The organism is Streptomyces sp. URMC 127, assembly GCF_051386535.1.
Classification (GTDB): domain Bacteria; phylum Actinomycetota; class Actinomycetes; order Streptomycetales; family Streptomycetaceae; genus Streptomyces.
Genome location: NZ_JBPQTW010000024.1, coordinates 1 through 56,115 on the forward strand (window position 1 = coordinate 1; position 56,115 = coordinate 56,115).

A 56,115-nucleotide genomic window follows, 5' to 3' on the forward strand; every position below is an offset into this window, starting at 1 on the left:
CCTCCTCCTCGACGGCTGGTCCCTCCCCACCCTCCTCCGCGAGCTCTTCACCCTCTACGCCCGCAACGGAGACGACACCGCGCTCCCCTCCCCCACTCCCTATCGCGACTACCTCACCTGGCTCACCGCCCAGGACCGGGACGCAGCCAGGAAGGCCTGGCGGGAAGCGCTGGCCGGCGTAGCGGAGCCCACGCTGCTGGCTCCGGCGGGCTCCACGGCCGGGGCGGCTTCGCAGTCAGCCGTGCTTTGCGAAGTGACAGAGCAGCTCTCCGAGGAGCTGACCGCAGCGCTCATGCTGTGGGCCCGCCGGCACGAGCTGACGCTCAACACCGTCGTTCAGGGAGTCTGGGGCGTCCTCCTGGGGCGCCTGCTCGACCGCCGCGACGTGGTCTTCGGCGCCACGGTCTCCGGCCGTCCCCCGGAGGTGGCCGGTGTCGGGGACATGGTGGGGCTGTTCATCAACACCTTGCCCGTACGGGTGCGCTGGGAGGAGTCCGAGTCGTGGGCGCAGGTGCTGACCCGGCTGCAAGGCGAGCAGTCGGCGCTGCTGGAGCACCAGCACCTGGGGCTGGCCGAGATCCAGCAGGCGGCCGGTGCGCGCACGCTGTTCGACACCACCACCGTCTTCGAAAGCTATCCGGTCGACGTGGGAGCGCTGGAGGAGCTGGAGGAGTCCGGCCGCGGGGTGCGGCTGGTGGACATCGAGACGGCCGACGGGACCCACTACCCGCTCAGCCTCGCCGTGATTCCCGGCCGCGGTCTGCGGTTGCGCTTGCAGTACCGGCCCGGCCTGGTGGAGCGGGAGGCGGCCGAGGGCATGGTGACGCGGCTGCGGCTGTTGCTTCAGGCGGCGGTCGCACGCCCCGGGCAACCCGTCGGGCACGCCGATCTGCTGACCGCCGGGGAGCGGCAGCGGCTCCTGCCCCGGCGCGGCGGCATCTCTGACGCAGCCTCGCGGGGCGCTCTGCTCCCCACGTTGCTCCCCGCATTGTTCGAGGCTCAGGCGCGGCGGACGCCCGCAGCCGTTGCCGTGCTGCACGACGGCCGCGAGGTCTCGTACGCGGAGCTGAACGCACGGGCGAACCGGCTCGCCCGCGTCCTCGTGCGCAGGGGTGCCGGTCCCGAGACGGTGGTCGCCGTGGCGCTGCCGCGGTCGGTGCACGCGGTGACCGGCCTGCTGGCCGTGCTGAAGGCGGGCGGCGTGTATCTGCCGGTGGATCCGGCGTACCCGGCGGAGCGGATCGCGTTCATGCTGGCCGACGCGCGGCCCTCGTCCGTCCTCTCCGATACCGCGACGGCACCGCTCCTGCCGGACCTGGGCGGCGTGCCGCCGGTGCTGGTGGACCGCCTCGGCCTGGATCAGATCGACCTGGATCAGGAGGACGCGGGCGACCTCACCGACGCGGACCGGCCGGCGCCGTTGTCACCGGATCATCCGGCGTACGTGATCTACACGTCGGGGTCGACGGGCCGCCCGAAGGGCGTCGTCATGCCCGGTGGCGCGGTGGCGAACCTGCTGGCGTGGCACGCCGCGGCGATGCCGGCCGGGCCCGGCACGCGCGTCGCCCAGTTCACCGCCATCAGCTTCGACGTGTCGGTCCAGGAGATCCTGTCAGCTCTGGTATCGGGCGCGTGCCTGGTGATTCCCCCCGATGAGGTACGCCGTGACGCGGCCGCCTTCGTGGCGTGGCTGCGCCGGCACGAGGCCGGGAAGCTGTTCGCACCGGCGCTGGTGATCGAGGCGCTGTGCGAGGCGGCTGCCGAGAGCGGGGAGGCGTTGCCGGCGCTGGCGGACGTGGCGCAGGCCGGTGAGGCGCTGCGGCTCAGCGAGCCCGTCCGGCGCTTCCACCGGGGCGTGCGGCGTCGCTTGCACAACCATTACGGGCCTGCCGAGACGCATGTGGTGACGACGTTCACGCTTCCGGAGCAGGAGGCGGAGTGGCCGGCGGCGGCGGCGCCGATCGGCCGGCCGATCCTCAACACGGCGGTGTATGTGCTGGACTCCGGGCTGCGGCCGGTGCCGCCGGGCGTGGTGGGTGAGCTGTACGTGGCCGGTGCGCAGCTGGCCCGTGGCTATCTGCGCCGCCCGGGGCTGACCGCGGGCCGGTTCGTCGCCGATCCGTACGGGGGCCCGGGTGCGCGGATGTACCGCACCGGGGACCTGGTGCGGTGGAGCTTCGCCGGGCAGCTGGAGTTCGCCGGCCGGGCGGACCGCCAGGTCAAGGTCCGCGGCTTCCGCATCGAGCCCGGCGAGGTCGAGGCGGCCCTCGCCCGGCACGAGGACGTCGGCCGGGCCGCCGTGCTGGCCAGGGAGGACCGGCCGGGCCAGGCGCGTCTGGTGGCCTACGTGGTGCCCGCGCCCGGGCGGCAGGGCGTGCGGGTTCCCGAGCTGCGCCGGCACCTGGCGGAGCTCCTGCCGGACTACATGCTTCCTGCCGCCGTCCTCGAACTCGGCGCCCTGCCGCTGACGCCCAACGGCAAGCTGGACCGCGACGCCCTGCCGGCGCCCGGGCCGAGCGCGCCGTCCGCCGGCGGGGCGCCCAGGAACGCCCGGGAGGAGGTCGTGGCCGGCCTGTTCGCCGAGGTGCTGGGCGTGCCGGCGGTGGGGGTCGACGACGACTTCTTCGCGCTGGGCGGGCACTCGCTCCTCGCCACCAGGCTGATCAACCGGGTGCGGTCGGCCTGCGGAACGGGCCTGCCGGTCCGCGCCCTCTTCGAGGCTCCCACCGTCGCCGGCCTGGCAGCGGCCGTCGAAGCCGCCGGGCGTCCCGCGGACGGCCCGGCGGACGGCACGGACTTCCGCGCGGAAGCGGTGCTCGATCCGGCGATCACGACCGAGGGCTGCCGGCCCGCGGACCCCCGGGTGCACGGTGCTCCCCGGCGCGTCCTGCTCACCGGTGCCACCGGGTTCCTCGGTTCCTTCCTCCTGCGCGAGCTGCTGGACCGCACGGCAGCCGACGTGTGGTGTCTGGTGCGGGCAGCGGACGACGAGGAGGCCGGGCAGCGGCTGCGTGCGGCCCTGACGGCCTACGGGCTGTGGGACGAGGCCCTGCGCGGGCGGATCGTCGCCGTGGCGGGTGACCTGGAGAAGCCGCTGCTCGGCCTGTCCGGGAAGCGGTTCGCCCAGCTCGCCGACCGCATCGAGGTCATCTACCACAACGGTGCGCGGGTGAACATCGTCGACGCGTACGCGCGGCTCAGGGCGGCCAACGTCCTGGGCACGCAGGAGGTCATACGGCTGGCGGCCACCACGCGGGTCAAACCGCTGCACTACATCTCCAGCTCCGCCGCGGCGGTGGGGCGCGACGCGACGCCGGACCTCGTCCGCGAGGACCACCGCGTCGGTCCCGGGGCCGTGGCGGCGAACGGCTACGTCGCCACCAAATGGGTGGCCGAGGAGCTGGTGCGCGCGGCCCGCGGGCGCGGCGTCCCCGCCGTGATCTACCGGCCGGGCCGGGTGAGCGGCCACACCGTCACGGGCGCGTGCACGACCGGGGACGCCCTGTGGACGATGGTCCGGGCGATCATCGAGTTGCGTGCCGCGCCCGACCGGACGGTGCGGGACGGGCTGCGGTTCGACGTGGACCTCGTGCCGGTCGACCACGTGGCCGCGACGGTCGTGCACCTCGGCCGGCAGCCGGAGTCGGAGGGCACGGTCTTTCACGTGACCAGTCCGCGGCCGCTGGGCTTCGACGCACTGATGGACTGCCTCCGGCGGCTCGGCTACGAGGTGGCGAGCCTGCCCTACGAGGAGTGGAAGCAGCTGCTCCTCGATGCCGCCGACCGGGACGGGCAGGCGGGGCCGCAGCCGTCCCCGCTCGCCGCGGCCGCGCTGCTGGCGCAGGGGCTGCGGGTGGGCGCGGCCAGCCCGCGCTACAGCCGCAGCAATACGGAACGCGCGCTGGCCGGCTCCGGCATCGCGTGTCCCGTCGTCGGCGACGAACTCGTCGCCAGGTACGTGGAGTACTTCGTCGCGTCGGGGTTCCTCCCGGCGCCCGTGCGGAAGGACAGGACATGACCAACCCCTTCGACGACGACAACGGGCGCTTCCACGTCCTCGTCAACGACGAGGGCCAGCACTCGCTGTGGCCGGTCTTCGCGGCCGTCCCCGACGGCTGGACCGTCGCCCTGGAGGACCGGGACCGGTCCGCCTGCCTGGAGTACGTGGAACAGCACTGGACCGACATGCGCCCCAAGAGCCTCATCGAGGCAATGAACACGCCGCCCGGGAAGGGCTCCGCCTGAGACAGGACGCGGGGTCTGAGACAGGACCGCGGGGTTCGCGGCCCTACCGCCCGCCGCCGCCCGGCGGGCGGTGGACCTCGCCCGTGCCCAGCCTGATCACGGCCCTGGGCCGCATGGGCTCCTCGCCGCGCCGGGAGAGCAGGACGACCTCCTCGACGACGGCCGGCATGCTGCCGAGCCGGGCCGCGCACTCGTCGGCCAGTCGCCGGGGGTCCTGCGTGCGGCCGAGGGAGAGGTGCGGGGTGAAGCTGTGGCCGCGCCCCCGGCACAGCGGGAACCGCGACCCCAGCTCCGCCTGGAGACGGGCCCACGGAGCCGCGCCCGCCGCGGCCGGGTCGAGCCACACCGTGGCGTAGTGCCGGTGCCGGAAGTACCGCACGCCGGACAGGCGCGCCGTGAAGGCCGGGCTCTCCGCCGCCGCGGCGGACAGCAGCGGCACGGCCCGCGCGAACTCCTCCTCCGGCACGAAGCCGAACAGCAGGTTCACGTGCGGCGGCCACCGCCGCACCTGCGGGTCGTGCTCCCAGCGGATGTCCTGGATCGCCGGCCAGAGCTCTTCCGGGGGCAGCCACGCCACCGCCGTCCTGGCCGTCGGCGCCACGCCGAGCGTGCCGTCCGGCCCGGCCTGCCCGCCGTGCACCCGGTTGCCGTCCACATCACCATCGTGCGGACCGCTGCCGGATTCCACGAGCCGGCGAGCCCGCCGGGCGGAGCCGGCCTCAGGCGCTGCGGTGCCGGCCTCAGGCGCTGATGACGATCGGAGAGCGTATCCGGCGGCCGTAAATGGCTGGCGCGCGCCGGGGACGCAGCGCCATCCTCCGGAGTGTCGGGGGCGACGCACCTTCAGGGGCGTGCTCCACCCGCCTGGAGAAGGAGTCGCGATGACCGTCGTCGAAGTCCGCACGCCGTCCGGAGCGCTGCGCGGCGGGCGGGAGGCCGGGGCGGCGGTCTTCCGCGGCATTCCGTTCGCCGAGCCGCCGGTGGGGCCGCTGCGGTTCGCGGAGCCGCGGCCCGTACGGAGGTGGGACGGAGTGCGGGAGGCCTTCTCGTTCGGGCCGCCGCCCCCGCAGGGCGGGCACTTCGGCATGGAGGCGCTGGCGCGGGAGACGGCCGGCGACGGCTGGCTGACGGTCAACGTCTGGTCGCCCGATCCGGGCCCGGGCGCCGGGCTGCCCGTGATGGTGTGGATCCAGGGCGGGGCCTACACGATCGGCATGTCCGCCCTCCCCGAGTACGACGGCGGGCGCCTGGCGCGCGAGGGCGGCGTCGTCGTGGTGACGTTCAACTACCGGGTGGGGATCGAGGGGTTCGGGCAGATCGAGAGGGCGCCCGCCAACCGGGGGCTGCTCGACCAGGTCGCCGCGCTGGAGTGGGTGCGCGACAACATCCGGGCCTTCGGCGGCGACCCGGGCCGCGTCACGGTGTTCGGCCAGTCGGCCGGTGCCGGATCGGTCGCCGCGCTCCTGGCGATGCCGCGGGCGGCGGGGCTGTTCGTCCGGGCCGTCGCGCAGAGCGTCCCGGGAACGTTCTTCTCGCCGGAGCTCGCCGCCGACATCACCGCCGCCTGCGCCGCCGAGCTGGGCCTGAAGGCCACGGTGGCCGGCCTGTCGCCGGTGGCCCCGGCCCGGCTGGCCGCCGCCGGCGACACGGTCGGCGCCGGCATGGACCGCCGGGCGGGGCGCTGGGGCCTCGCGGCCCACAGGTCCATCCCGTTCTCACCGGTCGTCGACGGTGACACCCTGCCCGCGACCCCGTGGCAGGCCCTCGCCGGCGGGGCCGGCCGGGGCGTCGCCCTTCTCACCGGCCACACCCGAGACGAACACCGGCTGTTCACCGCACTCGACGGTCTCCTCGGCCAGGTCACGCAGGAGCAGGCGGCAACCGCCCTGCGCCTCTTCGCCCCCGGCCCGGACGGCGCGCGCCGCTACCGCGACGGCCATCCGGCCGCGGGCCCGGAAGAACTGTACGAACGGGTCCACTCCGACTGGCTGTTCCGCATGCCGAGCCTCCATCTCGCCGCCGCCCAGTGCGCCGGCGGAGGCCGCGCCCACGTCTACGAGCTGACCTGGCCCGCCCCGGGCATGGGCGGTGTCCTCGGTGCCTGCCACGGCCTCGACGTGCCGCTCGTCTTCGGCAACCTGGACCGCGGCCAGCCCGCCGCGCTCATCGGCGAGGAGCCCTCCCCGGAGGCGGAGGCGCTCTCCGCCCGCATGCGCGCCGACTGGACGGCCTTCGCCGCGCACGGCGACCCCGGGTGGCCGGTGTACGACAGCGACCGGCGCCTCGTGCGGCTCTACGACGCCCGGCCCGCCGTCACCGCCTACCCGGAGGAAGCCTCCCGCCTGATCTGGCAGGAACATGCGTTCCCTGCCCTGCCGCTGACCGATCAGTAGCGCCGGCCGGCGACGGCGGGTGGTCGTGCGGCGTGTTCGCGCGGTGGAAGAGGTAGGAGCCGTACAGGACGCCGAGGATGACGAGGAGGCCGCCCCACAGTTCGTGGAAGGTGGGTGCCCGGCCCTCCCAGATCAGGTTGAACACCGCCCCGAAGACCGCCTCCATGCCGATCACCGGCCCCATGACCGTCGCCGGCAGCCGTTTGGAGGCGGCGTTCCAGAACCACGTCGCGCACCACGAGCCGAGGACGGCCAGCGCGGCGCACCACAGCAGGAACGGCACGAGCGTGCCGGTGTCCGCGAGGGGTGAGGGGCCGTCGCCGGACCGGGCGAGCGGGAGGAGGAACAGCGAGGCGCCGAACGCCCCGAGGCCGATGCAGGCCGTCCACGTGGCGTTGCCGGGGACCGGCCGGATCCGGGTGAGGACCATGCGGTTGACGATGACGAAGTAGGACCAGGCGACGCAGGCGAGGACGCCGAGGATCACACCGGCCGTCACGTCGCCGGCGTCCCCCGGCCGCCCGTGCGGCGCGCCGCCGTTGACCAGCAGCAGCCCCGCGGAGATCGCCGCGACGGGCAGCAGGAGCCTGCGCCACGGCAGGACCTTCTCGGTCGCGTTGGAGGCCAGGGTCACCAGCAGGGGGATCAGCCCGGTCAGGGTGGAAGCGAGCACTCCGCCGCCGGCCGCGGCGGACAGGGAGAGCAGCAGGTAGAAGCCGATGTATCCGACGATGCCCAGGTGCAGGGCCAGCAGCAGGTTGCGCATGCCGAGGCGGCGGAGCCCCCCGCGGCGCGCGGCGAGCACGGCCAGGGACATGACGCCGAAGACCGCGTACCGGCCCACCACGAGGTAGTAGACGTTCACGGGGGCGACGGCGGCCGGTCCGAGGAACGTGAAGCCCCACAGGGCCGTGGCCGTGAGGGCCGCGAGCAGGCCCACGACGTAGGTGCGGGGCACCCTGCCGGTCATGTGTGCACCTCTCCGCGGTCGTGACGGGTCGATCGGTCCAGCCTAGGCGGGGGCGGGCACGAGCACGATGCGGGTGCGCGTGCGGGCCTCGACGGCGGCGCGGCTGTAGGGCAGCGGGAAGGCCCGGTCGCGGGCCCAGTCCTCGTACAGGTCGGCCCAGTGCGCGCTGTCCGGGCGGCCGGACTGTCCGGGGGCGTTCATGGCGCGGGAGTTGTCCCAGTCCCCGACGTCGACCACGATGCGGAAGCTCGCTCCCTGGGTCTGGGTGAAGCCGGCGTCGTCGTATCCGGTGCTCAGCACCGTGTCCCCGCTGCCCGGCCGTTCACGGCGGGGCAGCCGGGTCCAGGGCCGGTCGAGGCGGGCGGCCAGCGGGTGGGCGGGCGCGGCGTGGTGCAGGGCTCCCCATCTCCAGCGGCTCATGTCCTCGCCCAGCAGGCCCCGAACCTCGCCCAGTGCGCTCTCCAGGGACGTGGTGAGGAGCCGGTCAAGGGCGGCGCGGTCGTCGCGCAGGGCGTGCAGCAGGCGGATGTCGGTGCGGACGTCGGCGCCCAGGACTTCGTCGGCGAGGAGCCTGTTCAGGGCGTCGTCGACCGCGCCGGGCGCAACGAGGCCGGAGAGGGCGTGGCGCAGGAGGGCGGGGCGGAGGTGACGGCGGGACCACACCTGGTAGAGGGCCGCCGCCGCGGAGCCGGCGGATTCGTCGCAGTCCCAGGAACGGAGCAGGGCGGCCGCGGCGGCGAGCCGGGGCGGCGGCCGGTAGCCGGCGAGGGGCGCGAGGACGTGCCGGGCCGAGGCGTTCACGGTGTCGCCCTGGAGCCGTACGCAGTCCTCGACCGTCATCGCCCGTGCCCCGGAGAGGACTTCGGCGATGCGGTCGTAGCGGAAGCGGTGGTCCCAGTCGAAGCCGATCGTGCTCTGCTCGTGGGGGAAGCCGTCCGGGAGGTTCATTTCGTTCGCGCTGGCGAACCAGCCCTGCGGGGGGTTGCGCAGGGCCGCCGCCGGGTCGGGGGGCCGGAGGCCGGCCCATTCGTAGCGGCCGTCGCCGGGGACGGGCAGCAGGCCGTCCCAGCCGGGCCGTACGGGCACGGCTCCGGCCGGGCGCCAGCCGATCGTGCCGTCGGGCGCGGCGTAGACCATGTTCTCGCCCGGAGCGCCCCAGTGGTCCAGGGCCTCGGCGAACGCGTCGGCGGTACGGGCCTGCAGGAGCCGCAGGCTGCCCAGGTACGGGGCCGCGCCGGGTGCCAGCCACGCGGCCCGTACGGCGAAGGCCGTGCGGCGCGCGGGATCTTCGTGGACGACCGGGCCGTGGCGGGTGAAGCGGAGTTCGGCCTCGACCGGGTCGCCGCCGGCCACGGGCACCTGTTCGCGGACGATCCGCATGGGCTCCCAGCGGCCGTCGTAGCGGTAGCGGGCGGGGTCGCCGGGGGCGGTCTCGTAGACGTACAGGTCCTCCTGGTCGATGGAGAAGATGGTCAGGCCGAAGGCGAGGTGGCCGTTGTGCCCGATGGACAGGCCCGGCAGGACGGGCTCGCCCGCGCCGATGGCGTCCAGGCCGGGGGCCGACAGGTGCACCAGGCGGCGCAGGGAGGGCAGGGTGATCGCCCGGTGCGGGTCGTTGGCGAGGCGGTAGACGTGCAGGACGTCGTCGGGGATGAGGGAGAGGTCGAGTCCCTCCGGCACGCGCACCTCGCGCGCCGGTTCCCGGACGCGGCGCAGGTCCTCCACCGCGGGCCCGTGGTCGCGCAGCGTCAGGGCGCGGGCGGTCTTCTGCTCGACGTTGCCGGCCAGGCCGTGGCTGCGGATGACGGCGATGTCCCGCGGCTCCCACAGGGACGGCCGGTGGCCCAGCTCGCGGAACTCGGCGGGGAGCAGTTCCGGCCGCGCCTCGCAGAGCCGGACGAAGGCGTTGATCCCTTCGGTGAAGGCGGTGGCCACGTGCTCGGCGTCCGGACCGTAGGCCTCCCACTCGGCGCGCATGTCGCCGCGGTACAGGAACAGGCGCGCCGCGCGGTCGCGGGCGGCGAACCGTTCGCCGAACGCCTCGGAGAGCAGGCCGAGCCCGCGCCGGCGCCACAGGTCGAGCTGGAACAGGCGCTCCCGGGCGGCGTCGAAGCCCTGTGCGCGGAAGACGTCGCCGCGGCTGCGTGCGTACAGGTGCGGGACGCCGTGGTCGTCGACCAGGATCTCCACCGGGGCCGTGAGGCCTGCGACCGGGTACGTCTCGTCCGGGTCCATGTGCTCCTCGTCCGGGTTCGCATACGAGGCGTGTTCGTGGGGGTCGTGCTCTTCGTGCTCGCGCTCTTCGTGCTCGCGCTCTTCTTGCTCGTGCTCGTCGTACTCCTCGGCCGTCGCCATGTCACCGACCGCCCGCCCCCGGCGTGGCCCCCGCGGGCCCGGCCTCCTCCGCCGCGCGCAGCTCCGCTCCGAGAGCCCGCACCTGGTCGATCAGGAAGTCGAAGTCGGTGACGTCGGTGCGGTGGTTGTTGTCGGCCACGCGGATGACGAACTTCCCGTCGAGGACCGTGTGGGAGGGCATGGCCAGGCCCTCGGTCTGCAACCGGTTGAGGATCCCCCGGTTGACGCGGTCGGCGGCCTCCGGGGCGGCTCCGGGCCACACGTACCGGAAGCAGGCCACGTTCAGCTCGCTGCGGGCGACGAGTTCGAGGTCCGCGGCGGCCTCGGCGCGCGCGGCCAGGTGAGCGACCTGGGCGATGTTCGCGGCGACGGCACCGGCGAACGCCTCGATGCCGTGAGTCTTGAGGGCGAACCACACCTTCAGTGCCCGGAACCGCCGGGACTGCTCGATGCCGCGGTCGGAGAAGGCGAGCGGGTAGGCCGCCGGTCCGCCCGCGGTGGTGCTGATGTAGTCGGCGCTGGAGCTGAACGCCGCCTCCAGCAGTCCCTCGTCCCGCGTGAGCACGCAGCTGACGTCGAACGGCATGTAGAGCCACTTGTGCAGGTCGCACACGAGCGAGTCGGCCTCGGTCATGCCGTCGAGGAGGGCGTGGTGGGAGGGCAGGAGCCGGGCGAACGCCCCGAACGCGCCGTCGACGTGGTACCAGAGGTCCTCCTCCCGGGCGATCTCCAGCAGGGTCCGGAGGGGGTCGACCGCGCCGGTGTTGACCGTCCCGGCGTTTCCGATCAGGCACAGGGGGTGCAGGCCCGCCTCCCGGTCGGCGCGGATCGCGGCGCGCAGCGCGCCGGTGTCGATCCGGTAGTCGCGGTCCACCGGGACCTTCCGGAAGAAGCGCCGGCCGATCCCGAGCAGTTCGACGGCCTTGTCGACGGAATGGTGCGTCTCCGCCGACCCGTAGACGGTGAACTGCGCTCCCGAGGCCACGGCCCCCTCGTCGCGGAACGCGGCGGGCCCCTTCGCCACCCGGGCGGCGGCCAGGGCCGTGACCTGTCCCATCGACGCGCCGCTCGTCAGCAGCCCGGAGCCGGCGGCGGGCCAGCCGAGCGCCTCCTTCAGCCACTCGATCACCTGCTGCTCGACCATCATCGCCGCGTTCCCGCCCGAGCCGAGCGTGCAGTTGATCACCGACGCGAGCAGGTCGCCGTAGGCAGCGACAGGGACGCCGGAGCCGTTGGCCCAGCCCCAGAAGCGCGGGTGGATGTTGCCGCGCGGGTACGGCAGGACCGTCGTGCGGAACTCGTCGTACACCTCGGCCATGGGCGTGCCCTTCGCCGGGAGGCCGGTGCGCAGCGATGCCTGGACGTCCTCGGGGACGGGCTGCCAGACGGGGCGCTCGCGGAGCCCGGCCAGGTGGTCGGCGATGTCGTCGACGATCCGCTTGCCCAGGGCCCGGAACTCCTCCCAGTCGGCCGGGTCCAGGCGGGGGCCGCTGTCCATGGCTTCGTTGTGCATGACGTCCTCTCCTCCGGGTCTGCGGGCCTGCCGTGCGTGTGCCCCGGCGGTTCAGGTGCGCGAGGCCAGCGGCTGCGGCGCACGCGCGGCGGGCATGCCGGCGCGGGCGGCCCGGCCGGTGAAGGCGGTGAAGCGCTCGGGGTGGTAGAGCCGGTGCATCGGGTGCTCCTCGCCGCGCAGGGTGGCCAGCACGGCGCGGGCGATCGCCGGCGCCTGGGCGAACCCCCCGGTGTTGTGGCCGCCGTTGACGACGAACAGGCCCCTTCCCGGGCCGGGCTCCGCGTGGTGCAGACCGAGCGAGGTCGCGGTCCAGGGGCGTATGCAGTACTTGAACGCGTAGTTCTCGCTGCTGCGGGACGAGGCGCGCAGGTTCGCCCGGCCGGGGAAGAGGCGTTCGATCGTGTCGGTGATGCCGCGCCGCATGGCGGCGAGCTGCCGTTCGTCGGGTGCGGTGCCGGTGCCCGTGTAGCCGTAGCCGGAGCCGACGATGAGGATCTCCTGGCCGTCGGCGTCCCGCCCGACCGTCACGTTCGCGTCCTCGGTCACGTGGCCGCGGCGGCCGACCTTGAGGGAGTTGCGCAGGCCCGTGGCGCTGTTGCTGATGCGGATCCAGCCGCCGAGCACGCCGTGGATCTTCCCCTCGCAGGGTGTGCCCTGCAGCAGTCCGCTCCCGTAGACGCCGGGCGAGGCGATGACGTGGGCGTCCGGGGGCAGCGGGACGGGGCAGTCGAAGCCGGTGAGGGCCCCCGAAGGGTCGCGCCACGCGCCCCTCACGGCGGTGTTCCAGTGGAAGCGGACGCCCTGTCCGGTCAGCCACGCGACGGCCCTGGCGGTGAACTTATGCACGTTGACGGTGAAGCCGGGGACGAAGAAGCCCCCGGCCAGGTGTCCGTTGCGCAACGGCCCGGCGAGCGCGGCGCAGTCGCGTGCGGCTCCGTCCGGGGTGAGCTCGCGCAGGACGGCGCCGATGGCGCGGTGCCGGGCCAGCGCGGCCTCCAGGTGGCCGGGGTCCTCGTACACCCGGAGGATGTCGTCGGCCGGCACGACGTCCTCGAAGAGCCGGGGCCGGTGGTGGCGCAGGCGGGCCCACTCGCGGCCGGCCTCGGCGGTCAGGGCGAAGATGTCCTCGTTGAAGGACCGGGCCAGCCAGGAGGGGACGCGCTCGAACTCCTCGATCCAGGCGTGCTCTTCCGGGGACAGGCTCCAGGCGTCGCGGGCCAGCCAGCCGTTCTCCTCGACGGTCCGGCGGAACCAGCCGGGCGGGCCGCCGTGGAAGTCCTGGTTGTTGTAGTTGTCCATCTCGGTGAAGGTGAACATCCGCGCGTCGTCGCCGGCGTGCGTGCAGCCGTACGCCTCCCACGCGGCACCGCCCGGCGCCGGGGACCGGTCGAGGACGGTCACCTCGTACCCGGCCTCGGTCAGGTACAGCGCCGTGACCAGGTTGACGATGCCCGCGCCGATCAGGACGGCCTCGCGCGGCCCCTCGCCGGGGCCGGGCGGCGGGGCGGCGCCGGTGAGCGGGCGCGAGAGGGCGAAGTGCCGCTCGCAGCGGGCCAGGGCGGCGGCGACGGCCCCCAGGTCGCCGCCGGCGCCGGGAGGCGCGGCGGGTACGCACGCGAGGAAGACCGGGCCGCGGGTGCCGGCCCGGCGCCGCAGGGCCGCCTCGTCCGGGGGCCGCGACGTGACGAGGGCACCGGCCCCGTGCCGGTCGAGGGCGGCGAGCACCTCCTCGGTGGGGGCGCTGTCCAGTGCGGGGTCGTGAACGATGTTGCCGGAGCGCAGGAAGTCGGATGTCCCCAGGCCGGCGTTCGGGAGAGTGAGCAGAATCTTCATCTCGCTGGGAGTCCTGTTCTGGCCGTCCGGCCGGCTGTCGCTGTCGCTGTCGGGGTGCGGTGGTCCTGTCGTCGCTGGTGCCGGACTGCCGGGCTGAGGGAACGGAGGGGGTTCGCAGCCCCGTGCAGGCTTCGTACGCGCCGCGTCCGGGCGGTGGAGCGCACGGCGTGGGTGAGGTGAGCGGGCGGCCGTGTGGTGCGGAGGCCGGGCGCCCGTACGGCCGGGGAGGGCCGTATCAGCAGCGTCCGGTGCCGAACGGCAGCGGCTCGCGCCGCATCCGCAGCCGGGCACCGCCCGCTCCGTCGATGGCGATGCCGGTGCCGGTCCAGCCGTCGCGGAAGGCGCGCTCCAGCGCCTCGGTGGCCGAGCAGGCCACGGTCAGCTCCGGCTGCTCCCCGGCCGTGACCGGCCATGCACCGGGGGTCGGCCGGTGGAGCAGGAACCGCAGCCGTCCGCCGAACTTCCGGACGAGACCGATCGGCCGGAAGCCGGCCTGCAGCAGGGTGCGCACGGCGTACGGATTGGCCGGCGCGCTGGTGGCGAACAGATGGCGGATGTCCGTGCGGGCGACGTCGGCCAGGGCGCGGGTGTTCATCAGCCGTGCCAGTCCGTGGCCACGCCAGCCGGGCAGGACGGCGACGGTGTCCCAGTGCCCCACGCGGTGGTATTCGGACGGAGGCAGGGACGTGTCCTTGGCCAGGTTGAAGTCGCGGTCGCGGGGAAAGTAGACCATCCGGTAGGCGACGGTCTCGCCGCCGTGCTCCACGGCGTAGCACCGTCCGCCGCCGGCGAGGCAGTAGGCGATGAACTCGGGTGTGCTGGTCTTGAAGACGGACGGGTCCGGCAGGGCCTCGTGCACCCGCTCCTGGAGGCCGAGCAGCAGCCCGAGGTCGCCGGGGCCGAGGCGGCGGACCTCGAACGTCATCGCGGTCGCCGGTCCGGTCGTCGATCCGGTCGCCTTGCCGGTCTGCTGCTGCTCACCGGTACGCTCACCGGTCTGTTCTCCGGTCCGGTTGCCGGGCCGGTTGCCCGGTGCCGGCTTCATGACGCTCCCGCCGCGGCGACGAACGCGGCGATCAGCGGGTCGGTGCGCTCGCCGGAGCCGTCGGCGGGCCCGTCGTCCGCGGGCAGCTCGGGGTGCCACAGGACGCCGACCGCCCAGGCGTCCCCTTCGCGCTCGATCGCCTCGGCGAGGGAGTCGTCGGCGCGGGCCGTCACCCGCCACCGGATGCCGCCCGGGGTCTGCTCGCCCAGGCCCTGGTGATGGTACGAGGTCACCTTCAGCGTCCGCGCCCCGCCCGCCTCGTGGCGTATCCCGCCGTCCGCTTCCGCGTACGCGCGGGCGACCTTGCTGCCCTCGGCGAGGGTGACGGAGTGCCGGGAGGTCTCCGTGAGGGAGATCCGGTGCGCGACATGGCCGCCGGTGACATCCGGGATGTGACCGATCAGCGGATTGCCGGTGACGGTGTAAAGCACCTGCGCGCCGCGGCAGATGCCGAGCGTGGGCATGCCCGCTTCGAGGGCCGATCCGGCCAGCCGCGTCTCGAAGGCGTCCCGCCGGGGGTGATAGGTGTACCCGGGCTGCCGGACCGTACCTCGGCAATGGGCGGGATCCATGTCCTCGCCGCCGGTGAGCAGCAGGCCGTCGAGCAGGGAGAGGTACGACGCGCACAGGTCCCCGTCGGCGTCCGTGCAGGGGATGACGAGCGGCAGGCCGCCGGCCCGCGTCACCTGCTCGACATATCCCTCATGAATGCTGTGACTTCGCATCGCCTGACGAAATCGCGAGGTGACCCCTATCCGAGGCCTCACGGCTGAGCGCATCACCCGACTCCCCCTGAAAAAAGCACACGCACACGACGGCACAGGACGGCTTACGAAGAGCGGTGTTTCAGTGGCTGGTCGCGGAGTCCTCGCCGGCCGGCTGCCGGGGAAAAGGCCCGCCCGGTAAAGGACTTGCCGTGCGACGACTTCACGGACGACCGGTCGGCACCGTAACCGAACACCGACGGAACACGCAAGATCAGGATTTCGGATATGAGATGTATCCACCGCTAAATACCTCTTCCCAGCGGTTCGCCGTACAGAAAGCGAAATGCCGCGACAAGCGGTCGGGAACGGCCACGATTCCTAGCCGGTCCGAGTTCGTTGACAAGCCCTCAAATCCGTCGGCATCATGGTCCGCGTTCAGCGATCAGGGGGCTCGTACGCGATCGCACCAGCCGGCCCGGACACCAGGGACATGGTCGGCCGCTCCTCCCTCACCGGTCCACCGGTTTTTCCGCGCACTGCACGCCGGTGCGGCCACCGGTGCCTGACCCCGCGCGGAGCAGCGCTTTCGCTCCGGCCCCGCCCACACAGGCCGAAGCATTGCCCCGCGGCAATGTCCTCACGGGAGAGGCACTGAAACGTGGCCAGTCGCTCCGTCCGCACGCCCAAAGACCTCGTGGCCGCCAAACTGGCCGATGAATCCGATCTTCCGGCGATCGCCGGCGTCGCCGAGCGCTATGCCGTGAGCATCACGCCGGCGATGCAGGACCGTATCTTCGCGGTCGACGACCCGGTGGGGCGGCAGTTCGTGCCCACCGGGCAGGAACTGCTCACCACCCCCGAGGAGAGCGACGACCCGATCGGCGACGATCCCTTCACGCCCGTGAAGGGCATCACCCACCGCTATCCCGACCGGGTGCTCCTCAAGCCCGTGCACGTGTGCCCGGTCTACTGCCGTTTCTGCTTCCGCCGTGAAGTCGTCGGCCCCGGCGACCGCATGCTCCGGGGTGAAGAACTGGAAGCGGCCCTGGACTACATCCGGGGGCGTCCCGGGATATGGGAGGTCATCTTCACCGGAGGCGACCCTTTCATCATCGCGCCGTCCAAGCTGCGCCCCATGCTGGAGGCGCTGGACGCGATCGAGCACGTGAAGGTGATCCGCTTCCACACGCGGATCCCCGTGGTGGATCCCGGCAGGGTGACGCAGGACCTGGCCGAGGCGCTCCGCCTCGGCACACCGGTGTGGGTCGTCGTCCACACCAACCACAGCCAGGAGATAGGCGACGAGGCGCGCGGGGCGCTGGCCCGCCTCGTGGACGCGGGCATCCCGCTCGTCAGCCAGACGGTGCTGCTCAAGGGCGTGAACGACACCCCCGAGGCGCTGGAGGACCTCTTCCGCACCCTCGTCGTGAACCGCGTCAAGCCCTACTACCTGCACCAGGGCGACCTGGCGAAGGGCACCGGGCACTTCCGGACCACGATCGGCGAGGGCCGGGAGCTGATGCGCGGCCTGCGCGGCCGGGTCTCGGGGATGTGCCAGCCCACGTACGTCCTCGACATCCCCGGCGGGCACGGGAAGGTGCCGATCGGACCGGTCTACCTGACGGACGACGCCACGCGCGTCACCGACCCGTGGGGCAAGGAGCACGCCTATCCCCCGGCGGCTCCCGGTGCGCCGGAAGCCGCCGCACCGAAGGCGCCCGCCGGGAAGGACCGGGCGGGCAGATGACGCACGAGCGGCCGAGCCGGACCATCCTGTCGAACCTCAACAGCGACACCATGGCCGACGACCCCACGGACCGCTACCTGCGGGCCATGGCCGTTCCCACCGCGCGCATGCTGTGGGAGGCCGAACCGGGCGACTGCGTCGTCATGCTGGCGCCCTGTCCCCCGGAGTTCCGCGACTACGTGGCGCGCACCGTCGCGCTCGACGTCGGGGCGGTGGACATCGTGGCTCCGCCGGACACCGCCACCGCCCACCCGCTCGACGTCGCAGCCGCGCTCGGCGCCACCGGGCTGCTCACGCGGCGGCCCGTCCTCGACCCGTTCGCCCTGGACCGCCCGGTCCTCGACTTCGCCCGCCGCACCGGCATGCGGCTGCACCCCTATACCACCCACCCGGACGACGCGGTCCTGAACCTCGTCCGCCGCGTCAACACCAAGAGCGGCATCCGGGAGACGGCGGCCTCCCTGGGGCTGCCGGTCGCCGACGGAGGGTTCGCCGCGACCCGCCCCGAGCTGGTCCGGCGGCTCGTCGCGTTCCTCGCCGACCGCCCCGCCGCCATCGTCAAACCCGACCGGTCCTCGACCGGGTTCGGGAACACGGTCATCGAGGCCGGGGCCCGGGAGTCGCGCGAAGCCCGGGTCGGCGAGGCCGTCGCCGGCCTGCCCGGCCGGGGCCGCGGCTGGGTGTACGAGGAGTTCCTGCCGCTCACGGCCTCCCCGAGCATGGAGATGACCGTCGAGGACGCCGGCGTCGCCCCGTACTACAGCTGCGACCAGCGGACGGTGAACAACGCCTGGACCGGCATGGTCACCCCGGCCGCCGAGGGCCCGCACTCGGCGGCCATGCTGGAGGCCGCCACGGTCCTCGGCCGGTGGCTGCACGCCCACGGCTACCGCGGCATCTTCGACGTCGACTGCGGCACCTACGACGGCGGGTACGTGATCACCGAGGCCAACGTGCGGACCACGGGCGGCACTTACCTGGAGAAGCTGGCCCGGCGGCTGCGGCCGGGGGACGGCCCGGTGCACTGGCGCGCCGACGGCCGGTTCAGCAAGGATCACCTCGGCTTCCGCGAGGCCGTGCGCCGCGTCGAGGCCGCGGGGCTCGGCGGCACCTCCGCCGACGTACGGGCGGTCCTGACGACGGACACCCGCGCCGTCGACGGCAAGTGGCGCTACCTCGTGGCCGGGCGGGACGCCGGGGTCGTCGCGGAGGCGGAGCGGACGGTGGAAGAAGCGCTGGGCATCTGAGCCCGGCCGCCGTCCGGCGTCCGCCCGTCCTCAGTCCACTCGTCCTCAGTCCTTCCGTCCTCCCTTGTCACGACAGAGCGAAGGGATCACATGCACCACGTGCACCCGATACGGACCGGCCCGGCGGCCGGATGAGCGGCGTCATCACGCGCCAGCAGCGGGGGCTGCTCCCCCTGCTGGTCGCCTCCGTCCTCTGGGGCGTCTGGACCACCGGCGAGAAGTACTCGCTGTCGGGACTGTCCGTCGTCACCCTGCTCACCATCACCCTCGCGGCCTCCGCCGCACTCCTGTGGGCCATCCTCCTGTGGAAGGGGCACGAGCGGCCGAGCGGGAAGCAGCTGCGCCTGCTGGCGCTGCTCGGCCTGTTCGAACCGATGCTGGGGTACGGGGCCATCGGCCTGGGCCTGGCCTACATCGACGCCGCCGAGGCCGCCCTGCTCGACGGCACGGAAGCGGTCTTCATCGTCGCACTGGCGGCGTTCGTCAACCGGCGGCTCCCCACCGGCCGCGCCGTCGCCGGCGTCGTCCTGGCCGCCGCGGGGGTCGCCCTGCTGGGCGGCCCGAGGGCGGACCTCGGGCTCTCCGCCGGCTCGCTCCTGGTGCTCGCCGGCTCGCTGGCGGCGGCCGTCGCCACGATGATCGCGGGCCGGGTCGTCCTGGACCTGGACCCGCTCGTCGTGACCGCCTACCAGTTCGGCTTCGGCCTGCTGTTCATGCTGCCGCTGCTGGCCTGGCAGTGGGGCACGGACGCCGCCGCCCTGACCGCCGGCGTCCACGCCGGCCACTGGGCGGTGGCGGTGATCGTCTGCGGCGGCGGCCTCGGCGTGGCGTACCTGCTGTACAACCACGCGATCACCCGGCTGTCCGTGAGCGCGGCGGGCGTCATCCTCAACATCATCCCGGTGTTCGGGGTGGCGGCCGCGATCGTCTTCCTCGGGGAGAGCATCAACCTCTGGCAGTTCATCGGAGCCGCCCTGATCGTGGGCGGCATCTTCCTGTTCTCCGAAGCCGACTTGGACGAATGAGCGACGGACGGGAGGGACGGCCTCCGGCGGCGCGCCGGCCGCCCTCGCCGCCGGCGCGGTCCCCCGTCCGCGGCCCTGTGCGCAGCGGGGGCGCGGCGCCGCCGACGCGCGGCACCCGTGCGATGTCAGACCCGTGCCCGAAGATGATGGGGACCGGTTGGGCAGCGCCGGCTGAGGCCCCGGACCGCGAGTGCGGCGCGCGAGGATGGAGAGACGATGAGCAAGGTCACGAAGAAGACGAGCGCGCAGTCGCGTGCGCCGCACGCTGCCGACAGCCACGATCTGATCCGCGTGCACGGCGCGCGCGAGAACAACCTCAAGGACGTCAGCATCGAGCTCCCCAAGCGCCGGCTGACGGTGTTCACGGGCGTCTCCGGCTCGGGCAAGAGCTCCCTGGTGTTCGACACGATCGCCGCCGAGTCGCAGCGGCTGATCAACGAGACGTACAGCGCCTTCGTCCAGGGCTTCATGCCCGCGCAGGCCCGGCCCGAGGTCGACGTGCTCGACGGTCTGACGACCGCGATCAGCGTGGACCAGAGCCGGATGGGCGCCGACCCCCGCTCCACGGTCGGCACCGCCACCGACGCCAACGCGATGCTGCGCATCCTCTTCAGCCGGCTCGGCAAGCCGCACATCGGCCCGCCCAGCGCGTACGCCTTTAACGTCCCCTCGGTCCACGCGGCCGGCGCGATCACCGTGGAGCGCGGCGCCAAGAAGGCCGAGAAGGTGACCTTCAAGCGCACCGGCGGCATGTGCCCGCGCTGCGAGGGCCGGGGCTCGGTCTCCGACCTCGACCTGTCGCAGCTGTACGACGACAGCAAGTCGATCAACGAGGGCGCGTTCACGATCCCCGGCTACACCGGGGGCGGCTGGAACTCCCGGCTCTACGCCGAGTCGGGCTTCTTCGACCCGGACAAGCCGATCCGCAGGTTCACCAAGAAGGAGCTCCACGACCTGCTGCACCGCGAGCCGACCAGGATGAAGATCGCGGGCATCAACATGACCTACGAGGGGCTGATCCCGCGGGTGCGGAAGTCGATGCTCGCCAAGGACAAGGAGGCGATGCAGCCGCACGTCCGGGCGTTCGTGGAGCGGGCGGTCACCTTCACCACCTGTCCCGAGTGCGACGGCACCCGGCTCGCCGAGGGGGCACGCTCCTCGAAGATCAAGCGGAAGAGCATCGCGGACGCCTGTGCGATGGAGATCAGGGACCTCGCCGAGTGGGTCCGCGGCATCAAGGAACCGTCGGTCGCGCCGCTGGTCGCCGCGCTGCAGCACACCCTCGACTCGTTCGTGGAGATCGGCCTGGGCTACCTCTCGCTCGACCGGCCGGCGGGCACCCTCTCCGGCGGCGAGGCGCAGCGCGTCAAGATGATCCGCCACCTCGGCTCCTCGCTCACCGATGTCACGTACGTCTTCGACGAGCCGACCTCGGGCCTGCACCCCCACGACATCCAGCGGATGAACGACCTGCTGCTGCGGCTGCGGGACAAGGGCAACACGGTGCTCGTCGTGGAGCACAAGCCGGAGATGATCGCGATCGCCGACCACGTCGTCGACCTCGGCCCGGGTGCGGGCAGCGCGGGCGGCACCGTCTGCTACGAGGGTCCCCTCGACGGGCTGCGGGCCGCCGGCACCGTCACCGGCCGCCACCTCGACGACCGGGCCTCGGTCAAGGAGTCGGTGCGCACGCCCACCGGCAAGCTGCCCGTCCGCGGCGCGACGGCGAACAACCTGCGGAAGGTCGACGTCGACATCCCGCTCGGGGTGCTCACCGTGATCACGGGCGTCGCCGGTTCCGGCAAGAGCTCACTGGTGCACGGCTCGATCCCCGCCGAGGCGGGGGTCGTCTCGGTCGACCAGAGCCCGATCAAGGGTTCGCGGCGGTCCAACCCGGCGACGTACACCGGGCTGCTCGACCCGGTCCGCAAGGCCTTCGCCAAGGCCAACGGCGTGAAGCCCGCGCTGTTCAGCGCCAACTCCGAGGGCGCCTGCCCCACGTGCAACGGCGCGGGCGTCGTCTACACCGACCTGGGCATGATGGCCGGCGTCTCCTCCACCTGCGAGGACTGCGAGGGCAAGCGGTTCGACGCGTCGGTCCTCGACTACCGCCTCGGCGGCCGCGACATCAGCGAGGTGCTCGCCATGCCGGTGGCCGAGGCCGCGGAGTTCTTCGGCACCGGGGAGGCGCGCACGCCGGCCGCGCACAAGATCCTGGAGCGGCTCGTCGACGTGGGGCTCGGCTACCTGACCATCGGCCAGCCGCTCACCACGCTGTCCGGCGGCGAGCGGCAGCGGCTCAAGCTGGCCACCCACATGGCCGACAAGGGCGGCGTCTACGTCCTGGACGAGCCGACCACGGGCCTCCACCTCGCCGACGTGGAGCAGCTCCTCGGCCTGCTCGACCGGCTCGTGGACTCCGGCAAGTCGGTCATCGTCGTCGAGCACCACCAGGCTGTCATGGCGCACGCCGACTGGATCATCGACCTCGGCCCGGGCGCCGGCCACGACGGCGGCACGATCGTCTTCGAGGGCACCCCCGCCGATCTCGTCGCCGCCCGCTCCACCCTGACGGGCGAGCACCTCGCGGCGTACGTAGGCGGCTGACAGCGGGTGACGGCGGCTCTGACGGCAGCGGCCCACCGGGCGGTCAGGAGGAGCGCCGGACGGCCTGACCGGCCTTGTCCCAGTTCTGCCGGAGCCGGTCCAGGTACGACCGGGCCATCGGGCCGAGCGTCGTGCCGCGGGCGAACAGGCGCATGTTGCCCGCGCCGGTGTTGTAGCCGAGGGCCAGCAGCTCGTCCCTCGTGTACGAAGCGGCCGGCTCCGCCGGCAGGCTCGCGGCCAGGTCGTGCAGGTGCCAGGCCGCGGACTCGACGGCCAGGTCCGGGTCGTCGGGGAGCTCCTGCCAGTCCCGCCCGGCGAAGGAACGCCCCTGCTTGGCCTCGTCGAACGCGGCCTTGTGCATGTTGGCGATGCCGAAGGCGGAATCCGGCTTCATCCGCTGCCAGGACCGCTCCAGGCCGGGATCGTGCGGCTTGTACGACTCGACGTACAGGATCGCCATCAGCAGTTGCGGGTTGACGTCCGCCCGGCGCGCGTGGGCGCGCACCTGCGGGGCGAAGCGCGCGGGGTCCTGGTTGCCGGCCTGTGCGGAGGACGGCGCCCCGGACGGCGGCGCGCTCGCGGCGCCGTCCGGGGCGTGCGCGCTGCAGGCCGCGACGCAGCAGCCCGCGACGAGGGCGGCCAGGGCCACGGGGAACCGTAGCCGCCGGCGTGAACGGGCTGCTGCCACTGCTGACTCCTCGTTCATGCCCTCGCACCGCGGGCGGGCGCCGGGCGTCCGGTCAGTCCTCGTAGTAGTTGTTGACGACCACCTCGGGCTCGTCGTCATCGAACGCCTCGTTGAGCAGCGCCCCGCCGAAGCGGCGGCCCTGCGGCGGTCGTGCCGGGCCGGGCGCAGGACGTCGACGCCAAGGAGGATGGAGGGCGCCCTTCACTGGACGCTTCGGCCGCGTTCCCAGAGTTCCTCGCAGTGCTCTGCGAAGCGGTCGAACAGGCCACCGTCCTGGAGTTTGCGCAGGTGCAGCATGGGTGAGTCGTGGCCGACCAGCCGGGCGAGGTGAGGCGTGACGAGGGCCTGGTCATCGAACCGGAAGACCGACAGGCCGACGTGGTTCGTGGCGTCTTCCTCCGAGGAGAAGCGCACTTCCAGGCCGGAGAGGCCGGACAGTTTGGCCAGCTCGTCCAGGGTGATGCGGATGCGTGTGGACACCTTGAAGGCCACATCCTCGATGGCTTCACGCTGCTCGGTCACCGGGCCGTCAGGGTCGCCGAGCAGGAACCGCACTCGGCATCCTGCGTCGATCTTTGCCTTGAGCGTGGCGTGGAATGCCGGCTGCTCGATCCAGAAGAAGTAGTTCGTGTAACCGGCGAGGATGATGTCCTGCGTGCTGTCGCTGATGAGCTGTCGCCACACGGAGGACGGGCACGCCGAACGGTACGGGTAGGCCGAGATGATCTCTCGGTCCGGGCCGGTCTTCATGACTGCCCCTACTGCCTTGGGCCACAGCACCTTTTCATCAACTCCCAACACACTTGACGCGTCCACGCGGTTTCGCGCGTGCGGGATCAGCTCCTCATCTGCGATCCATCGTTCCACCGTCTTGGTCGTCACACCCACTTGGGTGGCCAGTTGACGAGGCGACAGATCCCTTTCCGCCATAGCGTTGCGAAGGGATAAGTTCAAGGTCTCTCCCTCGGTCGTTTGGGCGTTCTTGACGCTATCGGCCGGAAGGCCGCTACGTCCGGCGAACGGCCGTGGAAACGTCCGCAAGGACGCCCGATGCTCCCAGCATGGAGACGCCCGAAGAGACCGACCCGAAGGCCATCCGAACCGGCACGGAGGTTAGTAAGGGAGTCATCAGCACGCCGATACCGAGCCCCGACTCCTACACGGAGATCATCAAGCGCGGGTGGCGCGCGTGGATGAGGCAGCCGTGATCCGTCGCGCAATCCTCCGATGGGCCGGACCGATCTACGCATTGACGATCGTCGTCGCTGTCGCGGTTGTGATTCCGCTGGCGATCGTGAGTGACCCGTACCGCCCCTGAGCCCCCGCTCTCTGCCGGCATCGCCTCCCCGCCAACGCCGCGGACCCGGTGGAGAGCGGGCCCACAACCCCCGTCCGGGTGAAGGTGCCGCACGCGTCCATCACGCACTGTCAGGATGCCGCCACGGACCAGAGTGGTTTCTCGAGAGAAGGAGCGCACATGGACACCTCCAGCGTCACGCAAGCGCTGATCCTGGCGGGCGGGCAGGCGACCCGCATGCGGCCCTACACCGACGACGCCCCCAAAGCCATGGTCCCCGTCGCCGGCGCACCGATCATCGGCTACCAGCTGCTGTGGCTGGCCGGCCACGGCGTGAAGACGGTCGTGATCTCCGGCGGCTACAAGGCCGAGATGATCAGCGACTATGTCGGCAACGGCTCCGGGTTCGGCATCAAAGCCGTTTACGCGATCGAGGACGAGCCGCTCGGGCGGGGCGGTGGCCTCAAGTACGCCGCCCGGCAGCTCCCGGACCTGGACGCGCCGTTCTTCGTTCTGAACGGTGACGTCATCAGCACCTTCTCCCTGGCTCACCTGGCCGAGTACCACGAGCAGCACGACGCCGCCGTGACCGTGGCTCTGTCGCCCTACCGGTCCAACTGGGGCGTTGCCGACCTGGACGACCAGGACCACATCAAGGGGTTCGTGCAGTCCCCGGAACTGCCGTACTGGATCAACGCGGGAATCTACGTTTTCAACCCCGACGTGATCGATCTCCTCCCCGACAAGGGAGATCACGAGGACAGCACGTTCCCGCAGCTTGCCCGGAGCGACCGACTGATGGGTTACCGGCACTCGGGCTACTGGCGGGGCATCGACACGGTCAAGGACGTCATGGAGGCGTCAAAGGAAGTCCGCAGCGCCGGGACGGCTCTCGCACCCGAGTTCCGTACCACCGACATCGACACCTAGACGCCGGCCTGCCGGGGCCGCGAGCGGAAGGGAGAGAAAGTGATCAATGGCAACGAGGTGATCCCCAGTCACCACGTCCTACTCGTCACGTTCGATTCACTGCGCTACGACGTGGCACGGGCCGTCCTGCACGGCGGGGGCAGCCCGAACCTGGAACGGGTGCTGCCCGACGGGCTGTGGGAAGAACGACGGACTCAGGGAAGCTTCACGCTCCCGGCGCACATGTCGTTCTTCTCCGGCTTCCTTCCTGTCCCCTCCGGCCCCGCCCGCCCCGGCAGGCTCTTCGCCTGCCACTCCATGCGGGGAACCACCATCCGCAAACGTACGTACGTGTTCGACGCCCCGGACATCGTCACCGGCCTGTCCGGGCTCGGATACCGCACCGTGTGCATCGGCGGAGTGGGGTTCTTCTCCAACCAGACCAAGCTGGGGCGAGTGCTGCCCGGACTGTTCCAGGAGAGCTACTGGAGCCCCGAAACGGGAACCGACGAACCCGAATCAACACGGCACCAGGTGACCATAGCCCTCGAAGTGCTGGAGAAGCACCCGGCCGACCAGCGCCTGTTCCTCTTCCTGAACGTCTCCGCGACACATACCCCGACCCATGTCTACCTTCCGGGGGAAGACGAGGACTCGTGGGAGAGCCAGTGCGCCGCCCTGAGCTATGCGGACAGGCATCTCGGCCGACTCTTCCGTGCCCTACCCGACCACGGTTCGTGGCTCGGTGTGTTCTGTGCCGACCACGGCGAAGCGTTCGGGGAAGACGGCTACACCGGACACGGAATCGCACATCCCTCTGTGTGGACCGTTCCGTACGCAGAGAGCATCATTCCTGCCCAGACCGGCAAGGAGTGATCGGAAAACGCGAAGGCCCCCGCTCGGAATCGGCGGGGGCCTTGTTCGTCGGCGCCCGCCACTCGGAGCAGCGCTCGGAAATCTACAACGGTTTCTGAGTTGCGCAAACTCTAAAGTGGATCTTTAGCATCCAGGGATCCGGGGGCGCCCGCGCGCAGCCCGTCCATGACGAAGTCCATCAGGCGGGCGGCGCACGGCTGCCAGTCCGAGCGCGGGTCGATCTGCCAGAGGCCGGCGATGGCCAGGAAGAAGTCGTCGGGGGTCATCCCGGGGCGGATGGTGCCGGCTTCCTCGTTGGCGCGGAGCAGGAGTCCGGCCGCGGCGGCCACCGGGGCGTGGCCCGGCTTCGACGGCCCCCCGGGGCCGCCGGTGGCCGTGCGGATGGCGTCCGCGAGGCCGGCCTTGGTCATGGCGAACCGGGCGAGGCGGTCCATCCACTCGCGCAGGGCACGCAGCGGTTCCCGCGTCTCCAGCAGCCGAGGCGCCGCCTCGGCGACCTGCTGTATCTCGTAACGGTAGATCTCGAGGACGAGCGCCTCGCGGTTGGGGAAGTTGCGGTAGAACGTGCCCTGTCCGACGCCCGCTTTGCGGGCGATCGCGCTCAGCGGGGCCGTCGGACAGCGCGTCAGTTCGGTCACCGCCGCCTCCAGGATGCGCTCACGGTTCCGCCTCGCGTCGGACCGCAGAGCCGCGCCCTCCTTGTCCTGCACTCTTCCTCCCGGCGGCGCGCGCCCGCATCGCGTGCCCGAATCGGTGCCCGGATCGCGTGCCCGAATCCGGCCCTTGTTAAGCGGACAACTGTCCACTACGCTCAATAGGAGCGGACAGCTGTCCAGTTGAGCTCACCCTAGCGGCAGACGCGACCGGCCGACGGCCTTCCGCCCCGGCATCGCGATCTTGACCGCCTGCGGATGTCTTCCCGCACTCATCCCGCCGCACCCCAGCACCACCTCGTGCTCTTCCCTGAAACGTCCCCGCGACGTCCTCCGGATACGCGAAAGAAGGCTGACCCATGGCCCCACCCCCCGCACCGTCGCACGGCAGCACCATCACCCTGGACATCAACGGCGAGCAGCACACGCTGGCCGTCGACCACCGCACGACCCTGCTCGACGCGCTGCGCGAGCGCCTGGACCTTATCGGCACCAAGAAGGGCTGCGACCAGGGGCAGTGCGGCGCCTGCACCGTCCTGCTCGACGGGCGCCGCGCCGTGGCCTGCCTGCAGCTCGCGGTGGCGGCCGAGGGGCGCACGGTCACCACCGTCGAGGGCCTCGCCGACGGCGGTCAACTGCACCCGGTGCAGCAGGCGTTCCTCGACCTGGACGGCCTTCAGTGCGGCTACTGCACGCCGGGGCAGATCTGCTCGGCGGTCGCGGTGATCGAGGAGCACGCGGCGGGCTGGCCGAGCGCCGTCACCGGGGACGTACGGCCCGAGGCGGGGCCTCCCCCGCTGACGGCCGAGGAGATACGGGAGCGGATGAGCGGCAACCTGTGCCGCTGCAGCGCCTACGTGTCGATCGTGCAGGCGGTCGCCCGCGCGGCCGCGGCCCGGGCGGGCGCCGGAGACACGGCGGACGCCCCGGAGATCACAGGCACCACGGCGGCCGCAGCAGCCGCAGCAGTCAAGAAGGCGGCAGCGTGAAGGAGTTCGGCTACCAGCGCGCGCACGACGTCGCCGGCGCCCTCGCCCTGCTCGGCGCCGGGGCCGACGCGCGGTTCCTCGGCGGCGGCACCAACCTCGTCGACCTGATGAAGGCCGGCGTCGAGCGCCCCGCCCGCCTCGTCGACGTGCGCGGCCTCCCCCTGGACCGCATCGAGCCGACGCCCGGCGGCGGGCTGCGCATCGGCGCCACCGTGACCAACAGCGACCTCGCCGCCCACCCCGACGTCCGCCGCCGCTACCCGGCGCTGGCACAGGCTGTGCTGGCCGGTGCCTCCGGGCAGCTGCGCAACATGGCCACCGTCGGCGGGAACCTGCTCCAGCGCACCCGCTGCGGCTACTTCACCGACGTGACCGGGCCGTGCAACAAGCGCGTCCCCGGCAGCGGTTGCCCGGCCGTCGGCGGCGAACACCGCAACCACGCGATCCTGGGCGCCTCCGAGCACTGCGTGGCGGTCCACCCCTCGGACATGGCGGTGGCGCTGGCCGCCTTCGACGCCGTCGTCACGTACGAAACGACCGGCGGGCCGGGCGAGTTGCCCCTCGCCGGCTTCTACCTGCCCGTGGGCGGCACTCCGCACCTGGAGACCGCCCTGCCGCCCGGAGCGCTGATCACCGGCGTCACCCTGCCGCCCGCCCCGGTCGCCGCGCTCTCCCGCTACCGGAAGGTCCGCGAACGCGCCTCGTACGCCTTCGCGATCGGCTCGGCCGCCGCCGCGCTCGACATCCGGGACGGCGTGGTGCGGGAGGCACGGCTGGCCCTGGGGGCCGTGGCGTCCCGGCCGTGGCGGGCCCGGGCGGCCGAAGAGGCGCTGACCGGGGCGCCCGCGAGCGGCGAGACGTTCGCCGCTGCCGCCGACGCCGAACTGGCGGCGGCCGCGCCGCTGCCGCACAACGGATACAAGGTGACGCTCATGCGCAATCTCGTGGTGGCGCTCCTGACCGAACTCGCCGAGGAGGCCGCCCGATGACCACCGCCGCCACCCCGCAGGACAAGGCGAGGACGACGGGCGCGGCCGGCACCGCGCACACCCGCGTGGAGGGCCGCGACAAGGTCACGGGAGCCGCCCGCTACGCCGCGGACATCCCCTTCGCGGACCTGGCCCACGGCTGGCTCGTGCTGTCCACCGTCACGCGGGGCCGCATCCGCTCGCTGGAGACCGCAGAGGTCCTCGCGATGCCGGGCGTGCTGGCCGTGCTCCACCACGGGAACGCCCTGCCGCTCAACACCGACTACATCGGCCTGCTCGGGGTGCCCCCGGACCCGACCTGCGCCGTCTTCCAGCACGACCGGGTGCCGTTCAGGGGCTGGCCGGTGGCGCTGGTCGTCGCCGAGACGCCCGAGCAGGCCCGGGAGGCCGCCGAAGCGCTCGTCGTGCACTACGACGAGGAGCCGTACGACATAGCCTTCACCGGCGACCGGCCGGACGCGTACCCCCTCGACGGCCCCACCCCCGCCGTGACCGGCAAGGGCGACCTGGAGGCCGCGCTCGCCGCGTCCGCGGTCGTCGTGGACGCGGAGTACACCACCCCGCAGGAACACCACCACCCGATGGAGCCGCACGCGGCCACCGCCCGCTGGGACGGCGGCCGGCTCGACGTCGTCGACTCCAACCAGGGCGCCACCTGGGTCGTGGGCGAGCTCGCGAACCTCTTCTCGCTCGACCCGGCCTCGGTGCGGGTGCGCTCCGAGCACGTCGGCGGCGGCTTCGGGAGCAAGGGGGTCCGCGCCCACCAGGTGGCCGCCGTGATGGCCGCGACCGTCCTGCGCCGCCCGGTGCGCGTCGTGCTGACGCGCCGCCAGATGTTCTCCCTCGCCGGCTACCGCAGCCCCACGGTGCAGCGGCTCAGGCTCGGCGCGGACGCCGGCGGGCGGCTGCGCGCGCTGGAGCACCGCTCGCTGAGCCTCACCTCGGCCGTGCACCAGTTCATCGAGCAGGGCGCGGGGGCGGCCCGGGCGCTGTACGACGCGGACGCCCACCACACGGCCAACCGCGTGGTGCGCCTCGACGTGCCGACCCCGTCGTGGATGCGCGCGCCCGGCGAGGCGCCGGGTTCGTTCGCGCTGGAGGCGGCGCTCGACGAGCTCGCCGAGAAGTGCGGCATCGACCCCATCGAGCTGCGCGTGCGCAACGAGCCCGAGCGGGGGCCCGTCTCCGGTCTGCCCTTCAGCAGCCGCAACCTGATCCCCTGCTTCCGGGAGGGCGCCCGCAGATTCGGCTGGGCCGGCCGCGACCCGCGGCCCGGCCTGCGCCGCGACGGCCGCTGGCTGCTCGGCACCGGCACGGCGGCCGCCACCTTCCCGGTGCTCGCCCGGCCGTCCACGGCGGCCGTGACGGCGGAGGCGGACGGCACGTTCACCGTACGGATCTCCGCGGCGGACATCGGGACCGGGGCGCGAACCGCCCTCACCCTGCTCGCCGCCGACGCGCTGGAGACCGCGCCGGACCGGGTGCGGGTACGGATCGGGGACAGCGACTTCGGCCCGGCGATGATCGCCGGAGGCTCGATGGGCACCCGCTCCTGGGCATGGGCGATCAACGCTGCCGCCGAGGAGCTGCGCGAGCGGCTCGTCCCGGGCGCGGACATCCCCCCGGAGGGCATCACGGTGCGCTCGGACACCACCGCGGCGGTCGGCGCCCTCGGCCAGCTGGAACGGCACTCCTTCGGAGCGCAGTTCGCCGAGGTCGCCGTGGACACCGCCACCGGCGAGGTGCGGGTGCGGCGCATGCTCGGGATCTTCGCGGCGGGCCGGATCGTCAACCCGCTCACCGCCCGCGGCCAGTTCACCGGCGGAATGATCTGGGGCATCTCCATGGCCCTGCACGAGGAGGCGGTCCGGGACGCCTCCGGCGGCCACTACGGAGCCGACCTGGCCGGGTACCACGTCGCCACGCACGCCGACGTGCCGCACATCGAGGCGGACTGGATCGACGATCCGGACCCGCACGACCCGGTCGGGATCAAGGGCATCGGCGAGATCGGCATCGTGGGCGCCGCGGCGGCCGTCGCCAACGCGGTCTGGCACGCAACAGGGGTGCGCCACCGCAGCCTGCCCATCCGGCCGGACCGCGTCCTGCGGGCCGCTGCGGGAGCGGCGCATGCTTGACATCGCCGAGGAGCTGCACCGCTGGGCCGAGGAGGGCCGGGACTTCGCCGTCGCCACCGTGGTGGCCGTCGGCGGCAGCGCCCCGCGCGGGCCCGGCGCCGCCCTCGCCGTCGACGGCGAGGGCACGGTCATCGGCTCGGTCTCCGGCGGCTGCGTCGAGGGAGCGGTGTACGAGCTGTGCCGGCAGGCGCTGGCGGACGGCGAGACGGTCGTCGAGCGGTTCGGCTACAGCGACGAGGACGCCTTCGCGGTCGGGCTCACCTGCGGCGGGGTCATCGACATCATGGTCACGCCGGTCGCCGCGGACGCGCCGTGGCGGGCGGTGTTCCGGTCGGCGCTGACGGCCGCCGCCCGGGGCGGGCCGGTGGCACTCGCCCGGGTCGTCCGGGGCCCGGCCGGGCTCCTCGGCAGGGCCGTGCTCGTGCACCCCGGAGGCTCGTACGAAGGCACGCTCGGCGGCCGCCCGGAGCTGGACCGGACGGCGGCGGCCGAGGCCCGGGCCCTGCTGGAGGCCGGCCGCACCGGCACGGTCGAGCTCTCGGAGGACGGCTCGCACTGCCCCGGCGGGCTCACGCTGCTCGTCGAATCGAACGTGCCGCCGCCCCGCATGATCGTCTTCGGTGCGGTCGACTTCGCCGCGGCGCTCGTACGGGCCGGCAAGTTCCTCGGCTACGACGTGACCGTGTGCGACGCCCGCCCCGTCTTCGCCACCCAGGCCCGCTTCCCCGAAGCCGACGGCGTCGTAACCGACTGGCCGCACCGCTACCTGCGGCGCACGGCGGTCGACGGGCGCACGGTCCTGTGCGTGCTCACCCACGACGCCAAGTTCGACGTGCCCCTGCTGACGGAGGCGCTGCGCATGCCGGTCGCGTTCGTGGGCGCGATGGGCTCGCGCCGCACCCACGCGGACCGCGCCCGCAGGCTGCGCGAAGCCGGCGTGACCGAAGGGGAGCTGGCCCGGCTGAGATCGCCGATCGGCCTCGACCTCGGTGCCCGTACGCCCGAGGAGACCGCCCTGTCGATCGCGGCGGAGATCGTGGCGGCCCGGCGGGGAGGGACGGGGGTGCCGCTGACGGGCTCGGACACTCCGATCCACCGGGAGCACACCGCTGTGGCGCGCGAGCCCGAAGACCGCTCCCGTGAGCAGATTGTCCGCCAAGCACCTCATCCTTCTTTCCACCCTCAGGAGTGGCCCGGCTCGCTGCGGGGCGTGTCGCGTTGACGGGTGGGCATTCCCGGAGCGCGAGGCCCGACTCCCCCGCCGACGGCGGCGGGGGCACGGGAAGAGGCGGAAAGAAGAAGAGGCGGAAAGCGGAACGAGGCCACCGCCGCCACCGGAGGAACGCCATGACCTTCGCCCTGCGCGCTCACGTCTCGGCGACCGACACCGACCACGGCATGGTGCTGCTGGACGAGGCCGACGGCCGCTACTGGCAGCTCAACCACACCGGCGCGCTCATCCTGCACGCCCTGCTCGACGGCGCGACACCCCAGCAGACGGCGCAGCGGCTGGGCGAGCGCTATCCCGCCGTCAGCGCCGAGCGCACCGCCGGCGACGTGGCGTCCTTCATCCGCGCCCTGACCGCAGCCCACCTGGTGGCGGCCCGGTGAGCAGGCCCGTACCCCCTGCCGGGCGAAGGGCGGGTGACACATGAGCGGTGAGGCACGGTTCACGGCTCCTCCCCTGCGGCAAGCACCCGGCTGCGGCCTCACCGCTCCCCGTGCCGGGCCGGGCGACGCAGCCGCGGCGGGGCAGGGGCAGCCGCCCGTCACCGTCCTCGCCCGGGGCCTGCGCAAGGCCTACCCAGGCGTGGAGGCCGTCCGCGGCGTGGACCTGACCGTGCGCGCCGGGGAGACCTTCGGGTTCCTCGGGCCCAACGGCGCCGGCAAGTCCACCACGATCGCGATGCTCTGCACCCTCGTCCGGCCCACCGCGGGCCGGGCGAGCGTCGCCGGAGCCGACGTGACCGCCGATCCCGGCGCCGTGCGCCGCCGCATCGGGCTGGTCTTCCAGGACCTCACCGTCGACGGGGACCTGACCGCCGCCGAGAACCTCCGCTTCCACGCGGTCCTCTACGGCATCCCCCGGCGCACCGCGCGCCGCCGCGCCGCCGACATGCTCGCCCTCGCCGGCCTCCACGACCGCCGCGACAGCCTCGTCCGCACCTTCTCCGGCGGCATGAAACGCCGGCTGGAGATCGCCCGCGGGCTGCTGCACGCGCCGCAGGTACTCTTCCTGGACGAACCCACCCTCGGGCTCGACCCGCAGTCGCGCGCCGAGTTGTGGGAGCACCTCCACCACGTCCGCACGCAGCGCTCGGTGACCCTCTTCCTCACCACCCACTACCTGGAGGAGGCCGAGCACTGCGACCGCATCTGCGTGATCGACGACGGCCGCATCGTCGCCGAGGGAACGCCCGCAGGCCTCAAGGCCGCCGTCGGCACCGACCGCGTCACCGTCCGCACCGCCGACGACACCGCCGCGCAGGACGCGCTGCGCGGACGCTTCGGCCTGGAGGCGCACGCAAGCCCCGGCGGGCTGGTGCTGCGGGTCCCCGACGGGGCGTCGTTCGTGCCCCGCCTGTGCGCCGGACTCGGCGTGCCCGTGCTGTCGGTGACCGTCACCCGGCCCAGCCTGGACGACGTGTTCCTGCGCTGCACCGGCCGCACCCTCCACGACGCGGACGGCACGCGATGACCACCGCGGACGGCCCGGTGCCCACAGGCGTACGGCACGAGCTGCGCGCCGCGCACGTGGTCTGGCAGCGCGAGATGCTGCACTTCCTGCGCAACCGCGGACGGCTGGCCGTCACGCTGGTGCAGCCGGTCTTCCTGCTGCTCGTCCTCGGCACGGGCCTGGCGGTGCTCGTCCCCTCCTCCGCGGGCTCCGGCGACTACCGCACGTACCTCTTCCCGGGCGTCCTCACCATGGCCGTGCAGATCCCCGCGATCGGCACGGGCGCCTCCCTCGTCCAGGACCGCGAAGTCGGCTTCCTGCGCGAGATGCTCGTCGCCCCCGTCCGGCGCGGCACCCTGCTCCTGGGCAAGTGCGCGGGCGGCACGACCGTGGCCACCTGCCAGGGCGCGCTCGTCCTCGCCCTGGCAGGGACCGCGCACGTCCCCTACGACCCGGCCCTGTTCGCCACCCTGGCCGGTGAACTCGCCCTCAGCGCCCTCGCTCTGACGGCTCTCGGCGCCGTCGCCGCCGTCTGCATCACCCGCATGCAGACGTTCCAGGCGGTACTCAGCTTCGCCATGGCCCCGCTGCTGTTCCTCTCCGGCGCGATGTTCCCGCTGTCCGGCCTGCCGCCCTGGCTGGCGGCGATCTGCCTGGCCAACCCGCTCACATACGCGGTCGATCCGCTGCGCCGCGCGGTGGCGGCCCACGCGCCCGCGGCCGCGCCGGCGTCCCCCGGCCTGCGCCTGCCCGTCGCGGCGGAACTCGGCATCACCGCCGCGCTCGCCGCGGCCGCACTCACCGTGGCCGCCCACCGCTTCGCGCGGCCGCGCTAGGAGGGCATCCGCCGGGCCGTCACCCGGCCTGCTGCAAAGGAGCCGCGCCCGGCGGCCCGCGAACACGGGCGCCCCGCCGTGGCCTGCCGTTCCCGGGAGCAACGCAACCCCCGGAACGGGTGAGGAGCCACGGCCGGGTGAATCGCACAAGGCCCGTCCCGGCCCCCGCCCCGCAGCCACGCCCCTCTTGACCGTGACTCGAACTTACGCGCTACAAAGCGCCCGCCGGGGTCCGTGACGGACCCGATCGGGGGTCGTTTTTCCGATCACTCGTCCGATCCATGCGTCAACGAGGAGGCGTCGTGCGTCACCGTCCCACCTGCCCCGCGAGCGACACGAGGGTGCCCCTGCTGTTCGATTGCCGACCGCTCCCGGCCCCGGCCGCCCGCACCGCGGGGAGGCCTGCGTGAGCCACCGGATCCGCTACCGGAGCGTGGTCGACGTGATGGTCCTGCTGCACCGCACGGACGGGCGCGTCCTGCTGCTGCGCCGCGCCGGGGACGTGTACGCCGCGGGCCTCCTCGCCCCGCCCGGCGGGCACCTCGAAGACGGCGAGACCCTCGTCGAGGGGGCGCTGCGCGAGGCCGGCGAGGAAGTCGGCGTCGGCATCGCACCGGCCGACCTGGAGTTCTGCCACCTCGTGCACCACCGCTCCCCGGAGGGCCGGGCGCGGCTGGGGGTGGTCTTCACGACCCAGCGCTGGTCCGGCGAGCCGCACAACCGCGAGCCGGGCAAGTGCTCGGCGCTGGTGTGGGCCGACCCCGGGCGCCCTCCGGCGGACTGCGTGCCCTACACCGCCGCCGTCCTGCACCGCTTCTGCTCCGGCGCCCTGTTCTCCACCCACGGCTGGGGCGGCGACGCTCGGTGAGCCGCGCCCGGTGGGAAGGGACCAGTGGGAAGGGCCTCGCCGCTCGCCGGACGGCTGCCGCCCCCGGCCAGTGACCGCCCTTCCCACCGGGGCACGCACGTACGTCTTCGCCGGTCCTCCCTGGTGAGGGGCGGGCCCTACGGCGACGGTGCGGCCGCCCGCCGGAAGTGCTCGACGGTGAAGTCGGCGAAGCGGCGGACGGCGCCGGTTCGGTGGGCGTCCTTGTGTCGTACGAGCGTCAGCGTGCGGTAGCAGTCGGGGGCGTCCAGCTCCACCCAGGCGACTCCCTCGCACGGGCGCCAGTCCCGGGCCATGACCGGCAGCAGCGCGAGCCCCAGGCCCGCGGCGACCAGGTCCAGGATCGCGCCCGGCTCGTTGCCCTCGCACACGATCGCGGGCCGGGCGCCGGCCCGGGCGAACAGCCGGTCGGTGAGCACGCGCTGCCAGTGGCCCGGGCTCGGGGTGACGAAGGGTTCCCCGTCCAGGGCGGCCACCCCGACCCGCTGCCGGCCGGCCAGCCGATGCCCCGCCGGCACGGCGAGCAGCACCGTCTCCCGCATCAGTTCCACCGAGACCAGCCCGGCTCCGGCCAGCGGCTGGGAGGCGAGGCACAGGTCCACCTCGCGGGCGTTCAGGCGGCGCGCCATCTCGTCGGGCGGTGACTGGAAGAGCCGGACGGCGATCCCGGGGTGTGCGGACCGGAAGCGCTGGAGGAGTTCGCCGAGGGTCAGCAGGGTCTCGGCGGCCACCGCGACGCTGCCGCCTTCGCCGCCGGCCGCCTCCGCGAGCTCGCGGCGCCCGTCCTCCAGCTCGCCCAGCGCCCGGTCGACGCGGCGCAGGAAGGCGGCGCCGTACTGGTTGAGCAGGATCCGGCGGCCGCGGCGGTCGAAGAGCGGCACGCCCAGCTCCGCCTCCAGGCGGGAGATGGTGCGGCTCACCGACGGCTGAGCCACGCGCAGTTCGGCGGCCGCCCTGCTGATGTGCTCGTGACGCGCGACGACCTGGAAGCAGCGCAGCGACGACAGCTCCACCGGAGCCTCCCCTTCCCCTCATCGCACCGGAAGCTCATAACACCCAAGGCATCATCACATGCCCGAACTGGTCTTGGACCGTATGGATCACGGCCTCGTAGCCTCCGAATGCGCCGCCGCCCACGGCGGCCCCGCTCAGCACCGCACCGCATGGAAAGAGGCGCACGACCCCATGAACGCGCACCAGCCGTACGAGAGTTACGCCGAAGCCCTCCTCGGCTCCCTCTCCCGCTCCCCCGGGCAGCCGGCACTGATCGCCCCGGACGGGCGGACCGTCCTGGCGGGGGAAGTGGCCGACACCGTCCGCCGGCTGGCGGCGGACTTCGCCGAACGCGGCATCGGCCGCGGCAGCACGGTCACCCTCCTCACCGGCAACGAGCCCGAGCCCCTCTGCGCGCGCTACGCGGCGAACCTCCTCGGCGCCCGCGTCGTCTTCCTCAACAAGGGCATGGCGCCGGACGTGCAGGCGGAGATCGTGCACAGCGTCGGGACGGCGCTGCTCCTCGTCGCCGCCACCGAGGCGGAGTCCGCCGGGGCGCTGCTCGCCCAGGTGCGGGTCCCCACCGTGCTCACCCTGGGCCCCGCGTCCTCCGGCGCGGACCTGCCGGCGCTCGCCGCGGCCCGCCCGGTGCGCCCCGTGGCCGGTGCGGCGCTCCCCGGCGACGACTGGTGCATCCGGTACACCGGCGGCACCACCGGGATTCCCAAGGGCATCCGGATGGCGCACGGACCGTACGGGCAGCTGCTCGCCCGGCAGGCGGCGAGCCTGCGGTCCGGCCCGCGGCCCCGTCTCCTCGCCTGCACCCCGCTCGCCCACCTGGCAGGCATCATGGCCGACGCCGTGCTGCTCGCCGGCGGCACCGTGGTCCTCCAGCACTCCTTCGACGCGTCCGAAGTCCTCGCCGCCGTCGCGCGCGAGCGCATCACCGACCTCTGGCTCCTGCCTCCCCTGCTGTACGCGCTCCTGGACCACCCGGACCTCGCCGCGACCGATGTGTCGTCGGTCCACCGGATCGTCTACGGCGGGACCGCCGTCTCGACGCAGCGGCTGCGCGAGGCGGCCGAGGCCTTCGGGCCCGTCCTGTACGGCACGTACGGGCAGACCGAGGCGGGCGGCATCACGTCGGTGCTGCCGCACGAGCACACGAGGACGGGCCGGAGCGGGCAGACCACGGTCGGCCGGGCCGGGCCCGGCGTCACCATCGAGATCCGCGGCGCGGACGGCACCGTCCTCCCCACCGGGGAGACCGGGGAGATCCACGTCCGCACGCCCATGATGATGAGCGGCTACTGGCAGCAGCCCGGGCTCACCGCCGAGGTGCTGCGCGACGGCTGGGTCCGCACGGGCGACGCCGGCTACCTCGACGCCGACGGGTACCTCTACCTCGTCGACCGGCTCAAGGACATGGTCATCGTGGTCGGCGGCCACGTCTATCCCGCGGAGCTGGAGCAGGTGCTGCTCGCCCACCCCGCTGTCGCGCAGTGCGCGGCGTTCGGGGTGCGCCGCACGGACGGGACCGAGGAGGTCCACGTGGCGGTCGTGCCCGCGGCGGGGCGTGACGCGGGGCGCGAGGCGGTACGGGAGTTCGTCACCGAGCGCATGGGGGCGATGTACGCGCCGAGCGCCGTGCACGTCGTGGACCGCATCCCGCTCACGGACGTCGGCAAGCCGGACAAGAAGCTGCTCCGGTCGACGCTGGGCAGTGACTAGGCGGCGGCTGCCCGAGGGGGCGGGCACGCCGGGGCCTGCCGGCGCGACGGCCTACCGTGCCGGAGCAGCGTGCCGGGTCAGAGCAGCGTGCCGAGTCAGAGCAGCGTGCCGAGCGGCTCAGAGCAGCGTGCCGAGCGGCCCGAGGTCGAGGTTGAGGTCCTCCGGCTTGAGGCCGTGGCGCCGGCACAGCTCCTCTATGCGCTCCGCGAGGAGCATGAGGGTCAGGCCGATCCGCTCCTCCTGCTCCTCGGTGAGGTCGCCGCGCTCCACCCGGCGCAGCGCCTGCCGTTCCATCAGCTGGCGCAGCAGTTCGACGACGGTGAGCACGAGCCGGGCCAGGTCGCGTTCGACGGTGGCCTCGTCCAGTTCCACGCGGCGGGTCACGCGCCGGCCTCCGCCCAGGGCGAGGGCACCCGGTCGTCGTCGATGCTGCTGATGAGGGCGTGCAGGTCGATGCGGACGAGGTCGACGTCGGCGATGCTCAGGGTGAGGTCGCCGGCGACCACCACGCCACCCGCCAGCAGCCGGTCGAGCAGGTCGATCAGCGTGATCCTGCGCTGGGCGAGGGGGGCGCCGGCGTTCACGGTCCGTCCTCTCCGGTCGCGGCCTGCCGGGCGAAGGAGTACGGGGCCCAGGGGCCGGTCAGCTCCACGCGCACGCCGTCCGCGGGGGCCGTGCCGGCCAGGCCGGCGACGGCCGAGGTGAAGCGCTCGCCGCTCTCGCTCCGTACGAGGTAGGCGGCGTTGAGGACGTTGCGTCCGCAGGGGCCGGCGAGCGGTCCGTGCTGCGGCGGGTAGAGCCGGGTCTGCTCCGCGAGGGAGGCGAGCGCCGCGTGGATGCCGCGCGCGGCCTCGTCCTCGCGTCGCGCCGCCTCCTCGTGCGCGTGGCGTGCCGCCGCGCGGCGGCGGAGGTAGTCGCGGCCGGACAGGGCGGCGCGCGGCGCTCGGGGGCCGGCGGCGGGAGCGGGGGCGGGGCCGGCCGGGGCCGTGTCGGCCGTGTGGACCTTCACGCCCCATTCGACGCAGCCGTCCAGCCGGTCGAGGGCCTCGCCCAGCTCCGCTCTCCGCTCGGCCAGCATGGCGCGGACGCCCGTCTCGTCGCGGTAGACGGTCGCGAGCCGCAGCGGCAGCACGCACGCTCCGGTGGCGGTCACCGTCTCGACCACCCTCTGGTGGGAGCGCGCGGCCTTCTCCAGCCAGGTGATGTCCTCCAGGGATGCGCGCAGGGCCGCCTCGTCGAAGCGGTCGGCCGGTACCGGCCCCACGAGGGCCGCGAGGCCCAGGTGCCGGACGGTGCGGACGGGTTCGCCGGCGACGCCGGTCAGGTTCTCCAGGTCGCCGGCGGCGGGGGTGCCGGCGACCCGGGTGACGGCGTAGGCGTAGAGCAGGTCGTCGTGGTTCACCGGGTGTCCTCCTGGCGCTGTTCCAGTTCGGCGACGCGGGCCCGGAGCCGGGCGTTCTCGGCGCCCAGTTCGCCGCGGCGGGCGCCGGAGGACAGGGCGGGGTCGCTCTCCCACCAGTCGATGCCCATCTCCTTCGCCTTGTCGACGGAGGCGACCACCAGCCGGAGCCTGATGGTGAGGAGCTCGATGTCGAGCAGGTCGACGCGGATGTCGCCGGCGATCACCACGCCCTTGTCGAGCACGCGCTCCAGGATGTCGGCGAGGTTGGCGCCGCCGGTACCGGTGCCGGCGAGGGTGCCGCCGGTGCCGGTCACCGGCGTCCGCCCGGGCATGGGCGTCCGTTCGGGCATGGAGGTTCGTTCCGGATTCATACCGTGTGCTCCTGTCCTTCCGGCCCTGCGGCGCGGCGTCGTGTCTCCGCCAGGCGGTCCAGGAGCGCGTCCTCGCGGCGGTCGAACTCCTCTTCGCCGATCAGCCCCGAGACGAGCTGTTCTTCGAGCTCCTTCAGCTCGGCGCCGACGACGGCCGGGTCGTAGTACAGCCGCTCGGCCTCCTGGACGACGCGGCGCAGCACCCAGCCGACGAAGCCGATCATTCGACGAAGCTGTACGGGGGCAGGGGGCCGTGGACCTTGACGTCCAGGTGCGGGTGCTCCTTCTCGAGCCGGCCGGCCTCGGCGAGCAGCCGGCTCCCGGCGTCGGAGTCCTCGGCGACGAGGTAGGAGGCGTTGAGGAACCAGCCGGTGCTCTCGGGGCCGGGCCGTTCGCCCTCCGCCAGCGGTTCCAGCGTCCGGCGCACCAGGTCGGCGTCGCGGGTCTCCTGCTCGCGCACGGCCTGGGCGACCAGTTCGCCGAAGCGCAGCCGCTGTTCGTAGGAGCCCCCGCCCGCGGCCCGGTTGGCCTCGGCGAGGGTGCGCAGTTCGGCGTTCTCGGCGAGGACAAGGTGCAGGACCGCTTCTTCGTGGTGCACGGCCTTGACGTTGTACTCGACGCGGCCTTCGAGCCGGGCGAACTGTTCCTCGTAGCGGCCGGAGTGCTCCGTGAGGACGGCGCGCACCTGATCGTCGCTGTCGGAGACGCTGCCGAAGCGCATCGGCAGGACGGTGGTGCGGCGGCCGGCCTCGGCGAGCACCCGCTGGTGGGCCAGCAGGTCGCGGCGCTTGGGCCGCAGCTCCCCTTCCGCGGGGCAGTCGCTGACCACGGCCGCGAGGCCGGCGCCGGTCACGACGCGTACGGGCAGGGGCGGGTCGCCGATGCCGGTGAGCCCTTCGGGCAGTTCGGTGCGCTCGCCGCGGGCGATGCCGTAGACGTAGGTGGTCACTCGCTCTCCTCCTTCTTACGGGAGCGGGAACCGCTGCTGCTCTTGTCGTCACCGCGGTCCCGCACCTGCTGGACCGCGTCCACGACGCTCTGCGCGGCGCCGGAGAGCGCGCCCTTGGCCTTGCCGCGGGCGCCGCCCTCGGTGACCGAGCCGACGAGGTCGGGCAGGCCGGGGTTGCGGTGCGGGCCGGATTCCAGGTCGAGGCGGTTGCACGCCTCGGCGAAGCGCAGGTACGTGTCGACGCTCGCGACCACGACCCGTACGTCGATCTTCAGGATCTCGATGCCGACCAGGGAGACGCGCACGAACGCGTCGATCACCAGGCCGCGGTCGAGCACCAGCTCCAGGACGTCGTACAGACCGCTGGTGCCGCCTGCACCCCCGCCCTGGGCTGCGGGGACTACGCTCATCGGACAACTTCCTCTCGTCGCTGCCGGCTCCCGGGCCTCAGCGGGAGTCCGTCCGGTCCGCCCGGCCCCGTTCGTAGCGGCGCACGCGGCGGTAGCCGGTGAGCAGGCCGTCGGGGTCCAGGCTCAGCTCGTAGAGCGCCATGACGCTCATCGTCTCGGGGACGCGGGCGAGCTCCACCACCTCGGCCTCCAGCTCCCAGCCCCCGCCCTCGGCCCTCTCGAACCGGCTGATTCCTTCGGGGCGCAGACCGGTGAGCTCGATGAACTGCTCGTGCGCCGCGCGCAGCACCTGCGCCGCGGTCACGGCCGTCCCGGGGGTCTCTCCGGGCGTGCCGGATGTGCCGGACGTGCTGGATGTCTTGGACGTGCGGGATGTCTTGGACGGGCCGGAGCTGCCGGCCGTCTTCTTCTTCGGCTGAGTCATCGGGCCCCTCTGGTGTCCGTACGGTGTCCGTCGCGGGCCTCTTGTCACGGCGCATACCGTGCTTGCGCGCCGTCAAACGTGCGTACAGTCAACTTGTCGAGGACAGGAAGGGACCGGAGTGGTGCGCCCAGCGTTGCTGATGGATGTGGACGGGCCGCTGAACCCGTACGCCGCGAAGCCCCACCGCCGGCCCGAGGGCTACGGGACGCACCGGCTCCTGACGCCGCGCTGGGAGGCGGCCGAGCGGCGCCTGCTGACCACGTGGGGCCTGCCCGGCAAGCCGGTGAAGCCGCTGCGGGTGTGGCTCAACCCGGACCACGGGCCGGCTCTGGCCGCACTTCCGTACGACCTGGTTTGGGCGACGACCTGGGAGGAAGAGGCCAACGCCTTCATAGCGCCGGTCCTGGGACTGCCCGCCCTGCCCTACGTCGCCTGGTCCTCGCCGCGGCCCGAGCCCGGGGGCGGTGTGTTCTGGAAGACGCCGGAGATCGTCGCGTGGGCAAAGGGGCGCGCGTTCGTCTGGGTCGACGACGAGATCACGGACGCGGACCGCGCGTGGGTGGCGGCGCACCACGACGGCCCTGCCCTGCTGCACCGGGTCGACCCGCGGCGCGGGCTCGGCGCCGGCGATTTCGCGGTGCTGGCGGAATGGGCGGCGGCCCGAGCCTGAAGCCGGCAAACCGGTACGAGGCCCTGCAGTCCGGGGCTCCCACCGACGCCGGTTCCGACGCTGCCGTGCCCGCACCGAGCGCTCCCGACGGAACGGAACCTGCCTGCCGGTCACAGCGGTCTGTGGCCGGATCGCCGGAGCCGCCGGAGCCGGCGCACTACCGTGGCTCGACGACCCGGCCCGCTTCACGCGGACCGTCGCCCCGCAGGCCTGGCGGCGCCACCTCCGGCTCCTCCTGGACGGCCTGCGCGCCCCGGCCGCCGGCGCCCTGCCGGCCCCGCCCCTCGCGCCCGCCCAGCTGACGGGCGCGCTGCGCGCGCTGGCCGGCGGGGAGGCTGACGTCTGGCCCCGGCGCTCCCCCTCACCACCGGCGCGTCATTGCCCGGAGCCCCGCTCCCGGTGCACTCTCGTCTGCCATGAGGACCGCTGCGCTCACCACGCCCGAAGCCGAGCTCTACTACGAGGTGCGCGGATCGGGCCCGCCCCTGCTGCTCGTGAACGGCGGCGACGGGGACGCGGCGATGTTCGGTCCGCTCGCGGACCTGATGGCGCAGGACTTCACGGTCGTCACGTACGACCTGCGCGGCAACTCCCGCAGCCGGCTCACCGGCCCGCCCCGGGAGCAGTGGATCGAAGAGCACGGCGAGGACGCCCGCCTGCTGCTGGAGGCGGTCGCGGCCGGCGAGCCGGCGTACGTCTTCGGCACGAGCTACGGCGGCATGATCGGCATGGCGCTCCTGGCCCGCCACCCCGGCCGCGTACGGGCCCTGGTGGCGCACGAGCCGTTCGTGATCGAGCTGCTGCCCGACGCCGGCGAGTGGCACGCCCTGTTCCAGGAGGTCTGCGAGCTCCACGAGCGCGAAGGCGTCGACGCGGCCATGCGGCCGTTCACGGCGGCGATCGGCGTGGAGGCGCCCCCGGCCCCGTCCGGGAACCTTCCAGCGGCGGTACGGGAGATGCTCGCGCGTATCCGCGGCAACCTTGGGACGTGCCTGTCCTACGAGCTGCGCTCGTTCGTCCGCTTCCGGCCCGATGCCGGTGCGCTGCGGGCGGCGCGGTTCGCCGTGGCGGTCGGCGGCGAGGGGCCGGAGACGCTCCTGCACCGCACGGCGCGGGCCGTGGCGGAGCTCGCCGGCACGGGGATCACGGAGCTCCCCGGCGGGCACGTGGGCTTCCTCACCCATGCGGCCCCGTTCGCCGGGGCGCTGCGCGGGCTCTTCGCAACTCTGGAAGGCCGCGAAGGCCTCGAAGGCCTCGAAGACTGAGCCCCGCGCAGCCGGCACCGCCGCAGCGTCAGGACGCCGGGACCGGGTCCGACAGCTGCTCGCTGATGAACTGGATCGGGCCCTGCCCCATGCTCGGCACGTACGTGTAGGCGTCGTGCTTGCCGCCCGGGATCTCCTTCACCATGGTGTGCACCGGGCCGTGCCCGTACTCCTTCACGAAGTTCTTGACCCCGTTGATGGTGATGGGGTCCTCCCTCGTGCCGTACTGGAAGGCGATGTAGACCTCGGGGCCCTTGCGGGCGATCAGGTCCTTGGCCAGCAGCTTGGGGTCGTTCTCGTCCCGCTCCTTGGGGTGTCCCTTCCACAGCGGGGAGTCGGGGTAGAAGTCCGGGCCGGAGGCGATCGCGGCCTTGAACTTGTCCGGGTGCTTGAGCACGGACTTCATGCCGGCGAAGCCGCCGGAGGAGGAGCCCATGAAGGCCCAGCCGTCGCGCGACTTGATCGTGCGGAAGTTGGCCTTCATCAGGTCCGGGACGTCCTCGGTCAGCCAGGTGCCCATCTTCGGCTGGTCCGGGATGTCACTTCCGTCCCAGTACGTACCGTTGTTCTTGGGGTTGAGGACCGGCATGGCCAGGAGGAACGGCTTGCTCTTGCCCTCGGCGTACCACTTGGTGATGGACGACTGGAGCTTGAGGTTGGTGCCCATCCAGTAGTTGTCCGGGAAGCCGGGGCCGCCGGGCAGGGCGATGAGGACGGGGAAGCCGTGCTTCTCGAACTTCGGGTTCTTGTACTCCTTGGGCGCCCAGACCCATACCTTGCCGGTAAAACCGGACTTCTTGCCCTCCAGCGTGGTGACGGCGATGTGCGTGCCGTCACCGAGCGTTTCGGTGTTCTTGAACTCGGCCGCGGGGCCGGTCGGCATGAGGACCGGGGAATCCGCCTTCTGCGCGCCGTTCGCGCCGCCGGCCTGGCCGCCGCTGCCGGCCGCCCGGTCCTGGCCGAAGCTCACCGGCTCCCCCTTGTCGGAGAAGGGGCCTATCTTGAGGTAGTCGAGCACACCGGCGGTTATCAGTCCGAGCACCGCCAAGGACGCCACCACGATGGTCCACCGCTTGGCGCGGCGTGCGCGATGGTACCCCTGGGACTGATAGGTCCCCCCGTTCACTTGCGTCATCAGGTCGCTCCGGACACTCCTGCTGCTGCCCCGAAGGACATGATCGTCGGTTTCCGCCATTGTGGCGGATGCCGGAACTCCCTCCGTTCCCGGCCCCCGCCCACGCCCCCCGCCACGACCTGCACCGCTGCCGTTCCGCGGCCCGCGAGGTTGTGACGGGGACGTGACAAGATCGCTGCGGGACGGTCTCTCCGGAGCCCCTAGGGTGATCGCGCGGCACCCGCCGCATCACACGAACAACCGGAGGATCCGTGCGACGCATATCCCTCGCACTCACCACCGCCGCCCTCATCGGCACCACCGCGGCCCTCGCCGCCCCGGCCCAGGCCGCGCCCGCCGCCCCCGCGGCCGCCGTCTCCACCGTGTCCGCCAAGGCGTGCCACGAGGACAACGCCATGATCTACACCGACGGCACCCGCCTGCGCACCAAGGCGAGCACGTCCGGCTCGGTCGTGGGCCAGCTGTACTTCAAGGACCCGATCCGCATCCTGCGCTCGTCCGGCGGCTGGGACTACGTCCAGCTGAAGGCCAAGAGCAAGGGCGGCCTGGCCAAGGGCACCCGCGGCTGGGTGTCCCACAAGAACATCATCCCGCCGTTCTGCGGCATGTGATGACCCGCGGCTGACGCGGGCCCGTGCGTGGCGCCGGTCCTCATGACCTCTGCCGGTCCTGGGGACCGGCGCCTTTTTGCGGGCCCTCCGTCGCGGTAGGCCTTACGGCAGATCAGGCCTTACCGCAGATCCCTGCGGCGCACGTAGCGCAGACCGCAGCCGTCCTCGTACGGGTCGCCCTCCGAGCCGAACAGGCTCCACACCGGCTGCATGGGCAGCCAGGTCAGGCCCAGGAGCCAGCGCCGCACGGCCTGCCAGAAGCGCGGCCGCCCGCCGTCGGCCTCCCGCACCACGCGCGTCAGAAGCAGGAACTTCCCCACGGTCGTCCGGAACAGCACGGCCCCCAGGACGTGGTGGAGGAACGACACCCCGAACACGCACGCCGCGGCGACGGCCCAGAACGTGCCGGTGCTCTTGTCCTCCGCGATCCTCAGCGCCAGGGCGAAACCGGCCACGACCGTGATGGTCCCGTCGATCGTGGCGAAGAGCATGCGGCGCTCGTCGCCGACCGCTTCGGGGACGGCAGGGGGCTGCGGCTGCGGATAGGGATACGGGTGCGGGTGCGGGTGCTGATACGGCTGAGGGTTCGGATACGGAAGCTGCTGAGCGTACGGCTGGTAAGGCTGAGGAGCGTGCGGCGGAGGCACCGGCTGCTGCCGCTGGTAGTCGATCACGTGGGCTCATCCTGCCGCACCACTGTCACGGTTGATGCCCGGATTGATCGCCGAACCGTATCGAACGGACCGTCGATCGAGACGAAAGGGCGTACGTACCCGTGGCGTCGGCAGGGCGTGCGGCACCCGGCGACTCCGGAACACGTCGGGCTTCCCGTACGGCATCGGCGACCCCGGACTCGCGTCCGCTGCGGGGCCGCCTCGGGCAACGCTGCCGGGTGGGGCGCCGCCGGCAGTCTGTCCAAGACGCCTCCGGCAGGGATTTCCGCACCCCGGTCCCCCGTTCCGGGATCCCCCGAAATCCCTGCCTCGGCAGATCCCGAGCCTCGCCGCCGACCGGTGGCCCGGACAAGGGGTTTACTCCTCCTCCCGGGTTGAGGAAACTGGGAAACCGCTCGCGACCATCGGAAAGCTCTGGGGAGAGGCAGGAGCCGTGGAGCGTTTCGGGACGGCGCTGCGTCGCTTACGGGCGGAACAGCGGAGGTCGCTGGCGGACGTCGCCCGGCTGGCCCACTACAGCAAGGGCTATCTCAGCAAGGTCGAGAACGGAGCGCAGTCCGCGACGCTGCCCCTCGCGCGGCGCCTGGAGGCCGCGCTGGGCACCGCGCCCGGGGCACTCACCGCGCTGGTGCCCGCCGATTCCGCACCTCGCGCGGAGAACGGTCATCCGGGCAGGGGCTGTCACCAGCTCCCCATGGACATCATGGAGTTCACGGGCCGTGAGGCCGAACTCGCCGAGCTGGTCGAAGCGGCCGGGACGGCCGAGGCCTGCGAGGTGCCCTCGGACCGGGCCCCCGCGGCGACCGCACCGGCCGTCGTCGTGGTGGAGGGGATGGCCGGCGTGGGAAAGACCCGGCTGGCCGTCCACGCCGCTCACCGGCTCGTCGCGCGCGGCCTCTTCCCCGACGCCCAGTTGTGGACCGATCTCCGGGGTTTCTCCCCCGACGGGGAACCGGCGGACCCCTCCGCCGTCCTGGAGGAGTTCCTGCGCCTGCTGGGCGTCCCCGGCGAGCGGATGCCCGAGGACGTGCAGGCCCGCGCGGCCCTGTACCGGGACCGCCTGGCCGGCCGGCGCGCCCTGGTCGTGCTGGACAACGCCGCGCACGAGGAGCAGGTCCGCCCTCTGCTGCCCGGCAGCGCCACCTGCCTGGTGCTCGTCACCAGCCGCCGTCCCCTCGCGGGTCTGGAAGGCGCCCGCCCGCTGCGGCTTGCGGCGTTCGCCCCGTACGAATCGCTGGGCCTGCTCACCCGCCTCGTGGGCCGGGAGCGCGTGGCCGCCGAGCCCGGGGCCTCCGCACGCCTCGCGGAGCTGTGCGGTCATCTGCCGATCGCGGTCGCCCTCGCGGCGCGCCGCCTGCAGACGCGGCCCGCGTGGCCGGTGGCCGGGCTGGCGGAGCGGCTGGAGAGCGCACCGCGGCGGCTGTCGCAGCTCGCCGCCGGGACGAGTGCCGTGGAGGCGGTGTTCGACCTGTCCTACCGTGCCCTGCCGGCGGTGCGGCAACGGTTCTTCCGCCTGCTGGCCCTCCACCCCGGGCCGGACGTCACCGCGTACTCCGCCGCGGCCCTGACCGGCACGACCGCGGAGCTGGCCCGGGACGTGCTGGAGGCGCTGCTGGACGAGCACCTCCTCCAGCAGCACACCGCGGACCGCTACCGGTTCCACGACCTGGTGCGCCTCTACGCGGGCGAGCGCGCTCGCGCCGAGGACGGGGAGGAGCAGTGCTCCGCGGCCGTGCAGCGGCTCCTGGAGTGGTACCGGCGCGCCGTGGAGGCGGCCCGCGCCCGCGTCGGGCCCTGGCAGCTCATGCGGACGCCGGACGGGCGCGCCGCCGCCCCGGAGCCGGGCGACGGCCGGGCCGCCGCGGTGCCCGCCCTGCCCCCGGCCTCCGCGTCCGCCTCCGCCTCCGCGCCCGCCGTCGCGCCGCTGCCCCGGCTCGCCGACGGCCCGGCCGCGCTGAGCTGGATGGAGGAGGAACGGCTCAACCTCGTGGCCGCCGTCGAGGAGGCGGCCCGGCGCGGCCGGCACGAGCTCACGCAGCACTTCGCCACCGGCCTCCAGCCCCTGCTCGCGCTGCGGCAGTACCGGACCGACAGCTTTCGCGTGCTCGACCGGCTCAGGGCGGCCTCCCGCCGTTCCGGAAGCCGTGCGGGCGAGGCCGAAGCGCTGTGCCACCTGGGCAGCATCTACCTGGGAGTCTCCGACTGCCGCACCGCCCAGGAGTGCTACGAACGGGCCCTCGCGGTCTGCCCCGGGGCCGGCGCGCCCCGGATCGAGGCGGCCGCGCTCAACGGTCTGGGCGTCACCCAGTGGGCCTTCGGCCACTACCGGCGCAGCGAGGAGCACCTGCTGCGGGCCCTGGCGCTGTGCCGGGTCTGCGACGCCCGGCTCGCCGAGGCGGCGGTGCTGCACGCCCTCGGGATGGTGGACTGGCAGCTGGGCCGGTTCGCCGCGGCCGAGGAGCACTACCGGCGGGCGATCGCGCTCGGCGAGCGGCTCGGTAACCTCCACAGCCAGGGCTGGGGCCTGATCGGCCTGGGCTACCTGCGCACGCAACTGGGCGATCACGCCGCCGCGGAGGAGGATCTGCGCCGGGCGTCCGCGCTCGCCCGGCGGATCGGCGACCGGCACAGCCGGGCCTGGGCCGGCATCGGTCTCGGCTGGGCCCTGGAGGGGCTCGGCAGGTACGAGGAGGCCGAGGAGGAGCACCGGCAGGTCATCGCTCTGGCTCTGAGCCTCTCGAACCGCCACAGCGAGAGCTGGGGGCGGATCGGCCTGGGGCGCCTGGCCCTGCGGCGGGGACGGCCCGAGGAGGCGGAGTCCTTTTTCCGCGGGGCGCTGGCGCTCACCGAGGCGTCCGGCCATTACCTCAGCCGGACGTGGGCCCTGGTGGGCCTGGCGGCCGGCTGCCGTGCGCGCGGTCAGTACGCCCGGAGCCGGGATTACTACCTGGAGGTCTTCGCCGCCTCCCGGCGCAGCGGCGACCTCTACCACCAGGCCGTGGCCGTGCAGGGCCTCGGTGACGTGTACGCGTGCACGGGGCGCCGGGACGATGCCGGGGACTGCTACCGGCGCGCGCTCGGCATGTGGCGGCGGATCGGGCACCGGGCGGGCGAGGCCGCGGCCCTGCACCGCCTGGCCGGCATCGTTCTCCGCCGCCGGCTCGGCGAACTCGCCCGCCGGGCCGCGCACTCGGAGCGCTCCCCGTCCTCACCGGTATGATCATTTCCCTTCCGGCGGTCATGCGTTCGAGCCCAGGGGCGGGATGCGGCCGCCGGTGGTGACACCGCCGTACGTGCGCCCGCCGACGCCGCAGGCCGGCCGGGCCGGAAAGGGGGATGCCCATGTCTCCGGAGGAGATCGTCGACGGCCAGCTCGCGGCGTACAACGCACGCGACCTGGAAGCGTTCCTGGGGTACTACGCCGAGGACGTGCCCGTGCGCGCCTTCCCGTCCGGCGAGGTCCTCGCCGACGTGTCGGGTCCCGCCTTCCGCGAGCGCTACGCCACCCTCTTCGCCGCCAGCCCCGGCCTGCACGCCGAACTGGTCTCGCGGGTGACGCACGGCCGCATCGTCATCGACCAGGAGCGCGTGACCGGCTTCATGGGCGGGGAAACTCGTACGGCGGTGGCCATGTACGAGGTGGGGCAGAACCGCATCGAACGGGTCTGGTTCGCGTCCTGACCCCGCCTGCCCGACCCCGCCTGCCGGGCTCCGTCACCGGTTCTCTGTGACCGGGGCGCCCTGTGCGTGCAGCGCGGCCGCCACGATCCGGCGGACGATCTCTGCGAGCTCGTCGCGCGTGACGCCGGCGACGTGGGCGCAGCGGGCCGGGCGGCCCCCCGGGCGAACTCCTCCCGGCTCCTGCCACCGGCGGTCGGCCGTCCCCGCAGTGGCCCAGGAAACGGCGCTCCGAGTGGACCAGTTTCCCGGCCTGCGGCGCCGTTACGGTCGGGCGTATGACAACCATCTCCGATGCCGCCGTCTTCCGCTCCCTGCACCGCCGGCGGGCCGGGGCCGGTCCCCTCGTCCTGCCCGGCCCCTGGGACGCCGCCAGTGCCCGTGCGTTCGCCGATGCCGGGTTCCGGGCCCTGGCCACGCCGAGCGCCGGCATCTCGGCCGTCCTCGGGTACGCCGACGGCAGCGCGCCCGCGGACGAGATGTTCGCCGCGGTGGCCCGGATCGTGCGGGCCGTCGCCGGGAGCGGCGTCATGGTCACCGCCGACCTTGAGGACGGCTACGGGCTGCCGCCCGCCGAACTCGCCGACCGGCTGCTGGAGACGGGCGCCGTCGGCTGCAACCTGGAGGACAGCGATCGCGTCACGGGGCGGCTCAAGGACCCCGCCGAGCAGGCCGACCGGCTGTCCCGGCTGCGAGCCGCGGCCGGTGACCGGCTCGTGATCAACGCGCGGACCGACACCTTCCTCACCTTCCTCAAGGGCGCCCCGGCGGCCCCCGACGCCGCGGCCGCCATCGACCGCTGCCGCCTCTACGCCCGGGCGGGCGCCGACTGCGTGTACCCCATCCTCGCCCCGGCCGCACTCCTCCCCGAGATCGCCGGGGCCGTCCCCGTCCCCCTCAACGCCATCGCCCTGCCGAACGGCCCCTCGCCCCGCGAGCTGGGCGAACTGGGCGCCGCCCGGGTCACGTTCGGCGGCGGCCTCCACCGGCGCACGATGACCGCGGTGGCGGACATGGCGGCGGAGCTGTGGGCCCGCGGGACGGTCGGCACTGCGTGATCCCCCGGTCACACGGACCCGCGCGCCGAGGTCCACCGGGCCAGGGCGCCGGCACGCTCGGTGCGCAGGACCCCGGGGCTGGTGGCGGCGGTGGCCCAGGCGACGTGGCCGTCGGGGCGTACGAGCACTTCGGTCACGCCGGCCAGGGCCGGGTGCCCCCCGCCCGGCTCGGGCGGCAGGGCGTGCACGGCGCGGACGTGTGCGGGATCCGGCCCGTCGCCGGCCGGTGGTGCGTCGCCGCCCAGGTGCAGCAGGACGAAACGGCCGTCGTGCAGGTGCTCGTAGAGCCGGCCGGCGGCACCTGCGGCCGCGGTCAGCGGGATGTCGGGCATGCGCCGCCCGGTCAGCGGGTGGGCGCCGGGGTCCGCGGGCGGATAGGCGGTGTCGAGGGCCGACAGACGCCCCGCCAGGTGGCGGTTGACGTCGGGGAAGCCGATGAGGGTGTCGAGGAGCTCGCACAGCAGGCCCGCGGGGCCGGCGTAGGCGGCGGTGAGGGGCAGTTCCACGAGGAGGGTCTGGGCCCGGGTCAGGGTGGTCAGTTCCCTGCCGGTGCGGTGGCGTTCGTGGTGGTACGTGTCGAGCAGCCCGGCGGGCGCCCGGCCGCGGAGGGTGGCGGCGAGCTTCCAGCCGAGGTTCATGGCGTCCTGCAGGCCGGTGTTGAGGCCCTGGGCGCCGACGGGGAAGTGGACGTGCGCGGCGTCGCCGGCCAGGAGGATACGGCCCCGCCGGTAGGTCTCGGCGAGGCGGGTGGTGTTGCCGAAGCACGACAGCCACCGCGGCCGGCCGATCCCGCAGTCCGTGCCGCACACCTGCCGCAGGGAGGTGCGGAACTCCTCCAGGGTCACCGGTTCGGTGGAGGGAACCCGGATGCGGGCCGGGTCCATGACCACGAACCGGGTCAGCCCGGCCTCCAGCCGGGCGACGAGCACGCCGTGCCGCCGGGCCCGCTCGATATCAGCGTGATCGGCGAGCGCGAAGTCCCCGACGACCGCGGTCATCGTCTCGGGGGTGCCGGGGAAGCCGATGCGGGACGCCTGCCGCACGAAGCTGCGCCCTCCGTCGCACCCGGCCACGTACGCGGCCCGCACCGTGACCCTCCCGCCGGGTCCGTCGACGTCGGCCTCCACTCCCCCGGGCTCCTCGCGCAGGGCGACGGCCTCGCATCCGCGGTGGACGGGCACGCCCAGTTCCCGTGCCCGCCCGGCGAGCAGGTCTTCGGTCCGGGACTGGGCCAGCAGCAGGGCGTACGGATGGCGGGTGTCGAGGGCTGTGAAGTCGAGCGGCTGCTTGAGGCTCGCGGTGAACTGCCAGCCGGGCACCGTCCGGCCAGCGGCGAGGAACCGGCCGGCCAGGCCGCGCATGTCCATCAGCTCGATGCTGCGCGGGTGGAGATTCAGGGCGCGCGACTCCCGGTGCGCGTGCACGCGCTTGTCCACCACCCGTGTCCGGATCCCCGCCAGCGCCAGCTCGCAGGCCAGCAGCAGCCCGGCCGGCCCGGCGCCCACGACGAGCACCTCGGTGGTCACATCCGCGCTCAGGGACGTCACGCGCCCACCTTTGGCTCAGGCGGTGCGCTCCGTCAACCCCGCTGCGCGGTGCACGGGGCCGCCGCCCTTGGCCGGGGGCGCGCTTGGCAACGGCGCGCTCCCGTACTGCACTCGTACGGGAATCGCGCCCCGGGTCCTGCCGGGCGCCGTGAAGGGAGTCCGCACCCGTGATCCACATGACCGAGACCCTGGCCGTCCAGACCGTGGAAGGCTTCCTGACCGCCGAGGAGACGGACGGCCTCACCGAGGTCCTGGACGCCTACCTCGCCACCAGCGGCTGGGTCCCCGCGCGGCCCAGCGAGGGCACGACCCCGCCAGGGGAGGCGCAGGCGATCCTGGACGGCGCCCTGCAGCGGGCCCTGCCCGCCCTCCGCCGGGCCTTCCCCTCCGCCACGGCCGCCGACCCGTGGCTCTACCACGACCTCGGGCCCGGTGACACCATCCGTCCGCACGTCCACGGCGTGGGCGACCCGGGAGCCCGGCCGCAGCGGATCGCCCGGATCGCGTTCAACCTGCAGGACGCCGAAGAGGGCGGGGAGTTCTACCTCGACACGTGTTCGGCGGACGCCCTGTGGAGCGACACCGCCGTGCCCGCGGGGAGCGCCTACGCGCCGGGCACGCGGTTCGTCCACGAGATCACCGCCCGCCGCGGCCCCGTGCGCCTCTCCGAGGTGCCGCACACGCGCTGGACGTGCACTCCGCCGCCGGGCACCACCGTCGTCTACGGCACCCAGCTCGTCCACGGCGTGCTGCCCGTGGTCAGGGGCAGGGTGCGCAAGCTCATCACGAACCTCCTCGCCTGAGCGCACCGGCACCGCGAAGGCCCCGCACGCCGCGTACAAGCTGGCCCGCCGCCTCCTGAGGGCTGTTCAGCAGCGTCCCCGGCGGCAGTTCGTCCAGCCAGGCGAGGGCCGCGGGAACACGGTCACCGGGGACGGCGAGCACCTGCCGGCAGAAGCCGCCGGCGAGCGGACCCGGGTTGACCGGGGAGCCCGGGAAGAGCATGAGGCGCGTGCCCTCCGGCGCGGCCGGCAGCGGCGCGCCGGAGGGCACCGGCAGTTCGAGAGCGATCCGGACGGGCGGGAGGGGGCCGGCGGACGGGCCTTCCGGAGGGCTGCCGCCCGCTGCGGCGAGCACGGAGCGGGCGTAGGCCACGTGCGGGTCGGCCCCGGTGGCGGCCCAGCTCATGTTGGAGACCCCGCCGAGCCGCCCGTTCAGCTCGATCACCGCCGGCCGGCCCTCGTCGGTGACCGCGAAGTCCATCTGCCACGGGCCGTACGGCCGGAACGTCTCCGTGATGTCCCGCACGACGGCGGCCAGTCCGGCGTTCACGGGCGCGGGCAGCGGCGCAGGGGCGACCCTCACCCTGCGGCCCGGGGCGCACTCCCCGTCGAGCCGGCCCAGGGACGCCACCGGCCACGCCACCGTCGACCGGCCGTCGGAGAGGAACTCGGCCCCGTACTCCTCGCCCGTCAGCGCCTCCTGGACGAGCACCGGGTAGGAGACCTCGGCACAGACGGCGTCGAGCCGGCCGTGATCGCGTACGTAGTGGCGCCCGGCGTGGAACTCGCTGCGGGCTTCCTTGACCATCACGGGCAGCCCGAGCTCCCGCGCGGCCGCCCGGACGGCCGGTGCCGCGCCGCAGACCACGCCCCCGGGGACCGGCCAGCCGCGCTCCTGCGCCGTCCGGTGGAATGCCACCTTGTCGCAGGCCAGCTCCGCGAACGCCTCCGCATGGACGGGCATGTGCCGGCCTGCCGTCCGCCACCGGGGCGCGGTGCGGGCGTAGAGCGGCAGGAACTGCTCCTGCCCGGGGCAGCCCGCGTTGGGAACGGCGACGTCCGCTCGCCAGTGCGCGAGCAGGCGAGGCACGTCCTGCTCGCGCAGGGCGGCGGGCAGCGCTCCGCAGACCACGTCCCGCCCGAGCGAGGACGCCAGGAACGGGGCGAGGCGCGGCGCGAAGCCCAGCACCACCGCCTCGGCGCCCCCGCGGAGGAGGGGCGGCAGCAGCCGGTCCGCGCGGAACTCGCCCAGGAGGACCACACGCATCATCCGCACCGCCCCTTGCCGGGAGTCAGGTGAGTGCCCGTCAGTGCCCGCCGGGGACCGGTTCCAGGACGAAGACCGGGATCACGCGGTCCGTCTTCTTCTGGTATTCGGCGTAGTCGGGGAACGCCTTGACCGCGCGCTCCCACCAGATCTCCTTCTCCTCCCCCGTGACCTCCCGGGCCCTCATGTCCCGTACCTCCGTGCCGTCCCGGAGCTCCACGCGCGGGTCGGCGAGGAGGTTGCCGTACCAGGCCGGGTTCTCGGGAGCGCCGCCCAGCGAGGCGACCGCGGCGTAGACGCCCTCGTGCTCCACCCGCATGAGCGGGGACTTCCTGAGCTTCCCGCTCTTGACACCCCGGCTGGTGAGGATGACGACGGGCAGGCCGCGCATCGTCGTCCCCTCCGTGCCCCCGGAGCCCTCGTACTTCTCGACCTGCTCGCGCACCCACGCCGTGGGGCTCGGCTCGTACTCGCCGTCAAGAGGCATGTCGTCTCTCCCGTCATCAGAAACCGTGTCAGGTCCATAGCGGCAGGCGGCTGCAAGCCCGTCGCCGCGCGCCGTCACGACCATGGCCTATCACCAGCAGCCCGTGCAGTCACTCGGCTGTACACAGTGTCCCTCCGGACCATGACGGTGCCATTGCGAGGGTCTGTCGACCGCACTGCGCACGACCGCGCCCGCGCCGAGGCTGGTTGTCAGTGGCGTCGGCCATCATCAGGGGCATGAACGAGTACGACGGGAACGGCGCCTGGACCGCCCGGAAGTGGGAGCGCGACGCCATCACCTCCGCCCTGCAGGGCTTCATCGGCGGCTGGGGCGTCTGGGACGACGACGCGCTCGTCTCCATCGAGCGCACCGGCCGGTTCATCGCGGGGACGTGGACGCCGGGACCCGGCGAGAGCGGTCCCAAGCCGGCCGGGGACGGCACGTGGACGCGGTTCGTGGGCCGTATCGGTGCGGTGGCCCTGCGCGCGGCCGCCCCGTCGACCCGCCCGGCCCGCCGCGAAGTGCTGCTGAACCTGCTGGAGTCGTGGGCGGAGAGCCCGTTCGCGGACCCCTCCTACCGCTTCCGGACCGGCCGGCTCACCGAGAAGGGCCCCTTCGGCGTCCGCGGCCCGCACGGCGCGGCTGTTGCCGCGTACTGGCCGGTCAAGGGAGAGCGGAGGCTGCTGGAGGCGCGTACGGGCGGCACCGCTCCGGGCCTTCCCGGCGAGCTGCTGTACGCCGAGGACGCCCACCGCGGCTGGGGCACCCCCGGGCAGCTGCGCCGGCTGGTGGCGCTGGTGCGTGAGCGCGGGCCCGTGCCCTGGGATCCGGCCGCGGTCGCCGGGTTGAGCGACGCCTGCGGCATCAGCCGGCCCGCGGCCGCGCTCACCCTGGCGGGCAACCCCGGGGCGCACGGCTACCACCATCCCTTCCTGGACAAGGACGAGCGGGCCGTCCTCGGCCTCAAGGCCGCGGAGGCGGAGAGCGCGCGTGCCGAGCTGGGCCGGCTCCAGGACCCGGAGCGCATCGCCCTGCTCGCCGATGTCCTGCCCGAGGACCCGGCCGACCTGTGGGAGCCGGGCGGGATACGCCGCGTCGCGGCCCGCACGGCCGAGGCCTGGCGCGAGCAGCAGGGCGCGCGGCCCCTCCCGCCGGAGGAGACCTGGCGGGCCGCGCTGGCCCTGGAGACCCGGATACCGGCGACCGACCTGTGCCACCTCTTCCTCGACCCGGCGCAGGCGCCGCTGCCGCCCCGCTTCTACCTGCGCCTGTGGCCCTGCCCGCCGGAGCACCGGGACCTGCGGACGGTGTGGGACGTCATGGGCTTTGCGGACGCCGACAGCCTTGTCGACGCCTTGTTCACGGGCCTGCCCTGGGCGTACGCCGACCTGCCCGCCGGGGACCCGGTCCGCGACGGCGCGCCGGAGGTCGTCCGGGTCCTGCGCAAGGTGCTGGCGCGCAAGGACTCCCCGGCCGGGGTGCTGCGCTCGGGCATCGTCCACGGAAGGGGCGGCTCCGCGCGCTGGGACTGGCTGACCGGCGGCGCGTGCGACCGGCTGATGGGCCGGATCACCGCCGGTGACCTGCCTCCGGGGCGGTACGAGTCGGACCCGCGGGCCTGCGCGCCCGGCCTGGTGGCCGAGGTGGCGGACGGGCTGGGGCTGTCCGGGGACGCCGCGGCGCTCTACCTCCAGCTCCTGGCGCTCGCCGTGCCGTCCGACCGGAACGTGCGCCGGTGGAACGGCTGGGCCCCCGCCCGGCACCGGGCGGTCGTCGCCGAACTGGCCGGGCGCGGCCTGGTGGTGGAGGACAAGCGGGCGCGCGCCGGGCGGAGCGTCTTCCTTCCCGGCCCGTGGGCGCACGCGGCGAAGCCGCTGCCGCCCATGGAGTGCTGGAAGGCGCCGCTGCTGGGAGCGGTGATCTCCGGTGGGGGCGGCAGCGCCCGGGCGCAGGTGACGGCGCTCCCGCCGCTGCCGGGCACGCTGCCGGAGCTGTTCGCCGCGGCCTGGGGGCGGGTCCGCGGCGGCGACAGGCCG

At 73.6% G+C, this 56,115-nt stretch carries 52 protein-coding genes (1 of these 52 only partly in view); 27 read left to right on the forward strand and 25 right to left on the reverse strand.

The features are described 5' to 3' along the window. A partial coding sequence (locus tag ACSNOH_RS08500) for an amino acid adenylation domain-containing protein (protein ID WP_436720605.1) occupies positions 1–4,018 on the forward strand: 4,018 nt, incomplete at its 5' end. Then, the gene (locus ACSNOH_RS08505) at positions 4,015–4,245 is read left to right on the forward strand and encodes an MbtH family protein (protein WP_436720606.1); all 231 of its coding nucleotides are present in this window, start codon (positions 4,015–4,017) and stop codon (positions 4,243–4,245) included. The genes ACSNOH_RS08500 and ACSNOH_RS08505, both read left to right, overlap by 4 nt. A gap of 43 nt (positions 4,246–4,288) precedes the next feature. Here the strand turns inward: ACSNOH_RS08505 and ACSNOH_RS08510 are convergent, their stop codons facing one another. Further along, positions 4,289–4,900, reverse strand: coding sequence for a 2'-5' RNA ligase family protein (locus ACSNOH_RS08510; protein ID WP_436720607.1), 612 nt, complete (start codon positions 4,898–4,900; stop codon positions 4,289–4,291). Positions 4,901–5,126: 226 nt separating this feature from the next. Here ACSNOH_RS08510 and ACSNOH_RS08515 point away from each other — a divergent pair, with 226 nt between their 5' ends. Then, positions 5,127–6,638 (forward strand): carboxylesterase/lipase family protein, encoded by a 1,512-nt coding sequence (locus tag ACSNOH_RS08515; protein WP_436720608.1) that lies wholly within the window; start codon positions 5,127–5,129, stop codon positions 6,636–6,638. Here ACSNOH_RS08515 and ACSNOH_RS08520 read toward each other — a convergent pair. From ACSNOH_RS08520 to ACSNOH_RS08545, 6 genes are all read right to left on the reverse strand, one after another. Next, a complete protein-coding gene (locus ACSNOH_RS08520) occupies positions 6,559–7,608 on the reverse strand; it encodes a DMT family transporter (protein WP_436720609.1) in 1,050 nt (349 codons plus the stop codon). The genes ACSNOH_RS08515 and ACSNOH_RS08520 overlap by 80 nt on opposite strands. A 42-nt stretch (positions 7,609–7,650) precedes the next feature. After that, entirely contained in the window at positions 7,651–9,963 is a 2,313-nt protein-coding gene (locus ACSNOH_RS08525) for a penicillin acylase family protein (protein ID WP_436720610.1), read from the reverse strand. Between the two features lies 1 nt (position 9,964). Then, on the reverse strand, positions 9,965–11,476 hold the full coding sequence (locus ACSNOH_RS08530; RefSeq protein WP_436720611.1) for a pyridoxal phosphate-dependent decarboxylase family protein: 1,512 nt from the start codon (positions 11,474–11,476) through the stop codon (positions 9,965–9,967). Between the two features lie 51 nt (positions 11,477–11,527). After that, complete coding sequence (locus tag ACSNOH_RS08535; RefSeq protein WP_436720612.1) at positions 11,528–13,309, reverse strand: NAD(P)/FAD-dependent oxidoreductase; 1,782 nt, start codon at positions 13,307–13,309, stop codon at positions 11,528–11,530. 235 nt (positions 13,310–13,544) lie between these two features. Then, positions 13,545–14,354, reverse strand: a complete 810-nt coding sequence (locus ACSNOH_RS08540) for a GNAT family N-acetyltransferase (RefSeq protein WP_436720613.1) — start codon at positions 14,352–14,354, stop codon at positions 13,545–13,547. Beyond that, on the reverse strand, positions 14,351–15,079 hold the full coding sequence (locus ACSNOH_RS08545; protein ID WP_436720614.1) for a gamma-glutamyl-gamma-aminobutyrate hydrolase family protein: 729 nt from the start codon (positions 15,077–15,079) through the stop codon (positions 14,351–14,353). Before ACSNOH_RS08545 ends, ACSNOH_RS08540 begins: the two co-directional genes overlap by 4 nt. Before the next feature lie 640 nt (positions 15,080–15,719). Between ACSNOH_RS08545 and ACSNOH_RS08550 the strand changes: the two genes are divergently transcribed. The 4 genes from ACSNOH_RS08550 to ACSNOH_RS08565 all read left to right on the forward strand — a co-directional run bounded on the left by ACSNOH_RS08550 (position 15,720) and on the right by ACSNOH_RS08565 (position 21,687). Beyond that, complete coding sequence (locus tag ACSNOH_RS08550) at positions 15,720–16,808, forward strand: lysine-2,3-aminomutase-like protein (RefSeq protein WP_436720615.1); 1,089 nt, start codon at positions 15,720–15,722, stop codon at positions 16,806–16,808. After that, the gene (locus ACSNOH_RS08555; RefSeq protein ID WP_436720616.1) at positions 16,805–18,055 is read left to right on the forward strand and encodes a hypothetical protein; all 1,251 of its coding nucleotides are present in this window, start codon (positions 16,805–16,807) and stop codon (positions 18,053–18,055) included. Before ACSNOH_RS08550 ends, ACSNOH_RS08555 begins: the two co-directional genes overlap by 4 nt. Positions 18,056–18,186: 131 nt before the next feature. After that, a complete protein-coding gene (locus ACSNOH_RS08560; RefSeq protein WP_436720617.1) occupies positions 18,187–19,080 on the forward strand; it encodes a DMT family transporter in 894 nt (297 codons plus the stop codon). Between the two features lie 216 nt (positions 19,081–19,296). Further along, the gene (locus tag ACSNOH_RS08565) at positions 19,297–21,687 is read left to right on the forward strand and encodes an ATP-binding cassette domain-containing protein (RefSeq protein WP_436720618.1); all 2,391 of its coding nucleotides are present in this window, start codon (positions 19,297–19,299) and stop codon (positions 21,685–21,687) included. Positions 21,688–21,730: 43 nt separating this feature from the next. On the opposite strand, the gene ACSNOH_RS08570 is transcribed toward ACSNOH_RS08565, so the two are convergent. The 3 genes from ACSNOH_RS08570 to ACSNOH_RS08580 are packed head-to-tail and all read right to left on the reverse strand — an operon-like array spanning position 21,731 to position 23,257. After that, the gene (locus ACSNOH_RS08570; protein ID WP_436720619.1) at positions 21,731–22,375 is read right to left on the reverse strand and encodes a transglycosylase SLT domain-containing protein; all 645 of its coding nucleotides are present in this window, start codon (positions 22,373–22,375) and stop codon (positions 21,731–21,733) included. Positions 22,376–22,427: 52 nt separating this feature from the next. Next, on the reverse strand, positions 22,428–22,580 hold the full coding sequence (locus ACSNOH_RS08575; protein WP_436720620.1) for a hypothetical protein: 153 nt from the start codon (positions 22,578–22,580) through the stop codon (positions 22,428–22,430). Further along, entirely contained in the window at positions 22,577–23,257 is a 681-nt protein-coding gene (locus ACSNOH_RS08580; RefSeq protein ID WP_436720621.1) for an XRE family transcriptional regulator, read from the reverse strand. The genes ACSNOH_RS08575 and ACSNOH_RS08580 overlap by 4 nt, the downstream gene beginning before the upstream one ends. 179 nt (positions 23,258–23,436) lie before the next feature. Here ACSNOH_RS08580 and ACSNOH_RS08585 point away from each other — a divergent pair, with 179 nt between their 5' ends. From ACSNOH_RS08585 to ACSNOH_RS08595, 3 genes are all read left to right on the forward strand, one after another. Continuing rightward, positions 23,437–23,583: a hypothetical protein gene (locus ACSNOH_RS08585; RefSeq protein WP_436720622.1), complete on the forward strand. Its 147-nt coding sequence runs from the start codon at positions 23,437–23,439 to the stop codon at positions 23,581–23,583. A gap of 269 nt (positions 23,584–23,852) precedes the next feature. After that, positions 23,853–24,602: a nucleotidyltransferase family protein gene (locus ACSNOH_RS08590; RefSeq protein WP_436720623.1), complete on the forward strand. Its 750-nt coding sequence runs from the start codon at positions 23,853–23,855 to the stop codon at positions 24,600–24,602. A gap of 39 nt (positions 24,603–24,641) precedes the next feature. Beyond that, on the forward strand, positions 24,642–25,457 hold the full coding sequence (locus ACSNOH_RS08595) for an STM4013/SEN3800 family hydrolase (protein WP_436720624.1): 816 nt from the start codon (positions 24,642–24,644) through the stop codon (positions 25,455–25,457). A gap of 110 nt (positions 25,458–25,567) precedes the next feature. Here ACSNOH_RS08595 and ACSNOH_RS08600 read toward each other — a convergent pair whose 3' ends face one another. Further along, entirely contained in the window at positions 25,568–26,167 is a 600-nt protein-coding gene (locus ACSNOH_RS08600) for a TetR/AcrR family transcriptional regulator (protein WP_436720625.1), read from the reverse strand. 302 nt (positions 26,168–26,469) lie between these two features. Between ACSNOH_RS08600 and ACSNOH_RS08605 the strand changes: the two genes are divergently transcribed. The 8 genes from ACSNOH_RS08605 (at position 26,470) to ACSNOH_RS08640 (ending at position 34,607) form a co-directional block, all read left to right on the forward strand. Further along, the gene (locus tag ACSNOH_RS08605; protein ID WP_436720626.1) at positions 26,470–27,099 is read left to right on the forward strand and encodes a (2Fe-2S)-binding protein; all 630 of its coding nucleotides are present in this window, start codon (positions 26,470–26,472) and stop codon (positions 27,097–27,099) included. Next, the gene (locus ACSNOH_RS08610; RefSeq protein WP_436720627.1) at positions 27,096–28,088 is read left to right on the forward strand and encodes an FAD binding domain-containing protein; all 993 of its coding nucleotides are present in this window, start codon (positions 27,096–27,098) and stop codon (positions 28,086–28,088) included. Before ACSNOH_RS08605 ends, ACSNOH_RS08610 begins: the two co-directional genes overlap by 4 nt. Further along, the gene (locus tag ACSNOH_RS08615; protein WP_436720628.1) at positions 28,085–30,226 is read left to right on the forward strand and encodes a xanthine dehydrogenase family protein molybdopterin-binding subunit; all 2,142 of its coding nucleotides are present in this window, start codon (positions 28,085–28,087) and stop codon (positions 30,224–30,226) included. Before ACSNOH_RS08610 ends, ACSNOH_RS08615 begins: the two co-directional genes overlap by 4 nt. Then, positions 30,219–31,448, forward strand: coding sequence for an XdhC family protein (locus ACSNOH_RS08620; RefSeq protein ID WP_436720629.1), 1,230 nt, complete (start codon positions 30,219–30,221; stop codon positions 31,446–31,448). The genes ACSNOH_RS08615 and ACSNOH_RS08620 overlap by 8 nt, the downstream gene beginning before the upstream one ends. A gap of 125 nt (positions 31,449–31,573) precedes the next feature. Next, positions 31,574–31,837, forward strand: a complete 264-nt coding sequence (locus ACSNOH_RS08625; protein ID WP_436720630.1) for a lasso peptide biosynthesis PqqD family chaperone — start codon at positions 31,574–31,576, stop codon at positions 31,835–31,837. Between the two features lie 40 nt (positions 31,838–31,877). Further along, positions 31,878–32,924, forward strand: coding sequence for an ABC transporter ATP-binding protein (locus ACSNOH_RS08630; protein WP_436720631.1), 1,047 nt, complete (start codon positions 31,878–31,880; stop codon positions 32,922–32,924). Further along, on the forward strand, positions 32,921–33,739 hold the full coding sequence (locus ACSNOH_RS08635; protein ID WP_436720632.1) for an ABC transporter permease: 819 nt from the start codon (positions 32,921–32,923) through the stop codon (positions 33,737–33,739). Before ACSNOH_RS08630 ends, ACSNOH_RS08635 begins: the two co-directional genes overlap by 4 nt. Positions 33,740–34,145: 406 nt before the next feature. Next, positions 34,146–34,607, forward strand: a complete 462-nt coding sequence (locus tag ACSNOH_RS08640) for an NUDIX hydrolase (protein WP_436720633.1) — start codon at positions 34,146–34,148, stop codon at positions 34,605–34,607. 137 nt (positions 34,608–34,744) lie between these two features. On the opposite strand, the gene ACSNOH_RS08645 is transcribed toward ACSNOH_RS08640, so the two are convergent. Further along, the gene (locus ACSNOH_RS08645) at positions 34,745–35,638 is read right to left on the reverse strand and encodes a LysR family transcriptional regulator (protein ID WP_436720634.1); all 894 of its coding nucleotides are present in this window, start codon (positions 35,636–35,638) and stop codon (positions 34,745–34,747) included. A 172-nt stretch (positions 35,639–35,810) separates the two neighbouring features. Here ACSNOH_RS08645 and ACSNOH_RS08650 point away from each other — a divergent pair, with 172 nt between their 5' ends. Then, positions 35,811–37,349: an AMP-binding protein gene (locus ACSNOH_RS08650; RefSeq protein WP_436720635.1), complete on the forward strand. Its 1,539-nt coding sequence runs from the start codon at positions 35,811–35,813 to the stop codon at positions 37,347–37,349. Between the two features lie 117 nt (positions 37,350–37,466). Here ACSNOH_RS08650 and ACSNOH_RS08655 read toward each other — a convergent pair whose 3' ends face one another. The 8 genes from ACSNOH_RS08655 to gvpO are packed head-to-tail and all read right to left on the reverse strand — an operon-like array spanning position 37,467 to position 40,905. Next, on the reverse strand, positions 37,467–37,733 hold the full coding sequence (locus ACSNOH_RS08655; RefSeq protein WP_436720636.1) for a gas vesicle protein K: 267 nt from the start codon (positions 37,731–37,733) through the stop codon (positions 37,467–37,469). Next, positions 37,730–37,933 (reverse strand): gas vesicle protein, encoded by a 204-nt coding sequence (locus tag ACSNOH_RS08660; RefSeq protein WP_436720637.1) that lies wholly within the window; start codon positions 37,931–37,933, stop codon positions 37,730–37,732. The genes ACSNOH_RS08655 and ACSNOH_RS08660 overlap by 4 nt, the downstream gene beginning before the upstream one ends. Further along, complete coding sequence (locus ACSNOH_RS08665; RefSeq protein ID WP_436720638.1) at positions 37,930–38,751, reverse strand: GvpL/GvpF family gas vesicle protein; 822 nt, start codon at positions 38,749–38,751, stop codon at positions 37,930–37,932. Before ACSNOH_RS08665 ends, ACSNOH_RS08660 begins: the two co-directional genes overlap by 4 nt. Then, entirely contained in the window at positions 38,748–39,083 is a 336-nt protein-coding gene (locus ACSNOH_RS08670) for a gas vesicle protein (RefSeq protein WP_436720655.1), read from the reverse strand. The genes ACSNOH_RS08665 and ACSNOH_RS08670 overlap by 4 nt, the downstream gene beginning before the upstream one ends. A gap of 35 nt (positions 39,084–39,118) precedes the next feature. Next, a complete protein-coding gene (locus tag ACSNOH_RS08675; protein ID WP_436720639.1) occupies positions 39,119–39,346 on the reverse strand; it encodes a gas vesicle protein GvpG in 228 nt (75 codons plus the stop codon). After that, positions 39,343–40,071, reverse strand: a complete 729-nt coding sequence (locus ACSNOH_RS08680; RefSeq protein ID WP_436720640.1) for a GvpL/GvpF family gas vesicle protein — start codon at positions 40,069–40,071, stop codon at positions 39,343–39,345. The genes ACSNOH_RS08675 and ACSNOH_RS08680 overlap by 4 nt, the downstream gene beginning before the upstream one ends. Beyond that, entirely contained in the window at positions 40,068–40,481 is a 414-nt protein-coding gene (locus ACSNOH_RS08685) for a gas vesicle structural protein GvpA (protein WP_436720641.1), read from the reverse strand. Before ACSNOH_RS08685 ends, ACSNOH_RS08680 begins: the two co-directional genes overlap by 4 nt. Positions 40,482–40,518: 37 nt before the next feature. Then, positions 40,519–40,905 (reverse strand): gas vesicle protein GvpO, encoded by a 387-nt coding sequence (gene gvpO / locus ACSNOH_RS08690; protein ID WP_436720642.1) that lies wholly within the window; start codon positions 40,903–40,905, stop codon positions 40,519–40,521. Positions 40,906–41,023: 118 nt separating this feature from the next. Here gvpO and ACSNOH_RS08695 point away from each other — a divergent pair, with 118 nt between their 5' ends. Beyond that, on the forward strand, positions 41,024–41,575 hold the full coding sequence (locus tag ACSNOH_RS08695; RefSeq protein WP_436720643.1) for a hypothetical protein: 552 nt from the start codon (positions 41,024–41,026) through the stop codon (positions 41,573–41,575). A 416-nt stretch (positions 41,576–41,991) separates the two neighbouring features. Continuing rightward, positions 41,992–42,840: an alpha/beta fold hydrolase gene (locus ACSNOH_RS08700; RefSeq protein WP_436720644.1), complete on the forward strand. Its 849-nt coding sequence runs from the start codon at positions 41,992–41,994 to the stop codon at positions 42,838–42,840. Between the two features lie 28 nt (positions 42,841–42,868). On the opposite strand, the gene ACSNOH_RS08705 is transcribed toward ACSNOH_RS08700, so the two are convergent. Continuing rightward, positions 42,869–43,888: an alpha/beta hydrolase gene (locus ACSNOH_RS08705; RefSeq protein WP_436720656.1), complete on the reverse strand. Its 1,020-nt coding sequence runs from the start codon at positions 43,886–43,888 to the stop codon at positions 42,869–42,871. Between the two features lie 338 nt (positions 43,889–44,226). On the opposite strand from ACSNOH_RS08705, the gene ACSNOH_RS08710 reads away from it, so the two are divergent. Continuing rightward, positions 44,227–44,586 (forward strand): SH3 domain-containing protein, encoded by a 360-nt coding sequence (locus tag ACSNOH_RS08710; protein ID WP_436720645.1) that lies wholly within the window; start codon positions 44,227–44,229, stop codon positions 44,584–44,586. A gap of 119 nt (positions 44,587–44,705) precedes the next feature. On the opposite strand, the gene ACSNOH_RS08715 is transcribed toward ACSNOH_RS08710, so the two are convergent. Beyond that, positions 44,706–45,260, reverse strand: a complete 555-nt coding sequence (locus ACSNOH_RS08715) for an RDD family protein (RefSeq protein ID WP_436720646.1) — start codon at positions 45,258–45,260, stop codon at positions 44,706–44,708. A gap of 433 nt (positions 45,261–45,693) precedes the next feature. Between ACSNOH_RS08715 and ACSNOH_RS08720 the strand changes: the two genes are divergently transcribed. From ACSNOH_RS08720 to ACSNOH_RS08730, 3 genes are all read left to right on the forward strand, one after another. Then, entirely contained in the window at positions 45,694–48,480 is a 2,787-nt protein-coding gene (locus ACSNOH_RS08720) for an ATP-binding protein (RefSeq protein ID WP_436720647.1), read from the forward strand. 122 nt (positions 48,481–48,602) lie between these two features. Next, positions 48,603–48,941: a nuclear transport factor 2 family protein gene (locus ACSNOH_RS08725; protein ID WP_436720648.1), complete on the forward strand. Its 339-nt coding sequence runs from the start codon at positions 48,603–48,605 to the stop codon at positions 48,939–48,941. Positions 48,942–49,216: 275 nt separating this feature from the next. Beyond that, positions 49,217–49,996, forward strand: coding sequence for an isocitrate lyase/PEP mutase family protein (locus tag ACSNOH_RS08730; protein ID WP_436720649.1), 780 nt, complete (start codon positions 49,217–49,219; stop codon positions 49,994–49,996). An 8-nt stretch (positions 49,997–50,004) separates the two neighbouring features. Here the strand turns inward: ACSNOH_RS08730 and ACSNOH_RS08735 are convergent, their stop codons facing one another. Further along, a complete protein-coding gene (locus ACSNOH_RS08735) occupies positions 50,005–51,522 on the reverse strand; it encodes an FAD-dependent monooxygenase (protein WP_436720657.1) in 1,518 nt (505 codons plus the stop codon). 188 nt (positions 51,523–51,710) lie between these two features. Between ACSNOH_RS08735 and ACSNOH_RS08740 the strand changes: the two genes are divergently transcribed. After that, a complete protein-coding gene (locus tag ACSNOH_RS08740) occupies positions 51,711–52,346 on the forward strand; it encodes a hypothetical protein (RefSeq protein ID WP_436720650.1) in 636 nt (211 codons plus the stop codon). On the opposite strand, the gene ACSNOH_RS08745 is transcribed toward ACSNOH_RS08740, so the two are convergent. Further along, positions 52,327–53,595 (reverse strand): hypothetical protein, encoded by a 1,269-nt coding sequence (locus tag ACSNOH_RS08745; protein WP_436720651.1) that lies wholly within the window; start codon positions 53,593–53,595, stop codon positions 52,327–52,329. The two genes, ACSNOH_RS08740 and ACSNOH_RS08745, sit on opposite strands and share 20 nt — an antisense overlap. A gap of 37 nt (positions 53,596–53,632) precedes the next feature. Further along, positions 53,633–54,079 carry a nitroreductase family deazaflavin-dependent oxidoreductase gene (locus tag ACSNOH_RS08750; protein WP_436720652.1) on the reverse strand — a complete coding sequence of 149 codons (447 nt, stop codon included), beginning with the start codon at positions 54,077–54,079 and terminating at the stop codon, positions 53,633–53,635. 236 nt (positions 54,080–54,315) lie between these two features. On the opposite strand from ACSNOH_RS08750, the gene ACSNOH_RS08755 reads away from it, so the two are divergent. Beyond that, positions 54,316–56,115, forward strand: partial view of a hypothetical protein gene (locus ACSNOH_RS08755; RefSeq protein ID WP_436720653.1) — the 5' portion only. The gene runs 9 nt beyond the window's last position; the window shows 1,800 of its 1,809 coding nt (coding positions 1–1,800); the start codon lies at positions 54,316–54,318; the stop codon falls past the right edge of the window.

Bases quoted from the DNA above. Each gene is read 5' to 3' on its own strand.
- ACSNOH_RS08505 (WP_436720606.1), top strand. From the start codon at position 4,015: ATGACCAACCCCTTCGACGACGACAACGGGCGCTTCCACGTCCTCGTC.
- ACSNOH_RS08515 (WP_436720608.1), top strand. From the start codon at position 5,127: ATGACCGTCGTCGAAGTCCGCACGCCGTCCGGAGCGCTGCGCGGCGGG.
- ACSNOH_RS08520 (WP_436720609.1), bottom strand. From the start codon at position 7,608: ATGACCGGCAGGGTGCCCCGCACCTACGTCGTGGGCCTGCTCGCGGCC.
- ACSNOH_RS08525 (WP_436720610.1), bottom strand. From the start codon at position 9,963: ATGGCGACGGCCGAGGAGTACGACGAGCACGAGCAAGAAGAGCGCGAG.
- ACSNOH_RS08530 (WP_436720611.1), bottom strand. From the start codon at position 11,476: ATGCACAACGAAGCCATGGACAGCGGCCCCCGCCTGGACCCGGCCGAC.
- ACSNOH_RS08535 (WP_436720612.1), bottom strand. From the start codon at position 13,309: ATGAAGATTCTGCTCACTCTCCCGAACGCCGGCCTGGGGACATCCGAC.
- ACSNOH_RS08540 (WP_436720613.1), bottom strand. From the start codon at position 14,354: ATGAAGCCGGCACCGGGCAACCGGCCCGGCAACCGGACCGGAGAACAG.
- ACSNOH_RS08545 (WP_436720614.1), bottom strand. From the start codon at position 15,079: ATGCGAAGTCACAGCATTCATGAGGGATATGTCGAGCAGGTGACGCGG.
- ACSNOH_RS08555 (WP_436720616.1), top strand. From the start codon at position 16,805: ATGACGCACGAGCGGCCGAGCCGGACCATCCTGTCGAACCTCAACAGC.
- ACSNOH_RS08560 (WP_436720617.1), top strand. From the start codon at position 18,187: ATGAGCGGCGTCATCACGCGCCAGCAGCGGGGGCTGCTCCCCCTGCTG.
- ACSNOH_RS08565 (WP_436720618.1), top strand. From the start codon at position 19,297: ATGAGCAAGGTCACGAAGAAGACGAGCGCGCAGTCGCGTGCGCCGCAC.
- ACSNOH_RS08585 (WP_436720622.1), top strand. From the start codon at position 23,437: ATGGAGACGCCCGAAGAGACCGACCCGAAGGCCATCCGAACCGGCACG.
- ACSNOH_RS08590 (WP_436720623.1), top strand. From the start codon at position 23,853: ATGGACACCTCCAGCGTCACGCAAGCGCTGATCCTGGCGGGCGGGCAG.
- ACSNOH_RS08605 (WP_436720626.1), top strand. From the start codon at position 26,470: ATGGCCCCACCCCCCGCACCGTCGCACGGCAGCACCATCACCCTGGAC.
- ACSNOH_RS08615 (WP_436720628.1), top strand. From the start codon at position 28,085: ATGACCACCGCCGCCACCCCGCAGGACAAGGCGAGGACGACGGGCGCG.
- ACSNOH_RS08620 (WP_436720629.1), top strand. From the start codon at position 30,219: ATGCTTGACATCGCCGAGGAGCTGCACCGCTGGGCCGAGGAGGGCCGG.
- ACSNOH_RS08625 (WP_436720630.1), top strand. From the start codon at position 31,574: ATGACCTTCGCCCTGCGCGCTCACGTCTCGGCGACCGACACCGACCAC.
- ACSNOH_RS08630 (WP_436720631.1), top strand. From the start codon at position 31,878: ATGAGCGGTGAGGCACGGTTCACGGCTCCTCCCCTGCGGCAAGCACCC.
- ACSNOH_RS08635 (WP_436720632.1), top strand. From the start codon at position 32,921: ATGACCACCGCGGACGGCCCGGTGCCCACAGGCGTACGGCACGAGCTG.
- ACSNOH_RS08650 (WP_436720635.1), top strand. From the start codon at position 35,811: ATGAACGCGCACCAGCCGTACGAGAGTTACGCCGAAGCCCTCCTCGGC.
- ACSNOH_RS08670 (WP_436720655.1), bottom strand. From the start codon at position 39,083: ATGCCCGGGCGGACGCCGGTGACCGGCACCGGCGGCACCCTCGCCGGC.
- ACSNOH_RS08675 (WP_436720639.1), bottom strand. From the start codon at position 39,346: ATGATCGGCTTCGTCGGCTGGGTGCTGCGCCGCGTCGTCCAGGAGGCC.
- ACSNOH_RS08685 (WP_436720641.1), bottom strand. From the start codon at position 40,481: ATGAGCGTAGTCCCCGCAGCCCAGGGCGGGGGTGCAGGCGGCACCAGC.
- gvpO (WP_436720642.1), bottom strand. From the start codon at position 40,905: ATGACTCAGCCGAAGAAGAAGACGGCCGGCAGCTCCGGCCCGTCCAAG.
- ACSNOH_RS08700 (WP_436720644.1), top strand. From the start codon at position 41,992: ATGAGGACCGCTGCGCTCACCACGCCCGAAGCCGAGCTCTACTACGAG.
- ACSNOH_RS08725 (WP_436720648.1), top strand. From the start codon at position 48,603: ATGTCTCCGGAGGAGATCGTCGACGGCCAGCTCGCGGCGTACAACGCA.
- ACSNOH_RS08730 (WP_436720649.1), top strand. From the start codon at position 49,217: ATGACAACCATCTCCGATGCCGCCGTCTTCCGCTCCCTGCACCGCCGG.
- ACSNOH_RS08745 (WP_436720651.1), bottom strand. From the start codon at position 53,595: ATGATGCGTGTGGTCCTCCTGGGCGAGTTCCGCGCGGACCGGCTGCTG.
- ACSNOH_RS08750 (WP_436720652.1), bottom strand. From the start codon at position 54,079: ATGCCTCTTGACGGCGAGTACGAGCCGAGCCCCACGGCGTGGGTGCGC.